At 62.5% G+C, this 52,042-nt stretch carries 69 protein-coding genes and 6 tRNA genes (1 of these 75 cut by a window edge); 7 read left to right on the plus strand and 68 right to left on the minus strand.

The window, feature by feature from the left end; translation table 11 throughout:
• Nucleotides 1–250 precede the first annotated feature (250 nt).
• From Q0602_RS08580 to Q0602_RS08715, 28 genes are all read right to left on the minus strand, one after another.
• The gene (locus tag Q0602_RS08580) at nt 251–784 is read right to left on the minus strand and encodes a hypothetical protein (RefSeq protein ID WP_298841563.1); all 534 of its coding nucleotides are present in this window, start codon (nt 782–784) and stop codon (nt 251–253) included.
• Nucleotides 785–879: 95 nt separating this feature from the next.
• On the minus strand, nt 880–1,371 hold the full coding sequence (locus Q0602_RS08585) for a hypothetical protein (RefSeq protein ID WP_298841566.1): 492 nt from the start codon (nt 1,369–1,371) through the stop codon (nt 880–882).
• Between the two features lie 34 nt (nt 1,372–1,405).
• A complete protein-coding gene (locus tag Q0602_RS08590) occupies nt 1,406–2,149 on the minus strand; it encodes a hypothetical protein (RefSeq protein ID WP_298841569.1) in 744 nt (247 codons plus the stop codon).
• 1 nt (nt 2,150) lies between these two features.
• Nucleotides 2,151–2,834, minus strand: coding sequence for a hypothetical protein (locus Q0602_RS08595; protein ID WP_298841572.1), 684 nt, complete (start codon nt 2,832–2,834; stop codon nt 2,151–2,153).
• Nucleotides 2,835–3,140: 306 nt separating this feature from the next.
• Complete coding sequence (locus tag Q0602_RS08600; RefSeq protein ID WP_298841575.1) at nt 3,141–3,989, minus strand: hypothetical protein; 849 nt, start codon at nt 3,987–3,989, stop codon at nt 3,141–3,143.
• Nucleotides 3,986–4,717: an ATP-grasp domain-containing protein gene (locus Q0602_RS08605; protein ID WP_298841578.1), complete on the minus strand. Its 732-nt coding sequence runs from the start codon at nt 4,715–4,717 to the stop codon at nt 3,986–3,988. Before Q0602_RS08605 ends, Q0602_RS08600 begins: the two co-directional genes overlap by 4 nt.
• Before the next feature lie 57 nt (nt 4,718–4,774).
• Nucleotides 4,775–5,269, minus strand: coding sequence for a hypothetical protein (locus tag Q0602_RS08610; RefSeq protein ID WP_298841581.1), 495 nt, complete (start codon nt 5,267–5,269; stop codon nt 4,775–4,777).
• A 35-nt stretch (nt 5,270–5,304) separates the two neighbouring features.
• Nucleotides 5,305–5,520 (minus strand): hypothetical protein, encoded by a 216-nt coding sequence (locus Q0602_RS08615; RefSeq protein WP_298841584.1) that lies wholly within the window; start codon nt 5,518–5,520, stop codon nt 5,305–5,307.
• On the minus strand, nt 5,517–5,774 hold the full coding sequence (locus tag Q0602_RS08620; RefSeq protein ID WP_298841587.1) for a hypothetical protein: 258 nt from the start codon (nt 5,772–5,774) through the stop codon (nt 5,517–5,519). The genes Q0602_RS08615 and Q0602_RS08620 overlap by 4 nt, the downstream gene beginning before the upstream one ends.
• Nucleotides 5,771–6,322: a hypothetical protein gene (locus Q0602_RS08625; RefSeq protein WP_298841590.1), complete on the minus strand. Its 552-nt coding sequence runs from the start codon at nt 6,320–6,322 to the stop codon at nt 5,771–5,773. The genes Q0602_RS08620 and Q0602_RS08625 overlap by 4 nt, the downstream gene beginning before the upstream one ends.
• Nucleotides 6,319–6,687 (minus strand): hypothetical protein, encoded by a 369-nt coding sequence (locus Q0602_RS08630; RefSeq protein WP_298841593.1) that lies wholly within the window; start codon nt 6,685–6,687, stop codon nt 6,319–6,321. Before Q0602_RS08630 ends, Q0602_RS08625 begins: the two co-directional genes overlap by 4 nt.
• 21 nt (nt 6,688–6,708) lie before the next feature.
• Nucleotides 6,709–7,299, minus strand: coding sequence for a hypothetical protein (locus tag Q0602_RS08635; RefSeq protein ID WP_298841596.1), 591 nt, complete (start codon nt 7,297–7,299; stop codon nt 6,709–6,711).
• Nucleotide 7,300: 1 nt separating this feature from the next.
• On the minus strand, nt 7,301–7,999 hold the full coding sequence (locus Q0602_RS08640; protein ID WP_298841599.1) for a hypothetical protein: 699 nt from the start codon (nt 7,997–7,999) through the stop codon (nt 7,301–7,303).
• Between the two features lie 28 nt (nt 8,000–8,027).
• Complete coding sequence (locus Q0602_RS08645; RefSeq protein WP_298841602.1) at nt 8,028–8,252, minus strand: hypothetical protein; 225 nt, start codon at nt 8,250–8,252, stop codon at nt 8,028–8,030.
• Nucleotides 8,253–8,275: 23 nt separating this feature from the next.
• Nucleotides 8,276–9,661 carry an N-6 DNA methylase gene (locus Q0602_RS08650; protein ID WP_298841605.1) on the minus strand — a complete coding sequence of 462 codons (1,386 nt, stop codon included), beginning with the start codon at nt 9,659–9,661 and terminating at the stop codon, nt 8,276–8,278.
• Entirely contained in the window at nt 9,658–10,908 is a 1,251-nt protein-coding gene (locus Q0602_RS08655) for an NUDIX domain-containing protein (RefSeq protein ID WP_298841607.1), read from the minus strand. The genes Q0602_RS08650 and Q0602_RS08655 overlap by 4 nt, the downstream gene beginning before the upstream one ends.
• The gene (locus Q0602_RS08660) at nt 10,905–11,417 is read right to left on the minus strand and encodes a hypothetical protein (protein ID WP_298841610.1); all 513 of its coding nucleotides are present in this window, start codon (nt 11,415–11,417) and stop codon (nt 10,905–10,907) included. The genes Q0602_RS08655 and Q0602_RS08660 overlap by 4 nt, the downstream gene beginning before the upstream one ends.
• 8 nt (nt 11,418–11,425) lie before the next feature.
• On the minus strand, nt 11,426–12,436 hold the full coding sequence (locus tag Q0602_RS08665) for a GGDEF domain-containing protein (protein ID WP_298841613.1): 1,011 nt from the start codon (nt 12,434–12,436) through the stop codon (nt 11,426–11,428).
• Nucleotides 12,437–12,476: 40 nt separating this feature from the next.
• On the minus strand, nt 12,477–13,145 hold the full coding sequence (locus tag Q0602_RS08670; protein WP_298841616.1) for a hypothetical protein: 669 nt from the start codon (nt 13,143–13,145) through the stop codon (nt 12,477–12,479).
• 143 nt (nt 13,146–13,288) lie between these two features.
• A complete protein-coding gene (locus Q0602_RS08675) occupies nt 13,289–13,720 on the minus strand; it encodes a hypothetical protein (RefSeq protein ID WP_298841619.1) in 432 nt (143 codons plus the stop codon).
• An 80-nt stretch (nt 13,721–13,800) separates the two neighbouring features.
• Nucleotides 13,801–14,811: a PhoH family protein gene (locus Q0602_RS08680; protein WP_298841622.1), complete on the minus strand. Its 1,011-nt coding sequence runs from the start codon at nt 14,809–14,811 to the stop codon at nt 13,801–13,803.
• Nucleotides 14,812–14,909: 98 nt separating this feature from the next.
• Entirely contained in the window at nt 14,910–15,293 is a 384-nt protein-coding gene (locus Q0602_RS08685; RefSeq protein ID WP_298841625.1) for a hypothetical protein, read from the minus strand.
• Entirely contained in the window at nt 15,290–15,925 is a 636-nt protein-coding gene (locus tag Q0602_RS08690; RefSeq protein WP_298841628.1) for a 3'-5' exonuclease, read from the minus strand. Before Q0602_RS08690 ends, Q0602_RS08685 begins: the two co-directional genes overlap by 4 nt.
• A gap of 17 nt (nt 15,926–15,942) precedes the next feature.
• A complete protein-coding gene (locus Q0602_RS08695; protein WP_298841634.1) occupies nt 15,943–16,638 on the minus strand; it encodes a hypothetical protein in 696 nt (231 codons plus the stop codon).
• 5 nt (nt 16,639–16,643) lie between these two features.
• Entirely contained in the window at nt 16,644–17,162 is a 519-nt protein-coding gene (locus tag Q0602_RS08700; protein ID WP_298841637.1) for a hypothetical protein, read from the minus strand.
• The gene (locus Q0602_RS08705; protein ID WP_298841640.1) at nt 17,159–17,527 is read right to left on the minus strand and encodes a hypothetical protein; all 369 of its coding nucleotides are present in this window, start codon (nt 17,525–17,527) and stop codon (nt 17,159–17,161) included. Before Q0602_RS08705 ends, Q0602_RS08700 begins: the two co-directional genes overlap by 4 nt.
• The gene (locus Q0602_RS08710; RefSeq protein WP_298841643.1) at nt 17,524–17,988 is read right to left on the minus strand and encodes a hypothetical protein; all 465 of its coding nucleotides are present in this window, start codon (nt 17,986–17,988) and stop codon (nt 17,524–17,526) included. Before Q0602_RS08710 ends, Q0602_RS08705 begins: the two co-directional genes overlap by 4 nt.
• Entirely contained in the window at nt 17,985–18,524 is a 540-nt protein-coding gene (locus Q0602_RS08715) for a hypothetical protein (RefSeq protein WP_298841646.1), read from the minus strand. Before Q0602_RS08715 ends, Q0602_RS08710 begins: the two co-directional genes overlap by 4 nt.
• Before the next feature lie 303 nt (nt 18,525–18,827).
• Between Q0602_RS08715 and Q0602_RS08720 the strand changes: the two genes are divergently transcribed.
• The 6 genes from Q0602_RS08720 (at nt 18,828) to Q0602_RS08745 (ending at nt 19,428) form a co-directional block, all read left to right on the plus strand.
• Nucleotides 18,828–18,904: transfer RNA gene (locus tag Q0602_RS08720), tRNA-His, on the plus strand.
• A gap of 60 nt (nt 18,905–18,964) precedes the next feature.
• Nucleotides 18,965–19,039 (plus strand) — tRNA-Gly (locus Q0602_RS08725).
• 31 nt (nt 19,040–19,070) lie between these two features.
• Nucleotides 19,071–19,145, plus strand: a tRNA-Gly gene (locus tag Q0602_RS08730).
• Between the two features lie 17 nt (nt 19,146–19,162).
• Nucleotides 19,163–19,237, plus strand: a tRNA-Ile gene (locus Q0602_RS08735).
• Between the two features lie 25 nt (nt 19,238–19,262).
• A tRNA-Arg gene (locus tag Q0602_RS08740) sits at nt 19,263–19,339 on the plus strand.
• 12 nt (nt 19,340–19,351) lie between these two features.
• Nucleotides 19,352–19,428 (plus strand) — tRNA-Arg (locus tag Q0602_RS08745).
• Nucleotides 19,429–19,433: 5 nt separating this feature from the next.
• Here the strand turns inward: Q0602_RS08745 and Q0602_RS08750 are convergent.
• The 20 genes from Q0602_RS08750 to Q0602_RS08845 all read right to left on the minus strand — a co-directional run bounded on the left by Q0602_RS08750 (nt 19,434) and on the right by Q0602_RS08845 (nt 33,643).
• Nucleotides 19,434–20,027: a hypothetical protein gene (locus Q0602_RS08750; RefSeq protein ID WP_298841648.1), complete on the minus strand. Its 594-nt coding sequence runs from the start codon at nt 20,025–20,027 to the stop codon at nt 19,434–19,436.
• Nucleotides 20,024–20,377 carry a PilZ domain-containing protein gene (locus Q0602_RS08755; RefSeq protein WP_298841651.1) on the minus strand — a complete coding sequence of 118 codons (354 nt, stop codon included), beginning with the start codon at nt 20,375–20,377 and terminating at the stop codon, nt 20,024–20,026. Before Q0602_RS08755 ends, Q0602_RS08750 begins: the two co-directional genes overlap by 4 nt.
• A 98-nt stretch (nt 20,378–20,475) precedes the next feature.
• On the minus strand, nt 20,476–21,198 hold the full coding sequence (locus Q0602_RS08760) for a hypothetical protein (RefSeq protein ID WP_298841654.1): 723 nt from the start codon (nt 21,196–21,198) through the stop codon (nt 20,476–20,478).
• On the minus strand, nt 21,198–21,458 hold the full coding sequence (locus Q0602_RS08765; protein ID WP_298841657.1) for a hypothetical protein: 261 nt from the start codon (nt 21,456–21,458) through the stop codon (nt 21,198–21,200). Before Q0602_RS08765 ends, Q0602_RS08760 begins: the two co-directional genes overlap by 1 nt.
• Before the next feature lie 63 nt (nt 21,459–21,521).
• On the minus strand, nt 21,522–22,667 hold the full coding sequence (locus tag Q0602_RS08770; RefSeq protein ID WP_298841662.1) for a glutathionylspermidine synthase family protein: 1,146 nt from the start codon (nt 22,665–22,667) through the stop codon (nt 21,522–21,524).
• A 43-nt stretch (nt 22,668–22,710) separates the two neighbouring features.
• Nucleotides 22,711–23,307 (minus strand): hypothetical protein, encoded by a 597-nt coding sequence (locus Q0602_RS08775; protein WP_298841665.1) that lies wholly within the window; start codon nt 23,305–23,307, stop codon nt 22,711–22,713.
• A gap of 73 nt (nt 23,308–23,380) precedes the next feature.
• Nucleotides 23,381–23,974 carry a DUF1190 domain-containing protein gene (locus Q0602_RS08780; protein WP_298841668.1) on the minus strand — a complete coding sequence of 198 codons (594 nt, stop codon included), beginning with the start codon at nt 23,972–23,974 and terminating at the stop codon, nt 23,381–23,383.
• 13 nt (nt 23,975–23,987) lie between these two features.
• Nucleotides 23,988–24,395, minus strand: coding sequence for a DUF350 domain-containing protein (locus tag Q0602_RS08785; RefSeq protein ID WP_298841672.1), 408 nt, complete (start codon nt 24,393–24,395; stop codon nt 23,988–23,990).
• A gap of 82 nt (nt 24,396–24,477) precedes the next feature.
• On the minus strand, nt 24,478–25,149 hold the full coding sequence (locus Q0602_RS08790; RefSeq protein WP_298841675.1) for a DUF2491 family protein: 672 nt from the start codon (nt 25,147–25,149) through the stop codon (nt 24,478–24,480).
• Nucleotides 25,146–26,204 (minus strand): potassium channel family protein, encoded by a 1,059-nt coding sequence (locus Q0602_RS08795; RefSeq protein WP_298841678.1) that lies wholly within the window; start codon nt 26,202–26,204, stop codon nt 25,146–25,148. Before Q0602_RS08795 ends, Q0602_RS08790 begins: the two co-directional genes overlap by 4 nt.
• Before the next feature lie 111 nt (nt 26,205–26,315).
• A complete protein-coding gene (locus Q0602_RS08800; RefSeq protein ID WP_298841681.1) occupies nt 26,316–27,086 on the minus strand; it encodes a PspA/IM30 family protein in 771 nt (256 codons plus the stop codon).
• Nucleotides 27,083–27,562 (minus strand): DUF2170 family protein, encoded by a 480-nt coding sequence (locus Q0602_RS08805; RefSeq protein ID WP_298841684.1) that lies wholly within the window; start codon nt 27,560–27,562, stop codon nt 27,083–27,085. Before Q0602_RS08805 ends, Q0602_RS08800 begins: the two co-directional genes overlap by 4 nt.
• A 25-nt stretch (nt 27,563–27,587) precedes the next feature.
• The gene (locus Q0602_RS08810; RefSeq protein WP_298841687.1) at nt 27,588–28,838 is read right to left on the minus strand and encodes an ABC transporter permease; all 1,251 of its coding nucleotides are present in this window, start codon (nt 28,836–28,838) and stop codon (nt 27,588–27,590) included.
• Complete coding sequence (locus Q0602_RS08815) at nt 28,835–29,800, minus strand: ABC transporter ATP-binding protein (protein ID WP_298841690.1); 966 nt, start codon at nt 29,798–29,800, stop codon at nt 28,835–28,837. Before Q0602_RS08815 ends, Q0602_RS08810 begins: the two co-directional genes overlap by 4 nt.
• Before the next feature lie 35 nt (nt 29,801–29,835).
• The gene (locus Q0602_RS08820) at nt 29,836–30,261 is read right to left on the minus strand and encodes a hypothetical protein (protein ID WP_298841694.1); all 426 of its coding nucleotides are present in this window, start codon (nt 30,259–30,261) and stop codon (nt 29,836–29,838) included.
• A gap of 76 nt (nt 30,262–30,337) precedes the next feature.
• On the minus strand, nt 30,338–31,207 hold the full coding sequence (locus Q0602_RS08825; RefSeq protein ID WP_298841696.1) for a hypothetical protein: 870 nt from the start codon (nt 31,205–31,207) through the stop codon (nt 30,338–30,340).
• Nucleotides 31,208–31,250: 43 nt separating this feature from the next.
• Entirely contained in the window at nt 31,251–31,775 is a 525-nt protein-coding gene (locus Q0602_RS08830) for a hypothetical protein (protein ID WP_298841699.1), read from the minus strand.
• Nucleotides 31,772–32,149: a hypothetical protein gene (locus Q0602_RS08835; RefSeq protein WP_298841703.1), complete on the minus strand. Its 378-nt coding sequence runs from the start codon at nt 32,147–32,149 to the stop codon at nt 31,772–31,774. Before Q0602_RS08835 ends, Q0602_RS08830 begins: the two co-directional genes overlap by 4 nt.
• Before the next feature lie 11 nt (nt 32,150–32,160).
• Nucleotides 32,161–33,207: a hypothetical protein gene (locus Q0602_RS08840; RefSeq protein ID WP_298841706.1), complete on the minus strand. Its 1,047-nt coding sequence runs from the start codon at nt 33,205–33,207 to the stop codon at nt 32,161–32,163.
• Nucleotides 33,208–33,226: 19 nt separating this feature from the next.
• Nucleotides 33,227–33,643: an ASCH domain-containing protein gene (locus tag Q0602_RS08845; RefSeq protein WP_298841709.1), complete on the minus strand. Its 417-nt coding sequence runs from the start codon at nt 33,641–33,643 to the stop codon at nt 33,227–33,229.
• A 60-nt stretch (nt 33,644–33,703) separates the two neighbouring features.
• Between Q0602_RS08845 and Q0602_RS08850 the strand changes: the two genes are divergently transcribed.
• Entirely contained in the window at nt 33,704–34,102 is a 399-nt protein-coding gene (locus Q0602_RS08850; protein WP_298842026.1) for a very short patch repair endonuclease, read from the plus strand.
• On the opposite strand, the gene Q0602_RS08855 is transcribed toward Q0602_RS08850, so the two are convergent.
• From Q0602_RS08855 to Q0602_RS08950, 20 genes are all read right to left on the minus strand, one after another.
• Complete coding sequence (locus tag Q0602_RS08855; protein WP_298841714.1) at nt 34,103–35,056, minus strand: S8 family serine peptidase; 954 nt, start codon at nt 35,054–35,056, stop codon at nt 34,103–34,105.
• A gap of 68 nt (nt 35,057–35,124) precedes the next feature.
• Nucleotides 35,125–36,063, minus strand: a complete 939-nt coding sequence (locus Q0602_RS08860) for an AAA family ATPase (protein ID WP_298841717.1) — start codon at nt 36,061–36,063, stop codon at nt 35,125–35,127.
• Between the two features lie 23 nt (nt 36,064–36,086).
• Nucleotides 36,087–36,278 carry a hypothetical protein gene (locus Q0602_RS08865; RefSeq protein ID WP_298841720.1) on the minus strand — a complete coding sequence of 64 codons (192 nt, stop codon included), beginning with the start codon at nt 36,276–36,278 and terminating at the stop codon, nt 36,087–36,089.
• A 47-nt stretch (nt 36,279–36,325) separates the two neighbouring features.
• Nucleotides 36,326–38,131: a DNA cytosine methyltransferase gene (locus Q0602_RS08870; RefSeq protein WP_298841723.1), complete on the minus strand. Its 1,806-nt coding sequence runs from the start codon at nt 38,129–38,131 to the stop codon at nt 36,326–36,328.
• A 31-nt stretch (nt 38,132–38,162) separates the two neighbouring features.
• Complete coding sequence (locus Q0602_RS08875; RefSeq protein WP_298841726.1) at nt 38,163–38,735, minus strand: hypothetical protein; 573 nt, start codon at nt 38,733–38,735, stop codon at nt 38,163–38,165.
• On the minus strand, nt 38,732–39,403 hold the full coding sequence (locus Q0602_RS08880; protein ID WP_298841728.1) for an RNA ligase family protein: 672 nt from the start codon (nt 39,401–39,403) through the stop codon (nt 38,732–38,734). Before Q0602_RS08880 ends, Q0602_RS08875 begins: the two co-directional genes overlap by 4 nt.
• 2 nt (nt 39,404–39,405) lie before the next feature.
• The gene (locus Q0602_RS08885; protein WP_298841731.1) at nt 39,406–39,786 is read right to left on the minus strand and encodes a hypothetical protein; all 381 of its coding nucleotides are present in this window, start codon (nt 39,784–39,786) and stop codon (nt 39,406–39,408) included.
• A gap of 77 nt (nt 39,787–39,863) precedes the next feature.
• On the minus strand, nt 39,864–43,052 hold the full coding sequence (locus Q0602_RS08890; RefSeq protein ID WP_298841734.1) for a hypothetical protein: 3,189 nt from the start codon (nt 43,050–43,052) through the stop codon (nt 39,864–39,866).
• 387 nt (nt 43,053–43,439) lie between these two features.
• The gene (locus tag Q0602_RS08895; RefSeq protein WP_298841737.1) at nt 43,440–46,337 is read right to left on the minus strand and encodes a hypothetical protein; all 2,898 of its coding nucleotides are present in this window, start codon (nt 46,335–46,337) and stop codon (nt 43,440–43,442) included.
• 136 nt (nt 46,338–46,473) lie between these two features.
• Entirely contained in the window at nt 46,474–46,770 is a 297-nt protein-coding gene (locus Q0602_RS08900) for a hypothetical protein (RefSeq protein WP_298841740.1), read from the minus strand.
• Entirely contained in the window at nt 46,767–47,249 is a 483-nt protein-coding gene (locus Q0602_RS08905; protein WP_298841743.1) for a hypothetical protein, read from the minus strand. Before Q0602_RS08905 ends, Q0602_RS08900 begins: the two co-directional genes overlap by 4 nt.
• Nucleotides 47,250–47,326: 77 nt before the next feature.
• Nucleotides 47,327–48,628: a site-specific DNA-methyltransferase gene (locus Q0602_RS08910; protein WP_298841746.1), complete on the minus strand. Its 1,302-nt coding sequence runs from the start codon at nt 48,626–48,628 to the stop codon at nt 47,327–47,329.
• Nucleotides 48,629–48,638: 10 nt separating this feature from the next.
• Nucleotides 48,639–48,872, minus strand: a complete 234-nt coding sequence (locus Q0602_RS08915; RefSeq protein WP_298841749.1) for a hypothetical protein — start codon at nt 48,870–48,872, stop codon at nt 48,639–48,641.
• Nucleotides 48,873–48,942: 70 nt separating this feature from the next.
• On the minus strand, nt 48,943–49,194 hold the full coding sequence (locus Q0602_RS08920; RefSeq protein ID WP_298841752.1) for a hypothetical protein: 252 nt from the start codon (nt 49,192–49,194) through the stop codon (nt 48,943–48,945).
• 379 nt (nt 49,195–49,573) lie between these two features.
• Entirely contained in the window at nt 49,574–50,191 is a 618-nt protein-coding gene (locus Q0602_RS08925) for an ATP-dependent Clp protease proteolytic subunit (RefSeq protein ID WP_367276951.1), read from the minus strand.
• A gap of 54 nt (nt 50,192–50,245) precedes the next feature.
• Nucleotides 50,246–50,467, minus strand: coding sequence for a hypothetical protein (locus tag Q0602_RS08930; protein WP_298841755.1), 222 nt, complete (start codon nt 50,465–50,467; stop codon nt 50,246–50,248).
• 21 nt (nt 50,468–50,488) lie between these two features.
• Complete coding sequence (locus Q0602_RS08935) at nt 50,489–50,881, minus strand: NUDIX domain-containing protein (protein WP_298841758.1); 393 nt, start codon at nt 50,879–50,881, stop codon at nt 50,489–50,491.
• Nucleotides 50,878–51,414, minus strand: a complete 537-nt coding sequence (locus Q0602_RS08940; RefSeq protein WP_298841761.1) for a hypothetical protein — start codon at nt 51,412–51,414, stop codon at nt 50,878–50,880. The genes Q0602_RS08935 and Q0602_RS08940 overlap by 4 nt, the downstream gene beginning before the upstream one ends.
• Before the next feature lie 6 nt (nt 51,415–51,420).
• Nucleotides 51,421–51,705, minus strand: coding sequence for a DUF6440 family protein (locus Q0602_RS08945; protein ID WP_298841764.1), 285 nt, complete (start codon nt 51,703–51,705; stop codon nt 51,421–51,423).
• A 58-nt stretch (nt 51,706–51,763) separates the two neighbouring features.
• Nucleotides 51,764–52,042 carry the 3' portion of a hypothetical protein gene (locus Q0602_RS08950; RefSeq protein WP_298841766.1) on the minus strand. Its footprint extends 294 nt past the window's final position, so only the last 279 of its 573 coding nucleotides appear in the window; its start codon lies beyond the right edge, outside the window — the gene reads right to left on this strand; its stop codon occupies nt 51,764–51,766.

Consider the following 52,042-nt stretch of genomic DNA (forward strand, 5'->3'; position numbering starts at 1 on the left):
CGCAGAGGATCCCGTCTTGTCCGCATGGCGCCTGCCTCCGTCGTGAAGATGGAAGTGTTGGTAACGTTCATGTGGTATCGGTCCGAGGGTTCGCCTGTCCGGTTGCGACCGGACGGATGACCTGGCGGTCACCTACGGGATCGGCGGGCTTCTCGGGGCCCGGAAGTCGGTTGGCCGGCTTCCTGAGGAAGGCTGCTCGTCGCAGCCCTCGTCGGGAGGTCGTCCTCTTTTTCCTCTCTGCGTTCTTCTCCTAGCTTGTCCAATTCCTGTCGGGCAATTCGATCGGTTCCATCGTCTCGAGCAGGAACGCCTTCACGTCTTTCAGCGGATGTCTAGGCTCGAGCCGCAGTTCGCTCTCGCAGTCGCCGACCATCCAGTCCATGAGGGCGGTGCAGCTCGTCTGCCAGTCGATCGCCTCGACGGGTATCTTCGCTTCGATCACGATGGTCGGGAAGGTGCCGCGCTTCTCGCCCCACGGGGTCGAGGGATCGGGCCAGTTGTCGAAGTCGTGGCTCCAGAAGATGCCGAGCGCAGTCTTCAGGTCTTCGGGCTTGCTGTCGATGATGCGATGTGCGGTGACGTGTCCGTCCTCGATAACGATCCGTTCCATCTTCGCCTTGCACACCGGAGCACGCTGGTCGCACCACTTGGTGAGGACGGCGACCTCTTCCGGGCTTCCCTTCTGGGGCTCCTCCTCGCACAGGCCCATGTCGATGCAGGCGTCGATGACGTACCAGGAACATTCGTCACCCGAACCGCCCATCTCCGGATGCATCTCCGTCATGGTCGTGTCCCAGTGCGGGCCCTTTCCTGTGAGGGAGAGGGCGAATGCTCTTGCTGCCGCTTCCGTGTCGATCGCCGATGCGGGATGAGGGCCGCTCATACGAGTTCGCGTGCTTCCGCCATGATATCCTCACCGCCACCGTTGACGAGGCGCCCCGAGACCTTCTGACCGAGGATGGCCGCCCGCATGGCACCGAGGTTCTGGTCCGTGGGCTTGCTCTTGTAGGTGTAGAGAGAAGCCTCGCCGTCCTTGTCGTCGATGACGAGGATCTTGGTGCGCAGAAGGCGCTTCAGCCGTGAGTCCCGGAGCTTCTCCTCGATGAGATCACCTACGACCATCTCGAGAGTGTTGTCCAGCTTCATGTCGTGGAACTCGATGGCCGGCGTGTTGGCCTTGAGCCAGTCGTTGATCTCGCTCTCGCTGGGACCCGTATAGCCCTTTATGGGATGATACAGGTCCATGCCACCGCGGCCGCAGTTCGAGGCATCGAAAGCCCGGACTCCGTCGACGAGGACGGTGGCGGTATAGGCGTTCGTCTCTTCCGAGAGCGATTCCGAATGCTTCAGATTGGCGATGGTGATCTTCATGTCCGTCGGTCCTCGTATGTGTTCGGGTTTGTCGTCAGGCGACCTTCCAGCCGCCCTCGTGGTGCCGGATCTTCACCGGCATGCCGCCCTCCTCGAAGAGCACCTCCCAGATGCCATCGTCGAGATGACGCTGGAGGTAGGGCACGTCGAAGACGCTCGGTGCACCGCGGCCGTGGAAGACCGGATCGCCGGTATGAGGCTGGACGAAATACGCTTCGGGGGCCTCGATGCCCAGATGCCTGCGGAAGTAGAGCGCCATCGCATAGGTGTGCGAAGGAAATGCGAGGACGCGTGGCTCCCAGCTGATGTCGATCGCCAGCGTTTCCTCGTCCGGCTCCCATCCGTCGAACAGCGAGATCGGGACGGGTCTGGTGTTGTAGCCGAACACCAGGTTCTGCCGGCGACCGGGGATCATCGGACCGGTAGAACGACTGCAGAGGAGCTCGATGTCCTCTTCGCGAACGCGTTCGTTGCGGATCTCCTCCCACAGCTCGCGTGCGCCGGCGTCCTCCGAACTGCGGTCATGACCTTCCTGGTGCCCACCGGTGAGCGCCGGATGGCCGCGCATGGGTTCGATCCCCCTCGTGGGGGTGAGGACACCGATGCGTTCGCTGTCGATCACGGGCTGGATGAGGACGGCGATGGGTTGCGGATTGAACCACTGGAGGTTGCCGCATCCTCCCGCGTGGGGCGGACAGAGCTTCGGCCATTCGCTGGCGGCGTCCTTGCGCTCGTATCGGGTGCCGCAGCGATGGCAGTGGCTGTGTGGCTCGTGCATGTCAGTTCCGGGTCCAGCGATACAGACGGTAGCCGTCCGGGTTGTGTTCGGTGGCATCGGTCAGGCGGAAGCGCTCTCCGTCGCAGGAGAACGCCGCGGCCTTGGGGAAGTCGAAGTAGATCTTCCGACCGTCCGAGCCCTCGGTGATGAAGTCACCCGATCGCACCTGCGCGACCTTGCGCTCGATCCCGACCATCTTCTGGGAATAGGGGTTGTTGGTCGATTCGAGAACGATCGTGTCGCCGACCTTGAGCGCGCGCTTGAAGGCGGCGAGCGTCATCTTCGGCTCGACATCGGTGCCTTCGACGATCTGGGCGTGCTGCGCGTGATAGCGTGGATCGATCTCGGCGAAGCCGAAGAAGCTGCCGCTGTGATAATCGCTGTGGACATTGCCCTGAGAGCGGTCGAAGCGGTCCATCTCCGTCTTGACCTTCTGAAGGAAGGCGTCGCCCACTTCCCTGTCGGAGAGGCCGGCCGGACCCGAGATGAGGTTCATGGTGATGGAGCGCCCGCCGGTGTAGACCTTGCGTTCCGGGGCGAAGTCGTATCCAGGGAAGGTCGAACGCAGATGCGCGAGCATTCGCGGGACGAGATCGTCCAGCTTCTCTCCCGGACGATGGAGATCGCCGTCTTTCCGGTAATTGCCGCGGGCGTCCATGCCGGTGTTCATCGCTGCTGCCTGCATCGTATTCCTCCTGTTTCGGGATGACGCGGTGATCGCGTCCTTTTCCCTCTTGTCGTTTCTTCTTGTTCCGTTCCCGCTATCGGGTCTTCAGCCGCAGAGCCGGCTCGACGGCCAGACGCTCCTGCGACCGCCATGTGGATTGCGCACCGTCGTCCACACGAATGGGTGCCCGTTGGCGTTACGGTGGACCGTTGGGCCGGAGGATTCCACGATGCCCCGGTATGCCGGATCTCCCCGGTCCTCCGGGCATGTGACGCTCTGGCCGTCATGCGGCCGGAAGAGAGTCCGTTGTCGCATGGTCTTCTCCTATGCCGCCTTGCGTTTCGCACGCGTACCTGCATGGAGAGCGTCGAACTCGGGAGTCGTGCGTCCGTCCTCTGCCTTCCAGATGTCCCAGGGCTCGGCGTTGACGCAGTCGATGGCGTGATGATCCAGCCTGTCGATGGTCGGCTGGAACAGGCCGATGGAACGGTGAGAGAAATGGCCCATCTTCTTCGACTGGTGAATGTCGTCGATGATGATGCCGTCCCAGTTCCCTGAATCGGCGAGCTTCTCGAACAGGTCGGTGCGCATCCACTGGCGACCGGTCAGGCCGCCGTCGGCGGAACTCTGCAGGTCGTAGAGCCTGAGGTCACTCGGCCGCTGGAGGATGTGGAGCCGTCCGGGGATCTTCCAGTCGGCCGGCATGATCTCGTCCCCGCCCTCGTCCTTCAGGCGCATCTTGATCCAGCAGCTCTCGCCTTCGAAGACGTAGCCCAGGTTCTCGATGAATTCCTTGGCCTGACGATTGGTGGGGTGATCCTTGAGCAGACGGTAGCTGCACATGCGACCGTATTCGTCCCGCTCGGCATCCATCTCCGCGATGTCGAAGCCCATCAGGCCGAAGATCCTGGCGTCCATGTCGCCATGGGGCACGAACCGCTCGTCGAGGGCGAAGCGCAGGAAGGAGACGAGGCATTCCGAGCCGCTTTCGGGGCAGTAGGACTGGGCGATCTCCGGGCCTTCAGCGAACCACAGAAGGCGCTCCCAGCCGGTCGCGCGCAGCGGTGTCTCGAAGGGCTCGACGGTGCCGTGGAAGAAGAGGCCCTTCGTTGCTTCACGCGGTGTCGCATGCGGTCGCAGGTGGTCCGTCAGCCAGTTCGGCATGTCCGTCATGCGAACTCCTCCTCTATGGCTCCGACGAACCTGTCCATGTCGCTGGCGTAGAAGCCGGCCGAGCAGATCGAGTTCGTCTCGATGATCTTCAGACCCTCGGGCGTGTCGGCGATGTCGAACGTGATTGCTCGCCGCGGCGTCCAGATGTCCGCACACTCCTCGGCGTAGGCGATGATGCGGTTCCCGACATCCGGCGAATAGGCGACGGTCTCTCCGGTCTTGTATCGTGACCCTGTGATGTAGCGCCCACCCACCATGAGGCAGCGGTATTCCGACCAGATTTCCTTTTCTGAGGCCATCTGGATCATGCTGTCACCGTCGATTGTCGCGGGCACCGTGAGGGCGAGGATGGGCTCGCGCCATTCGGCGAAGGTCCTCGCATCATGGATGCGTCCTGCGAAGTTCTTGATGTCCTCGACGGGCCGCACGAAGCGGGTCTCCCCTTCCATTATCACGGCGTCGGCTAGCCGCCCGGTCCACGAATCGGCGTTGAGCATCCGGTCGCCCCAGTGGGCGAGGCACTCGTGGAAGTCGGGTGCGTCTATGTAGCCGGGAGTCCACCCGTGGGCGATCGAGACCTCGTTCATGGAGGTGGAGCCGACCACGAAGACCGGTCCTTCGATGTCGAGCGTGATGGGGTCATCGCCGGTATCACCCACGAGATAGGGCGCCATGGGAGGCTTGCGCACGAGCGTATGCGGGAGGTTTCGGGAGGCGATCGCGGCCATCATGCCGTCGAAGCCGAGTTCGCGCGAGAGGGCGCGTAGGATTACCCAATGCAAGGATCAGCGCTCGATGTCGTCGGCCATGCCGTCGATGAGCTTCTCGGCTCCCTCCTCGTCCGGTCCGCGCTGGATCTCGAAGGTCCATCCGGCAGCGACGAGAGGGGCGAGATCCCGCTGCATGGCCGCGTTGAAGTCGCCTGGTTTCATTGCATGGTATTCTGCCGGTGCCGTCGCAGCGATGCTGACGTCCGTGTCATTCGCGCCTACGAGGCAGGCGTTCATGAAGCTGGACTCCTGCTCCTTGCCGGGGATGTTGTGGTTGATCTTGATGCCTTCGATCTCGAGGTCCTCCCTTTCGACGACGACGCCGTGCTGACCGATGATCGAGATCAGCGTATCGGGATCCTTGGCCCAGCGCCCGTATTCCTCGAAGGTCATGCCGATGGTCTCGTGCAGTTCCCTGTCGGAATCGCTCTCGTGCCAGGCCTCGACCCAGTCGTCGATCTGTCCCGGGGTGTATTTCCCCTGTTTCACGAGTTCGATGAATGTCGTCATGCCGATGTCCTTTCGGTGATATGTGATGTCCGCGCTCAGGCGGCGAAGAGGAAGAAGGGGTTCGCGCGCTGCATCCGTTCACGCTCAGCCTTGTGCGAGCGCATGATGGCGATGGCGTGACCCCTGTCGCGTCCGATGCCGATAATGCTGGTGTAGCTGACATCGTTCTGACGGACGAACCATGCCGCGCGGAGTGCACCCTCGTAGATCTCGTAGCCCGAGGTATCGGGTCCGAAGGAGAGCGTCGTCACGAAGGCGATACGCTGATGAGCTTGGTCAACTCCGCGCGCAGGACGGAAAGGTCGATCGGCACATTGTAGAAGAGATCCGAATCCTCTCCGCCGATCATGGCGACGTCGGCGTCAGCGACAGGATCATGATCCTCTTGGGTCGAAAGAACGTGGTAGTTAGCCATTCCCGATCCGCTGTTGTTCTCCAGCGCCTTGGCGACTGCCGCATCGAGCACGGCTTCGAGCTGGTCATTGCTCACATGATCGAGATTCATGCCGTTTTCCTTTCCACTGTTCCGAACAGGTGTCTCCGCACCCTCAGGAGCCTCTTCAGCTTTTCGCGGTCGGCGCGATCGTCGGGATAGACCCGGTCCATCCACTCGTTCATCTCGTGATCCGTCTCCATGGATTCGAGGTGATGGAGCTCCATGGTGCTGAGCGGCTTGCGATGGGCGCCGAGCTTCGTGATGGGCCGGAACATGCTGCTCCGGAAGGCGCGGCACTTGCGGCACCAGCCGGCGCCGTTCGTGTATAGATCGCCGCCGGGGCGCTGGCGCCCCCACTGGTGGTCGCAGCGCCCCTCCCGCTCGTACTGGGCGAATGCCTTGGCCTCGGCCTCCGCGATGTCCTTTCCTTCGCCCCTGATGAAGGTGCCGGGAAGGAACGCCTCGAAGAAGGGAACGGCAGGAACGATGCCGTGTCCCCACTGGACGCGTGTCTCCTCTGGCCACGGTTTGTTGGGGGTGTAGTCGGGTGCGGGGCGGATCCTCTGCGCGAGTTCGTGTTCCCTGGTGCCGGGGACGTGATGTGAGGCGATCTTCATGCGTTCCGCTCCTCCGGCTCCGGCAGGATGCCGAACTTCTTCCTGATCATGTGGTCGACGGCTTCGGGGGCTGCGACGAAGAGCAGGATGAGGGGCCACAGGAATACGACGATCCCGATCCCGCTGTCTCTCCCATAGAGATGGATGTCCCGCCAGGTCGGAGGCGGGTTGCCCGTCATGCCCTTGAAGACCCAGAAGTGGACGACGACGACGCCAACCAGATAGATGGCCAGCGTGGCCTCCCACGGGACGAGGGGGACGACCCTCCCGACGAAGGCGAATCCGGCGCCGATCGTGGTCAGGCGCAGCGTTTCCGCCATGGCGAGCTTGCCTGCCTTCTTCAGGTCCCTCTTCTTCTCTGTCATTGCATCTCTCCAGTGGATCCTTCAGCAGTCGACCTTCATGGCCATGAAGATGACCTTGCCGTATTTCGGCGTTTCCGTGCCGTAGGCATCGATGATCTCGAGCATGAGCTTTCGGGCTTCGGTCTCTTGGCGATGGAGTATCCGCAGGTTGTTCACGTGATGAGCGAGAATGTCGTCGGGGATTTCGCCCTCGGGGTCGATTCTGTGCCGCATTTCGTCGATGTCGTCATCATGGATGTCCTTGGTCACGGTCAGCATGAATTCCGCGACTGGAGTGGTCTTCGATCTCTCGGAATTGCCTTCGATCCAAGGGATGGGCTCGCTGATCTTCAGGAGATAGTGCCATAAGTTGACGAACAGTGGAGCAGCGGGTCCGCCCTCGGGATCATCCTGGTATTGCTTGTAGAAGATCCTCGATGAACGGAAGTGCTTGCCGTCTTCATCATGCGTCGGAAGGCTTTTTGATGCGTGCCATTTCTCGAAGTGTCCGGGCTTGTCGCCCGATCCGTGGAGTCCGTTCACGTCGGTGATGTCGATGCCCTTGGCTTCGTAATCCCCCTGGATCTTCTCGAAGCTGATCGGGGCGATGGCTACCTTGGCCTGAGCTTCCATGCTATTTTCCGTTCTTCTCTGCAATGCGTCCCCTGGGAGCATCGAGGAAGAGCTCCTGCTCCACGTCGGCGGGATGCATCCCCTTGCGTTCCGCCATCAGGCCTACGGCCTTGAGGAAATGTCCGTATGTCGCCTCTTGGAGCGCAGACGGATAGGTCCTGTAGGAAGGAGCACTGCCCTTGGACGAAAGGTAGTTCGATCCCAGCCGGGCCTGTAGAGGCACGAGTTCCGGTTCCGGGGACACGCTGATGGCACGCATGACCATCTGGTCGTAGATGAGGCAGAGACCCTCCTTCGCCTCTACTTCCGCGAAGTAGAGCATCTTGCTGTAGGTCGAGATGCCGATGCCGGATATCCGGTTGAACCGGTAGCAGAGTTCCGCGGCATCGATGCTGCCGGAGCGTTCCCTTCCGATCGAGAGGATGGCGACGATCTCGTCGATCTGGTCGAGCACGGGATTGAAGCCGCGTCCCCCTGGATAGCGCCCCTTGGGGTAGCCCCACACGATGGTTGCGACGATGCCTTCTGCAAGGTCGCTGCGATAGATGTCCTTGATGAGTCCGCGTCCGACGAGATTGTCGTTCTCGGCATATCGCGTGAACACGCTGTCGATCTTCTCTCGGGTCTCCGAGTCATTGACGCGCAGATAGTCCCAGTTCGCCGGTTGGATCGGTGTGCGGATGTCGGTCTTCTCGTGCATCGTCGATGTCCTTCGCAATGAGACGGTGTCAGCGATCAAGCACGGCTTGGCGAACCGCCTTGCCTGCGTCCTCGAGCTCTTTGTGGGTGCTCGGATTCCCTGCCCCGATGGCCATCAGGGCGCCGAGGGCGTCTTCGACGGCGAAGTGCACCGTCATCTGTGGCCCCTTCGGATTGGGTCGCGTCGACCGGATGCGCTCACGCATCTTGCGCAGGGCGGCGACTTCTTCTTGGGTCAGGATGGGATCGAACATGGTAGTCCTCTTTCTGGTCGTGTTCAGGCCGCTTCGGAGATGTCCGAAGGGATGGCTTCGTAGGGGATGACGAGCTGGCGCAGCAGCGTCGCGGTGTAGGAGCGGTATCCCGACTCCACGCGCGGGGCGAGAATGTCGGCTTGGCGCTGCACCAGAGGATGCTCGAGCATCGTGCGGATGGTGTCCGCCGGCAGTCCGCTTGCCACCACGAGGCTGTGGTTTATGGGCAGGTGCCCACCGGGGATGGTGATCGGCCTCAGTCGCTTGGCGATGCGCGGGATGAGGATCGCCTCCTCCGCGAGTGGCAGGTGCCTGTCGAAGCGTTCCGGCGGATGCCATGCGACCGGTCTCACTCCGCGGTCCGGCATGCGCCCCATGTTCGCTTTCAGATGCGCCATCACGCTGGTGTCCGGCACTTCGTCGCCGGTGACGATCGCCCACCGGGTGGTCTCGAGGATCTCGTCGGTATCCGGGTCGATACCCCTCGGCATGATGCATGGCACCGTGACCGCTTCCGGAAGCATGTCCGGATCGTCGATGAGGAAGATGCCGTCGGGTCCCAGCCATGGTGCGAGACGTATGTCGGCGAGCTGCGCGAATGGAATCCCCGTGACCTCGGGCAATTCCTCTGTGAGGAAGGGATCGCGCGTCATGGCGCGCCCGGTGTCGGAGAGGACGAGCGCTACCGCATGGACCCGTGGCGGACTTCCCTGTCGCCTGTCCTTCGGCCGGTGGAAGGGGCTTCCGTTCGTGAGACGCTCCGCATGCTCGATCTTGAGCCGCTGTCCGATCGCTTCGCGCAGATCGGCGGCCGTGGCGTTGGTCAGCCAGCGGTCGGAGGTGACCAGCGCCAGGCGCCCTTCGGAGGCGATCGTGGACAGGCACCTGTCGAGATAGGCGTGGAGAAGGTCGCCGCGCGCGTGCGGCGGCACGGCTTCATCGAAGAGCTGGCGATAGCGTTCGGGGAGACGCATCCGGCGCCAGTAGGGCGGATTGCTCAGGATGATGTCCCATGCGCCCTCCCGGGGATCTAGCAGGAAGTCTCGCTCCTCGATTGCTAGGTTCGCGGTCTGGTAGGCCTCGTGCGGATTCCATCCGCGTTCGACGAGGAGCCGGCGGTAGCGCTGACGTGCTTCGTGAACGCTCGGCTTGTGAAACTCGAAGCCCTGGACGCGGAAGGCCTGGCGACTGCATCCCGGACCCGGCCGCAGATCGAGGCGGGAAAGTGCTGCGATGACCATGTTGCCGTCACCGCATCCCGGGTCGAGCAGACGTCCTCCGCAATCGGGCCAGCCGATCCGGTCGAGCAGGTTCTCGATCTCTGGATCCGCTGTGTAGAGCGCCGTGCCCTGATGGATGGTCTCGATGTCGTCGGCCGGCGGATGTGGTCCCGTGCGGCCTGTCGTCATCGCAGTCCCTTTTCCTTCAGTATGCTGATCATGCGCCTCGCGCCGTCACCGGCGTGTCCTTTCCACCGGGCGACCTCCTCGAGCGGCTTCCAATCCGCCCCGGCGACCTCGTCCTCCTGCGCGACGAGGTCCGTGGACCCGCGGGCGATGCCTCCGTACAGGTAGTCCGAATGGAAGTGTTCGCCTTCGTTCTTCGCGGGGCGCGCCGTGATGGGATGCGTATCGATATGGATCGGGTGCCTCAAGACCGGCTCGACGTCGGTGAGACCCGTTTCCTCCTCCACCTCGCGCAGAGCGCTCTCGAGCAGTGTCCCCGTTTCGTAATGTCCACCGGGAGCCAGCCACAGCTGGTGATGGAGATGTTCGATGAGGAGGCATTCCATGGTGTCGAGACGGACGACCATCATCGAGGAGGTCACGTGACCGCGCATGTTGGAGCGATTGAAGGCCCGCTCTCCCTCCTCCTCGATCTGTGTGCGTAGATCGTCATGGCGACCGTCGTCTCCGACATCGCGGAGATGGGCGTCGAGCGCGTCCAGAGCCTGGTCGGCGATGGGGTATGGTGCCTCCACGGGCTCGGGTCTCATGAGGATCTGCGCCTCCTCCCAGCTGAATCCCGAATTGAGATGCCGACAGTAGGCATTTGCATCCTCGATCTCGCGCCATGACTTGCCCTGCGTGGGATCGGTCAGACCTTCTCTTCCGGGTTCGATTCCGTATCCCTTGCCGCGTGGCTTGACGGTGTAGGCGAGGACGTGGTCCCGAGGACGCTCCATGAACATGATCCATCGGTCCTCGAAGAACTCGTCGCGGGACGTGCCCGCCTTCTTGTGGTCCTCGTATGCGCGATTGAAGTCGCGGAAGTGGTCCGAGACTATCTTGGAGGCCGGATAGCGGGCCGCCCATTGCCGTGGCGGGATCAGGTATCCCTGGGCGATCATCGCCTGACGAAGCAGTTCCTCGATGATCGAACGCGTGTCATCGTCGACGATGTCCTTGAATCCGGAGACGAATATCCCGTGCGTGTCCTTGTCCTGCCGGTCCTGCTTAACCCAGAATATCTCGACGCATTCGGCCTTCCGGACGGATCCGTCGTCTTCCCGTTCGACCCTGATCAAGGCCTCGATGGAGTCGTGCCTCGAATGCCAGTTCCTGGCCGCCTCGGATGCTATGCCTAGGCTCTTCTCGTAGATCGCCGCGATGCTCCAACTGACGGGAGTGCCGGTGGTGTGCAGGTGATAGATCATGTGGTCTCCTTGTGACCGTGTTTCTGGGCGATGCGCCGGATGTCCTTTCCGACGCGCCTCCTGAACTTCTCCACCGTGGGTGCCTGGTGCTCGGGCAGGTCGATGGTCGCGAAGAGAAATCGACCTTCCGCCTGAGCTCCGTGCCGGATCGACGGATCCAGCATGAAGAGGGTGCCTGCTTCCACCTCTACGGACCCCTCGGAGGCGTTGAGGTGGAGTTCCTCGGGGCAATGGAGGATGGCGCCGAAGGTGAGACTCTTCCTGCCGATCATGTCGACATGGAGAGGCAGTGTGCCGTGGCACGCGAAGTAGGTCAGTTCGAGATCGGGGACATCGGGATCGAGCCTGCGCAGGACGGTTCCCTTGTCGCTCTGTCCGGGGTCCCATCGGTCCATGAGGACGCTCCAGTCCACGCCCGCCGTCCTGTTCCTGTAGCGAGCGATCGAGATGTTGCCGATGTGTTCGAGGAAGCCGAGGGCGACCCGGCGGTTTCTTTCCAAGAAATTCATTGAGATTGTCAGGCAGCCTTGAGTTTTGAGGATGAGCGAATCTGATCTCGCCCGTTCTGCTTCGCTTCGTAGAGCAGGCCGTCGGCTATTTCCACGCACTCCGTGGAATTTCCGCTGCTAGGAGAGATCCCCGCCGAGAACGTGATCGTTCCCAGGGGTCTGTCGGTCTCCCTGACCTTCAGATGCCTCTCACGCAGATGCCTCCGGGCCTCGTCGAGCTTGTCGTGCATCTGGGCGCAGGACATCTCGCGCGAGACGACGAGGAATTCCTCGCCTCCCCAGCGCGCCACCATCTCGGGCGCCACGCTCTCCGAGAGGACCCGCCCGACATGCGCGATGACGCGGTCGCCCACGGGATGACCGAATGTGTCGTTGATCCGCTTGAAGTTGTCGATGTCGATGACGGCGACCGCATACCGCTCGGATCCGGCGTCCAGCGTCTCCATGAGCTGCCTTGCCGCTCTGCGGTTCCGGAGCCCCGTGAGCTCGTCGACCGTTGCGGTGTTCCGCGCCTCTTCCAGGTCGGTCTGGAGGCGCTTGATCCGCTTGCTGGATTCCTTCAGCCTGTCCTCGGTCTCCTGTGATCGATGGACCATCCTCAATATGGCGGCTTCCAGGGCCTCGCCGCGGGCGCCCGACTGGATGATCTCGCTTTCCTGGGTGAGATCCCTGGTCAGTTCACCCGTCGCCCTGCGGGTGTCCTTCACGAGTGCCATCGCCGCAGTGGCGAAGGCCGTCATCTCCCTTTCGCGCTCCTCCGAATCCTCTTCGTCGGAAGAGACTGCGCCCTTGCTGGAGAATTGACGTCCCTCGATGGCGTGACGCTTCATCATGTCGTCCATGTTGACCTGTCTGATCCGCAGCTTGTCGTCGATGTAGCCGTTGATCTCCTTGACGAGACGACTGCAGCCGGCAGTGATGAAGACATAGCCGAGACGATAGTTGGAGGGCGTCGCCTCCAGATCGTTGCTCTCGAGAAAGTCCAGCACTTTCCTGCCGGTGTCTGCTGTATGTCTCATGTGATTTTTCCGCTGTCTGGTGGTGATGCGAGGCGCTCCGTCACATCCTCGGGAATTCGTCCCTGGTCTTCCGTATGCTCGCCTTCATGTCCCCGCTGCACGGGAGCAGGGTGTCACGCAGTATGGCGAGTCCGGTGAGGGCGATCAGGACGGGGGCGATACGTCCGGACGAGAGCGTCAGGAGGAAGACAAGGAGGACTGCGATGACGGCCAGTGATGCGTATTGTCTTGTCACGAGCCGTCTTTCGCGAATCCGACCGATGAGGCCGGACTGTCGCGCCATGATGCGGGGCAGGGCGCGGATGCGATCGGCCAGGCGAACGGTTTCAAGCTCGATCACCGGGTGGCGCACTTCGATGATGATCCTGTCGGGGAGCACCTGGTAGCGATCCCTGACGATCAGGTCGGACAGACTGGCGTGATCCACCAGCCTCGTCAGCGGTCGCCCGGCCGCCGCCACCAGGACGCTTTCGGGGATCGCCGCGGAATGGACCCCGTGCAGGAAGATCGAATCGCCCTGCAGCAGGACGCCTTCCTTGAGGGCGATACGCGACTGGTACAGTATTCCGCCCTCGCATCGTGACCGACCGGGACAGATCTCCGGATATCCCTCCATGAGGGTCTTGTCCGAATTAAGGCGCATCGCGGTCTTTCCGCGATCCTCGATCAGCTCCCCGCCGATCCTGTGCTCGACTTCCAGGAGTGCCATTGCCCCTCTTCCCCAGAAGCCCTTCGCATCCCTGCATGCGGAGATCCCTCCGGCGCGCACGATGTCCCCAATGAGGATGCATATGTCCTTGTGTCCCAGGCCCGATGTCTCGAGACGCCTGTACGGGACGGAATCGATCGCGTTCATCGAGCGTCGTGTTCGATCGTCGCGATTCCCATCGAGGGGTGGAGGATGCAGGTCCAGTCCCGCCCGGCGATCGTGATGAGCCGGAGATCCTCGCGATCAGCCGCGGAGACGATCTCGCCGAGAGTCGCCTCGGGTCGCATGGACAGCGATCTGCCGTCCTGCCGCAGACCGGTGATCCAGGTGGGGGCTCCGGCGATGCGGTCCTCCCGCGCCATGTCGATGGCCGCTTCGAGGGTGCGTCGTGCATCCGCTCCGCCCTTCCAGGCGGGACCTGAGGGTGTGGTCACGGCAGGAGCGGGAGTCTCGTTCGTCGATCCGCCGTCCTGACGGGAGGCTTCTTCCGTTCTTCCCGGTCGGTTCTGTCCTGCGGTCTTCTGTCCGAGCGGCCGAACGCCTTCCTGAAGCATCATCCGTGCGAATTCGTCCATCTGCCTGTCCTTGCGCTATGGATCAAAAAAAAAAAGGCCCGCCGGAGCGGGCCCAGTTTGGGGGATCGTGGGGTTCTCTCCTATTCGGAGCCGCCTTCGTAGGCGTCCACGATCTTTCCGACGATGGGGTGACGCACGACGTCCTTCGCGCCGAACTTGACGAAGTGGATACCGTCCACGCCATCGAGCTTGGCCATCGCATCGGTCAGTCCCGACATCGGCGGGCCGCCGGGAATGTCGGTCTGGTTCGGATCCCCGCAGATGATCATCTGCGAGTTCTCGCCGAAGCGCGTGAGGAACATCTTCATCTGTTCCTTGGTGGTGTTCTGGGCCTCGTCGAGGATGATGAAGGCATCCGCGAGGGTCCGACCGCGCATGAAGGCGAGCGGAGCCACCTCGATCTCGCCGCTGGCGAGGCGCGTCTCGACCTGTTCCGGGGGGAGGCAGTCGTAGAGTGCGTCGTAGATGGGGCGGAGGTAGGGATCCACCTTCTCCTTGAGATCGCCGGGCAGGAAGCCGAGCTTCTCGCCGGCCTCGACCGCGGGGCGGGAGAAGATGAGCCGTTGCACCTTGCCCTGGATGAGCTGGGAGACGGCCTGGGCGACCGCGAGGTAGGTCTTGCCGGTGCCTGCCGGGCCGAGCCCGAAGATCAGGTCCTCGCCGCGCTGCATCGCGCTGATATACTGCGTCTGCGTCTGGGTGCGTGGGGTGATGGTCTTCCTGCGCGTCCGGATGCTGACCTGGGGGAGGACGTTGCTCGGAGCGGGGATCTCAGGGAGATCGAGCTGGGCGGCGTCCCGGATCTTGGTGTCGATGAGACCGTTCGTAATCTCCTCGTCGGAGCACTGGAGATGCCTGTAGAGCTGTCGCATGACCTCCTGGGCGTCCTCGGCGAGGTTGCCGTTGATCTGGATGTCATTGCCGCGGCACCGGATCGACACGTCCATCTTGCGTTCGATGTAGTCGACGTTGCGTTCCATGGGGCCACAGACTTCGGCGAGGAGCCTGTTGTCTTCGAGGGCGAAGCTCACGGTCGAGGCACGCGGACGCACCTCCATGTCTTCGGTGCGGACTGCTGCATTGGTGCTCATTGCGTCTCCTATCGAGAGGTTGACAAACGAATTGTATCATCCTGAAAACCGGACTTACAACTGTTTTTCCTCTCTCTGCATTCCTCCGCCCCAGGCGTTCAGGAATGGGGAGAAACCTGACTCCCGACTATCACCATCATGCATTCGTCTCCACGTGTCATCGACGTCGCGATGCGATGCCATCCGTCCCAGATGATGATCTCGTCGTGCTCGACGCTGATCACCGCGGGTGTGTGCCACTCCGCGTTCTCGAAGCCTTCGTCGTATCGAGGATTCCCGCGCACGTCGTCATCGAAGTAATCTTGCCAGTCGGTGGGGACGGAACGGAATTCCGACAGGGGAAACTGCATCTCCAGACGCCACGAGAGATCATCAGGGTCGGACATCTCGTTGGTGGCCCATCCGACGTATTGGGAGGCATGCCGACGCAGCCCCTCCTCGTCGAGGGACGACCAGTCGTGCAGTGCGGCGTCTTCGCTCATCGAGATACCCTGAACTCTTCGCGCAGCTGGCGCTTGCGCTGTTTCTCGGCTTCCCGGCGGGCATTGGACCTGCGTCCCGCCATGATCTCGGCGTGCTGCATGAGCTTGGTGATGCGGTCAGGATTTCCCGAGGCGAAATGCCGCAGGAGCAGGGCGGTCAGCACCGCGTCGTAGAGAGCACTATGGGGCTTTCCTCCCGTCAGACGTCGTGCCTCCTCGCTGAGGCCGAGCTGATCGCCGAGTATGCCCAGCTTGTGCTTCTTCTGCTCAGGAAGGAGGCGACGTGCGATGCGCAGGGTGTCATAGGCCCGCGCCGGCTCCCAGTCCGGCTGGACACTGCCGATCATGTTCACCTCGACCGATACGGAATGTCCGACGATCGGCAGATCACCGAGCTTCTCCATGACCTCGTCGGCTTGTTCGTCGTATGATGGAGCCGATGCTATGTCCGCGTTGGTGATGCCGTGCACATAGGTGGCGTGACGCGTGATGGGATTCCGGGGGCGGAAGCGCCAGGTATGGGCCTTTCCTGTCATCTCGAATCCCTTCATCTCGACGATGGCGAGTTCGATTGGTTCATTGGGGTTGGCGCCGTTGCCTTCGGTGTCGGCGACCCACATCCTGTCTTCCATGTCCGTATCCGCTTCCATCATGCCAGGGAGGACAGGGTCCTGCTCCTGTTTTCCACCCTCTTCTGGGCGTCCCAGTCTCGTCCGTCACAGTGACGGAAGATGAGGACCGGCCCCGTCATGGCGACGAGGATCCGTATCCATTCCGGCTGGTCCGTCGAAAGCACGGCGAACAGCAGGCCGGCTGTCGTGATCAGGATCAGGAGGCCGGTGAGCGTGAACCTGCCGATGGAGGATGTCGCGTTGTCCAGTATGTTGCGCGATATCTTCGGGATCATCCCGATCATCTCGCTCGTGAGCTGCACGAGCCCCTGATCGGGCAGACTGACATCGTCGGCCTCGACCTTCGCCCACCATGTCTCGGCGTCACTGACGCCGGTATCGATGATCCTGCGACCCAGGAGTCCCTCGACGCCGAATACGCTACCGGCATCCTTTCCTTTCATGGTCATCCTGGTGCTCTCGGGCATGGCGTCGCCGAGATCGCGGATGGCGATGAAGGTGCTCGCCCAGAAGGAACGTTCATCGAGTCGCGCGCTTGCCCCTACGACGCCGTCCGCTTCTTCGGTGATCCCTCCGTCGAGGGCGTCCGAGAGTATCTGACCCGCGAGTGTCGCCCAGGGACCGGTGCCGTGAGCGAGACGGATGAGCCTTGCCGCTCTTTCTCTCGTGAAGCTCCGTTCCAGAAGATGCAGCGAGAAACGATCGATCGTCATGGGCTTCATCTTTCGATCTTCCGTCTGAGATGGTCGGCTGCGTCATAGAGCCCGAGCCTGTTCGCGACGACCGAGAGGTCCCTCAGCTGATCGTCGAGCGCCCGCTGCGTCTGTGATCGCCGTGGCAGCAGGGAGAGATCGGCCAGAGGATCATACGATCTGCGTACGGGATCGTCATCCTCGTGGTCTTCTCCGCCACCGGAGGAGGTGTCGGCCTCGACCTTGAGCAGTCCGTCGAAAATGCATTCCATCTTCTCCGCCATGTAGGACAGGCGATAGGGAGGGATGTGCGGGGTCTCGCCGGTATGGCGGTTCATCTCGAATGCCGGAAGACCCTTGCGGACCATGTCCTCGCATATGTTGAGATGCTCGCCCATGACGCCGCACCACTCGAGGAAGGCATGGAATCGCCCACCGACGTTCAGTGAGAAGAGCCGCTTGTAGAGAAGTCCCACCTCCTCCCTCAGGTCGGCGATGTATGCGAGATCCTCGCGCATGCTGTCCTCGTCCCTGTGTTCGGTCATCGATCTTCTCCGTGTGCGATCGGTATGATGTTGTGTGCGATCGGCCTGTCGCGGTGCAGGACCTCCTCGATGGTCATGGATCGTATCTCGGCCCCCGTGACGCCTCTCTTCTCCACGATGTCCGTGATCTCCTCAGCGTCGAAGTCGCCGATCACGATGTCGATGTCGTCGACGTCCAGGCTGCGGCTGTTGATGAGTGCGGCGATGTTGTCCCTGTCGGGTATGCCGGAATAGACACCGCACGTGACCGAGAAGGATGCATCCGCGCATCCGTGGCGTCCGTCGTCGGCGCGAACCTCGAATGTGGCCTCGACGACGTATCGGACATCGATGTCATCGAGTTCTCCGTCACGCGAGCCGGTCATGGCGTTCCTCCGAGAAGGTCCGAGACCTTCGCATGCTTGATCCCCCTGGAATTGTCGGAGTCGAACTCGAGAATGCGTTCCGGTCCGAATACGAGGGGGCCGTCGTATTCGGACCTCGGCATGCGCCCGCCCTTGAACAGGCTCAGATGCGGCCTGAAATCGGGATGGTCCATCGCCGGGTATGCGCGCAGGAGTTCGGCGTGCCGAGCCGTCAGGCGGGGGTCGGTGAATGTCAGGGCCTTGATGGTCCAGGCGAAGATCTGCACCGGCTTGGCACCGGGAGCGATGATGATCTCGTCTTCTTCGGCCGTGACTAGACTATGATCGACGGGTTCGCGGACCGTCGCCATGGTGAGATGCAGATGCTCCGGAGGGATGATCTTCCTGACGCCGGCATCCTGTGCCCATGCGCATACGTCCTGCCAGTTCTCCAGCGGCCTGCTGATCCACAGGGGTCTCATGAGCTTCTTCCTTCCATCCAGCGCTCCCTCTGTCGCTCCATGGCCATTCTTTCCCGATGGCTCCACATCGACGTCATGACCCTCACCTGGTCATCGACCTCCATGGCATCGATCGACTTACTGTCGTTCCAGTCCGGATGACGGACGAGTCCGATCACGTCCCTCTCGATTCGTGCGAGGGAAGCGGGCGTCAGACCGGGGAGCGGAACACCGATGGCCCTGCAGGTCATCCTTGCGAAGTCGCGTCGCGCCTTCTTCGATATGCGTCCGTCGGCACTGTCCGAACGCGGATCCCGGCGATCATGCCACAGGAGGCCGGCATTGTAGGCGCATGAGTACTTGTGTGAATTACCGTCTCCCGCGACGTGATACCGGGCGACCCTTCGTCTGATGGTCATGGTTGTCATCCCGATGTAGCGCATGGCCCCGGTGTGATCGAGAAGCGCATATAGCCCCTGCTCTTCCGGCAGATTCTCGAGCCGATCGCCTTGTGAAGCGAGTATGAGGTCGCGGACCTCGTGGGCGGTCACTCCCATTTTCCTCTCTCCTCCATGATTTCTCGAACCTCTCCCGTTATCGGGTGTTTTCGGTGTTGCAGGATGGGCGATCCGTCGCTACAAGACCCTCATGAAGACGAACCGGCATATCCATGGAATTCGCATCCGAGGTCGATGACCACGGGCGTATCCATGCGCCCACGGTCTACCGGATGGGCGCTGGCCGGTTCTTCTAAGGTGAAAACGGATTTCACCTCCTCCTGACAGAACCACGCAACCGACCCCATCCGAGAGATCGAGGCGCAAACGGCCGTATCGGGCCGTCTTCGTGAAGGAATTGTGGCGATCGTAGCTCAGTTGGTCAGAGCGCCGGCTTGTGGTGCCGGAGGTCACGGGTTCGAACCCCGTCGATCGCCCCAGATCCTTCGATCTTTGACAATCTGGTGATGCATTGCATCGCCGGCATGCGATCTGGCTGCGCGGGCGTAGCTCAGGGGTAGAGCACCACCTTGCCAAGGTGGGGGTCGGGCGTTCGAATCGCCTCGCCCGCTCCAGATCGTTCGCTGACGATGCCGTGATGGAGATGCGGGCGTAGCTCAGGGGTAGAGCGCGTGCCTTCCAAGCTCGATGCCGTCGGTTCGAATCCGACCGTCCGCTCCATCGCACAATGCCGTGACGCGCGCGTAGCTCAGGGGTAGAGCACGCCCCTGATAAGGGCGAGGTCGATGGTTCGAGACCATCCGCGCGCACCAACGGCCTTGTGCCATGGATGTCCAAGCGCTCGTAGCTCAGTTGGATAGAGCGCCGGATTACGAATCCGGAGGTCGCAGGTTCGAGTCCTGCCGAGCGCGCCAGTCATTCCCGCAGGTCCCGTAGCTCAGTCGGATAGAGCGTCGGATTCCGAATCCGGAGGCCGCAGGTTCGAGCCCTGCCGGGACCGCCAGTCGGTCAGGTGGTCTTCCCTGCCAGCGCCTCGATGATCTCGGGCAGAAGATTGGCGATCTCTCGGTTGACACGGTTCTCGCCGGCCACCGAGACGTGAAGCGCCTGGGGATGGTCCGCCCTCGAAAGGCTTTGTTCGTGTTCCCTCTGGGCCGACAGGCGGAGGAGCCTGCTGATGAGTTCGGCATGGGCCGGGCCGGTCTCGGCTTCTTTCCTCTGCGCGCCGATGAGCCGAAGCATATCGGCGGAGAACCCGCCTTCGTCGTTGAAGATCTCGACCGGTTCGAAATCCTCGTCGCCATCCTTCTCGGATACGAGGAGCGGCCACTTGTCGCGGGAGTTGAGCGGCCGTTCGAGATAGTGCCGAGTCCCTCCGACGAGGAACGTGAGGTTGGTGACGGTCAGTCCTCCCGTGGCGTCGTTCTGGCGGATGTCGAACTGCTCGACGTTCTCCTCGACGATGGATGCGTCATGGTCGCGGTGCTCGTCGAGCAGGATCCAGAGCCGCCCGATGTTGGTCATCAGGTTCCCCTCGTTGAAGGCGTCCCGAGGCAGGACACGCTGGTATCCGCCGATATACTGTTCGCTCTCTCTGCTCATCTCTTCTTCTCCGTTAGGCCCGGCCGACGGAACCGGGGCCTGTGGTCAGGCTGTCGTTCCGCCTTGCCGATCTGGATCAGCATCTCCTGCTCGTCGATGGGTTCGTCGAACTCGATGCCGTAGCGTTCCTGCTGACGCCACTTGACCACGAAGCGGATCTCGTTCTGGCGACGGACCAGCTTGCCCTTGGTGCCGACCTTGGGTGCGCCATTGCCCTTGCTGTCCAGCATGGCGCCGCCCTCGGACAGGTTCCTGATCCTGACCATGTCGATCCTGTCCTCGTAATGGGCCTCTCCTGTCAGGAATACGGATGATCGTTGGCCCTGTTTTCTGGTCTCCAGGTTGGACATGTGCGACTCTTCTCTCTTATGCGAATGCGGCGTCATGAATGGGCCGGCCGCTTCCGCGGCCGGTCCATTCTTCGGGCCTGTTGGGGTCTCGCGCGCTCTCAGCGGCGCGGTGGGTTCGCCTGCATGTAGGCGTTGATGGCCTCCCGGTCATCGGGATGGCATACGTAGAAGACGCTCCTCTTTCGGGAGTCGTCCTTTTCCTTGCGTCCGTAGCGCATGCCCGGCGACTGGTGCCGTTCGACTACGAGGCTCGCCGGTCCGTGCTCGAGGCACGGGAGCGTGAAGGGGATGTTCGCGTCCCGAAGGAGGTGGCGACCGTTGCGTCGATCACCGTACACGTGAGGACGCCTGAACTGGCTGTCCCGGACGATCTCGGCTTCGGGGAATCGTGCCTTCACGAACTTGACGAGGCGCCGCATCCAGCGTCGATCGAAGACCTTTCGCTGGGCCCGCTCAAGGGCCTCGTGGGCTTCGCACAGCTCGTTGCAGTAGACCGAGGAGTCCTGGGTCCCGACCACGTCGTCAGGGTCTATGTCATTTTCCCACAGATAGTCGTTGTCGATCGTCCTGCCGCACCCCGAGCACTCGAAGTGCCAGCCTTCCGCGATGAGCCGACCTGCCGGAACAACGCCGCTCTCGGCGTATTCGTCGGCATAGGGCGCCCGCCGGCAAAGGGCGTTCTCGAATTCGCCGTCGGCATATCGTTCGGCCCCCATCCTGCGTGCGGCGATCGCGCTCCTTGCGAATACGATGCCGCCCGTGCCCTCGAATTCCTCGGTGACGGAATAGGCGAGCAGTGGTTTGGGGGCCTTCTGTTCCATCAGTCTTCCTCTTCTTCGATGGGTGGATTTTCCTCGAGGAAACGCTGTTCCTCATCACTCAGGGTCTCGCCGGCTTCCTGCTTTGCCAGGATCCTGTTCTGTTTCGCGATCGTGTAGCGCGAGTAGGTGGTGTTCTCCTCACCGGACATGGTCTCTTCCACCGGCGGCTCGGCGGAGGGCTCCTGTTCGGTGGATGGCTCCGGAGTGCAGGCGGTGAGGGCCGCCGCGGAGAGGATGAGGGCGATCTTTGGGGCGTTCATGGGTTCGTTCCTTGTTGACTGGGCTTACCCGATCATACGCCGTTTATAGGATGGCAGTTCCCCTCAGCCTATGATGACGTGAGGGACGAACAGCGAGGAATCCTTGGTGATGAGGCCCTCGTCCTCGCGAATGCCCATGCCGCAGGCGCGATCGCCGATGACCCAGCTCCCGATCACCGCATGACGATCGCCATGGCGGAAGAGGTCGGCCTTCTGCTGGAGCACGCATGGACCGCCGTCGTAGTCGCCCTCGGTGGACTGGGTGATCTTCCCGTCCTCGACGATGACGATGTTCTCGCCCTCACGGGAGAAGAAGGGCTTGCGCACGTAGCTTCCGGGAACGGTATCAGTCCCCATGACGATCGTCTCGAGCAGGTTGGGGTGCCCCTGGTGGTGCTTCCACAGCTGGGCGAGGAAACCCTTGTTGGAGATGATGCTCTTCCACGCCGGCTCGACGAACTGCCCGGGCACGATGTGCTTGGCGAATCGCTCGCGGAGCATGTCCTCCCATGGATAGAGCTTGAAGCACCGGCCGATGGTGATGTCGTCCTCGTCGGTCAGGCGGCCCTGTGCATCGACGCCGATCTTGCGGATATCCACCATCTTCACCCGGTGTCCGGCCGTCGTGGCGCAGTCCATAAGGTAGCTGACGGTTCCCTTGTCCTCGATGTTGTCGGTCCAGCACGAGAAGTGGAAGATCACGTCCTTGGGAAACTGAGCGAAGGCCTCGACCAGGCTCTCCTGGATGAAGTCGTATTGGTCGACTTCCGCGGGTAGTCGACCGGCGTCGCGCTGGTCGATCATCCAGTTGTGCTGGAAGAAGCCGGCCTCGAAGATCGAGGTGGGCGTGTCCGCGTTGTATTCGAGCATCTTGGCGGGGCCGTTTCCGTCATAGGCGAGATCGAAGCGTCCGTAGAGATGCGGGTCTCCGTTCTTCCAGCTGGAGCGGACGAGATCCCAGCGTGCCTCAGGTATGTGCAGCGCCTTCAGGGAGGCTTCGTCATCGATGATGCGGCCGACGGTGTCGATGCACATCTCATGCAGCTGCGTGGTCGCCTCCTCGATGTCCTCCTCGATCTGCTTCATGGTGAAGACGTAGGCGGCATCGTCCGTCCAGTAGGCCTCGTCATCGGGGCTGTGGAAGCCGAAGCCGACCTCCTTGGCCTTGTCCTTCCAGTCGGCTCGGCCTTCGATATCGATGCGCTTCATGGTCTCTTTTTCCCTTCGATTCCCGTATGCATTGCGTCTCTTCTCAAGGAGCGATTATCTCCGCCACCGCACGCCAGGCGGTCGGGACCTCGTCCTCGCGGCCCTCCACCTGCAGGGTCCTGTTGGCGGAGAGGCAGAGTTCATTGACGGCGTCAGCCGTCATATCCCTGATCTCGTGCAGTCGGCCGACGGGTAGCACGAGGCGTCCCTCCGGCATCATGACTGCGAAATCCTCGTTGCTGATCGTCATCCCCGCGCGTCGGAGACGACCTGCCAGCAGGATGTCGTATGTGCGGTCCTGACCGTCGTGGTAGGCCGCCACGTCGCGCGTCTTCGAATCGGCATGCATCTTGACGACCTCGTTCCCCTCCTCGTCCTTGCCGGTCATGGTGAATCTGAAGTCGTCCTTGCCGTCATCGACCCATTCCAGGCCGGAGAGGAGATGCGCTTCGCTCTCCGCGAGCGCCTCCTTCGCGCGTTCCGGGTCGGAAGCCTCTGCCGCCATGCCCTTGTGGAACTTGTCGACCTCGCGCAGCATGCCTAGCATCTCGGGAAGCTCGGAGATGAAGCGGGGCAACGCCTCTGGCGGAATGCGGGCGATGTCGAGCATCGTCCCGACCTTGTAGACGGGAGGTTCCATGACCGGCTCCTGATGATGTTCGTGTAAGAGGAGGAGGGGGTGTCCGCCCCTCCTCCATATGCATGCTGGCGGATCAGCCGCCGAAGCTGCGACCGCCCATGCTTCCGCCGAACCCGCCGCGAGAGACGCTGCGGGTATTGACGTTGGCCGGTTTCGGCGCCGTGACGGGCGCCGTGGCCACCTTCCTGACGCTTGTGCCGGTCCCGATCGTGCTTCCGCCGGACGGGGCCAGCTGGACGTTGCCCGCGCGACTGCGGTAGATCGGCGAACCGTAGTAGCCGCCGTGGTTGTAGTAGCCGCCGTTGTTGCCGTTCAGTGCGCTGCTGAGCAGGTATCCGGTGAGGAAGGGCATGAACGAACTGTTGCCGCTGGCCGCCCCGGTCTCCTTGCAGTTGCCTGCACCCCATTCGTCCTCGCACTGCTGCCGCTGGGTATAGCGCGGGGCCTCTGCCTCGTGCTTCGAGAGAGCGGCCTTGTATGCATCGCTGCATGCCGTCATCTCGTATCCGGCGGCGATGCATTCGGTCGGGGACTCGAACTGGATCGGCGTCTTGGGGAGCGGCATGGGTTCCGGCACCGGTGCCTCGCAGGCCGCGACCGCGAGGCTGGCTACGGCGATCGTGCCGAGCGAGAGGGTCTTCCGCCCCTTCTGTGAGTAGCGCTTCATGTTGCTCGTCTCCTCAGTAGGTCATGCAGTTGGCGTTGAGCATACCGATGGCGATCGCCAGACCACCCTTCCAGACGGCTGCGGCCATGTCGTTGTCGGTGATGCGCTGCGACAGGTTCGGCTGGAGGAAGGTCGCGATGAAGTATGCGAGCACCTGCACCACGAGGCCGATCGCCGCCCAGGTGATGAATTCGCCCAGCGTGACGGTGTTCGCGGCGGCGGAGCCCAGCGGCAGCGCGTAGCCGATGAGAGCGCCAACGAACGCGATGGAGGCGGAGGTGTTTCCGGCCTTCATCAGCTTCATCTCGTCATGGCGCGTGATGCTGGTGTAGACGAAGCCGAACACCGCGAAGGCGACGAGACCGCATGCGAACCAGGCGGCGAAGGCCGGAAGGCCGATGATGTACTGAGGCAGGTTCATTGATAGGTACTCCCTGTTGATGAGTGCTAGTAGGGGCTCGAGATGGCCCGGATTCATTCGTGGTCCCATGATGTCTCTCCCGTCAGACCCTCTTCACGTCGGCCGAGTTGATCCCGTATCCGATCATGAATTCGATGGACGCCCCTCCTTCTGAGGCGCGTCCCTTGAGATCGCACTGCGTGAGGATGAGCAGCATTTCGTTGAGTCCTCCCAGATCGCGTGCGTAGAGCATGGACTTCTGGTGGATCTCACGCTTCGAACCCTCGGCGTCGACCTCCTCGACGAATTCGACGAGGGCCATGCGACCGTCGCCGTCGCCCCAGAAGCGCCGATAGAGGATGCCGTCCGCATCGTAGCTCGGAAGGCCCAGGCGCCCCGAGGGTCCGGTCCATTCGTCCCAGTCGGCGCTAGACGCCGGCACGACGCTGTCCCATGGCATATAGAACGAGACGTCCACCGCCTCCTCGATCGAACAGCCGGGAGCGCCCATGACCTGGATCATGCGATCGTCATCGTCGTAGTAGCGGGTCAGCTGCATGTCGGCGTCTAGCATCGTCTGACCGATGCCGGCGACGATGAAGGGGTTTATCGACGGAAGGTCCATGGCGCATTCCCGACCTGCGAGAGATGCACGAAGGGTGAGGTCGTCGATCTCGATCGCCTGTCCGTTGGCCACGGCGAGGGGTCCTCGCTCCACGGGTTCGGGAGCCTTTTCCTCCTCCTTCTTTCCGCGTCCGAAGAGACCTCTGATCATGCCGCTTCTCCCTCGAGACCCTGCCATTCGATGTCGTTGGCCGCGATGCGATGGTCGGCGATGTAGTAGATCACGTCATCCGAACCGATCCGCTTGTCGGCATCGCAGTTGAGGTCGACTATCCCTTCGGCGGGGCACTTCGTCCCGATCACGGTGACCCCGTGACGCTTCTTCATGTAGACCAGCAGGTCAAGGAAGCTGGTCATGACGCCGGGCGGGATGCGGACGGAGTAGGCCGTGTCCGCGGTGCTGCCGGAGAACATCAGTCGAGCCAGCGCTGATGACCCGGGATCGCATGCTGCGCGCACGATGATGTCGGTCGACACCGAGACCACTGTCTCGACGTTCTCGCAGTGACTCGCGATGAGACGCGAGGGGCCTTCCTCCTCGAAATGCGCCACCACATGCGTGTCGGGCGCGGCGCCCTGAGCGGCGAGGGTCGCGGCGAGGGTCTCGTCGTCGTTGCGACCCCGGACGATCACCGTCCGTGCACCTACGATCCCGGCGCGCTCCAGCCCTCGTCCGTCGGACAGCGTCTCGACCGAGATGAAGTCGATCTCGGTCGGCATCGGATTCTCGGTCAGTGCCGAGGAGACGAGCACTGGCTGCTCATGGCTCACGCCATCGGCGATCAGACCCTCGATGAGTCGGCGTGTTCGATCCCCCTGCCATCCGATGATGACGATGTGACCGGTCTTCTTGGCGTGGCTTCCCATGCCCATGTGGTTTCTCCTCAGGTAGCTCGTAATGTCGGTGATGGCCTTTCCGATGATGGCCGTGAAGATGGCGATGGCGATCGGGACCACGTAGAGGGACGCTGCGATCCTGCCTGCATCTCCACCCGGTGAGAGATCTCCGTATCCCACCGTGGTCGCGGTGACCACGTAATAGTAGAAGAAGGTCGCCCCATGTCCGGTGAGGTCGGTCTCGCCCGTTGCCGCGAGCAGCATCCAGCTCGTCAGGAGATGTGCGGCCGCGACCATCAGCAGCATGCTCCACCTGGCCGTCGCGACGGCGGTGTACACCCTCTTCCAGAGGAGCCTCATTGTCGGCATGCGCTTTTCCTTCCTGTGTCTGTCCTGTCTTCTGTCCATGGATCTCGTCGGGTCCATGCGAGAAGGGGAGGGCGAACCCTCCCCTTCGTGTCTTCTACCGGAGTTCTTCGATCAGCTCGAAGGCAGGGCCTTGGTCTTCTCGCGCGAGGGCGTGAGATCGAGATCGAGATCCGGACCGGTCAACTGCGGCGCACTCTTGGAGGGGCCGGTGATCTCGGCGAAGATGTCATCGACACTCGCCGACCGTCCGCCGATGCCGGCCTCGAGGAGCTTCCGGTCGAGATCGGCGCCGGACTCCAGAGCGGCGAGCTCCTCGCCCGCCTCCAGCCTGGCGGACATGGTCTCCTGCCGATCGCGGATGCGCTCGAGTGACCCCATTGCACTGCCCAGCTTGGAATTGACGCCCGTATGCGAGGAGGCGACCGCGCTCTGCGCACGCTGCAGCGATTCCGTCGCCTTCACGCTCTCGACCTCGCGCTTCATGGCCTGGATGCGCTGTTCCGTCTCCCGGATGACCTGCTGCATCTTGGCCTCGTTCCCGCGCATCTGCTCGAGATCGCGCTGGTCCCGGTCGATCTCCGAACGGACGTCCTTGACCCGCTGTGCGAGCTGGCGTGCGAGATCCTCGCGTCCCGCCGACATGGCCGAGCGGGCATTCTCGATATCGGTCTCCTCCTTGGTGTAGAGGCCTTCGAGCCGGCGCTCGATCTTCTTCGACGTCGCCATCAGACCGGCGAGGTCGCCGCGCGCCTTGCGCAGATTGGCATCGGCTTCGCGCAGTTCCTGATCCAGGATGCGGAAGGCCTGACCATCGGCCGCCTTCTCTGCTGCTTCGTTCGCGCCGCCCTTGAGGGCGGTCCACAGTTTCCCGAACGCGCTCATGCGGCTTCTCCCTTGTCTTCTGCCGGGAAGACGTCGTACTTCGCCTTCCATTCCGTGATCCATTCCGCGGCATCCGCCGCATTGGTTGCGAGCACCGCGACTTCCTCGACGAGATCGTCCGCTCCGCATTTCACCGAGAGTGCCCCGAAGAGCTCGTACCAGTTCTGCTCGCCGACCCGGGTCAGGCCGAAGGTGGAGAGCGGAATGGCCTTGTGGAGGGTGAGGGCGGCCTTGTTGAACTCGTCGGTGCGGGGCACCTCCCGCTCCTCGACGAGGAGGACGCTCGCCAGGACCTGATCGCCGGACGCCGTCATGGAGACGACGAGACCGCCCTTCTCCTTGATCGTGACGAACACGACGTCTCCGTCCACGTCGACATCGACATCCCCGAGTTCATCGGGATCGGACGCGAACAGCGCCGTCAACGCGGCGATGTCCCACCCCGCTTCGGGCGTGGGGAAGTTCTTTGCATGCATGCTGCTTTTCTCCTTGGTGGACTGGTTAGACCGTATCGGGGGTGGTGGACCGCCGCTTGAGTCTGAATACCGGACGCTGGTCTATGACCCTGCTCCGGAATATCTGCGCTCCGAACCGTATGGCGAGTGAGACCAGGACGATCTGCCATGCGATTCCGATGAGATGTATGGTGCTGCCGCCCTTTTCCGCCGCATGGCCGATAAGCACGTAGGGTGAGGTGAACGGGAAGGCCACTCCGATCCATGTCACCATTCCTCCTGCGCTGGCGGCATAGGCTCCTCCCAGGAATGAGAGAAGCTGGATGATCGAGATGGGGAGGGTGTAGATCTGCGCCTCCCTGGGCGTCGGCGACATGCCACCGGTAGTGAGGTATACCGAGCCGAAGATGAGATAGCTCATGAAGAAGTAGATCGCGAACAGTCCGATGAATGCTGGCCAGCCGACCATCGGAGCGATGCTCACGCCGGCTGATTCGAGCATGGTGCTCACTCCCGCTCCCAGAAGCACCGAGAAGGTCGACCAGACCGTGAGCGCCACTGCCGAGACCGCGAGCATGCCGAGCAGCTTACCGAGGAAGAGTGCTTCCATGGGGATCGCGGTGGCCAAGATCTCGATTATCTTGTTGCCCTTTTCCTCGATCAGGTTGGTCAGGACCATGATCGCCAGGGTGGATGTCAGAAGATAGAGGATGAACTGCGCCGCCTTGGATGTCATGAAGGCGCCGCGCGTATGGTCGATGCCGGCAGCGGCGGCACCGTCCTTTGCGGGGTCCGTGTAATCCTTCGTTATATCTGGATACGAGCTCTCGAGGGCGTCATCCCTCCCGGCCTCTGCCAGGATGACGGACATCCTTCCGGTGATCATTTCCACCTGATGCCGGCTCCCGCTGATCACCGGGCGCTCCAGGTCCCCGCCGAGGACGGCCAGGAGATTCATCTTCTTGTCCTTCAGCTTCTCTCTCGCATCCGCCCCGACGTCCTCGTAGACGAATTCGGGGAGGGCGAGACCTGCCTTTTCCTTCATCACCATGACCGCTCTTTCCACCTTCCGTGCGTCGGCATCGGCCATGGATACGAGTATGCGTGGATTGGACAGTCTCTCGCCGCTGCCGACCAGGATTGCACTCGTCGTTCCCGCGATGATGAGCGCGAAGAGGGGCGCGAGGAGGAACAGGAGGAAGCTCCTGCTGAAGATGATCGTGGTGACATCCCTTCGTGCGACGACCCATGTGGATCGCCAGAAGGGCAGCCTTCCGCTCGCATTCTCTCTGGTCATGCTGGTGCCTGTGTCCCGTTCTCTGTCATCGAATCGGCCGCGGCCTTTCCGGCTATCTGCACAAAGGCCTCGTGGAGGTCGGCCCGCTCCACGGACAACGCGATTATCTCCGCTCCTCCTTCCATGAGGGAGGCCAGGAAGGGATTGATCGGCTTCCCGTCGTCGATGTGCATGTCGAAGGTCCAGGTGAACCCCCGATCGGTCTGGGTCATCCTGGCATCGGCGGGGAGCAGGCTGGTCCATTTTCCCTCGCCCCGAAGGGTCTCGAGGGTGACCTTGGATCCGAGCATGTCACGCGCCTCGTCAACGGTTCCGGAGAAGGGGACCCGTCCGCCTGCGATGATCGACACCCGCTCGCATAACCGCTCCGCATGAGCGATGACGTGCGTGGAGAAGAGGACGGTCGTGCCCTTTGCGGAAAGCGACCGGATCAGTTCTTCGAGTCGCCCCTGATTGATCGCATCGAGACCCGAGAAGGGCTCGTCGAGGATCACCAGGCGCGGATCGTGCACGAGCGTGCTGAGAAGTTGCACGGTCTGCGCCATTCCCTTCGAGAGCTTGCGGATGTGCTTCTCTGCGACATGTCCGAGCCCGTTCTCCTCGAGCATGATCACGCCCTTGCGACGCGCTTCGGTGAAACCCATGCCGCGTGTGGCCCCCATGAAGGCGATGACATCAGCTGCCTTCATGGTCGGGTAGAGTCCCCGCTCCTCTGGAAGATAGCCGATATGTCTGGATATTCGCGAGGGGTCGGTCTCCCCGAGGATCATTCTTTCGCCGCTGTCGGGTTCGATGATCCCCAGTATCATGCGCAGCGTTGTCGTCTTACCGGCGCCGTTGGGACCGAGAATTCCGTGTATCGTGCCCTCGGGTATCGATATCGACACGTCCTTCACCGCCTGGTGATCGGCGAATCCCTTGCGCAGGCCGCGCACGTCCACGGCCGCCCGCGCCGGCGTCATTGCATTTCCGTTCGCCGGTGCGGGCCTTCCGTGCTTCATTCTTCGTCGCTGTCGAGCGCGATGATGGCGGCGGTGGCCATGGCCCCCAGGGTTCCGATCAGGCCGATGCCCTGCAGGATGGCCCCGAAGGCGTCGTCCGGCTTCTTGGTCGTCCGTGCTCCGGCCTTCGATGCCCGGGGTCCGCTGCTCACCGGACGGATGGTGTCGTCGGCGTCCTTGTATTCGCGCTGCTTTGCCTCGCTGGGCGTCGCGTGGATGTGGAAGGCGACGACGTCCGCCGGTCCGCCGAGATGCTTGAACTTGTAGCACATGGCGGGACGAGGTCCTCTCATGGTCCCGTCGCGCTGCAGGACGACGACCCAGTCGGTATCCTTGACGTCGTCACCGATGATGCTTCCGGTGCCGTCATTGGCGACGAACACGTGGCCGGGGAACGGGCTCTTGGGGAATGTATCGGTCATATGATCTCCTTGCTGCCATCCTTATAGGATGAATCCGTGAATTTCGGGAATGCGTATCGTGACCGGGGTCGTGGACTCAGGCCACGCGTGCGTAGGGCATCGTCCTTCCGGGGGGATGGACATGGATGATGCCTGTGTCTTCGTCCTTCTCTATCCAGCCGGTATCGACGATGATCTCGAGACGTTCTCCCTTGCAGGTGCTGCCCTCCCAGTACGGGGCTTCCCGGGCGTCCTGAAGCGTCGCTGCCAGCGGCCCTCGCAGACCGTCCCAGTCGATGATCTGCGCCGCAGGCGCCCCTTCCTCGCACAGCGCCATGATCTTCTGTCTGGAGCTTCCCGGTATCTCGTTCTTGAGCTGGATGCGCAGCTGTCCGCACGGGGAGTCGTGCAGGATGATGCCGTCCGTCTCGCTGCGTGCCAGCTTGATCTCGGAGCTGGTCGTCTTGACAGCGAGGCCGGCCTTGCCATCGTATGTGGGAGGAGCGCTCTTTGTGTAACGGTAGTCCTCGAGCTCACCGGTCCTGACCAGCAGGGATCGGGCATCGGCGATCATGTCCTTCTCGGTGACCGGAGGGTCTCGCGAGATGACGTGGACCAGCGTGTCCATAATGCTCCTCGCATCGTCCTTGTCCTTACGCCATTTCTTGCGCCGGATACCGTGGTCTTCCCCCGCCCTGAGGCGCGTCAGCGCCTTCTCCATGGCGATGATTCGTCGCCGCGCCTTGTGGTACTGCGAGCTGTCGCCTTCCAGCGTCATGATCTCGAGCTCGCTGCAGAGGTTCGTCATCCGGGGCATCTTCATCAGCAAGCTGACTTTCTGCTTCGTGCTGAGGTTGTCGGTGAGATGCACACGCGACACGACGCCGAGCAGCTCGGCCGCCTGGTCTTCGGTGAGGCCGCGTGCCATGCACAGGTTCATGATCGGGCCGTCGATTCTCGTCCTCATCTCTTTTCCTTCCCTCTGAGCGATCCTCTTTCCGCTCTCCTCGTCAGTCCTTCAGGGCGTATCCGAGCCTGATGGTCTGTCCCGAGGAACTGATCTGGTAGTCCTGTCCCTTCATGGACTGGAACTCGGCCGCCCTGGATGTGATCCGCTCCCGCCATTCGTCGCGACAGTTGTCGAAGATCTTCAGTTCCAGGCTGGAGAAGGAGAGGAATGCCAGCTGCACGTAGTCGCCGTCCTCTTCCCGTGTCCGATCGGACCACCACCATCCTGTCGGCATCACGCACAGGAATACGGGATCCGGCTTGGTTGCGATCTGGACGGGGAATCCATCCTCGTCGATGGTGACGATGCCATAGTCATCGAGACCCAGGTCCTGTCCTGCCGGAACCCTTCGTGCACCTTCCTTGGCGATCAATTGCTCCGCATGCGCTCTTCCCATCGTGGAACGGATGGTTCCATGCGCACAGGGAACGATCTCTCCCTCGCGGATGAGGGCGAGCGCGTCTTCGCAGGTAATCTTCTCGAGCGTGTCGAACCAGGCCCGTGCCTGTTGCTGTCCTTCGTTCATGCTGCGTCCTTTTCCTTCTCCACCCAGTCCGGGATCATTCTGGCCCTGCGCAGCGCCTTTCTCACCTCCGCGGTGTTCGGGATCACCGGCCCGGTGTCTCCGTCTATCAGTCCCCTGGCTGGATCGATTCCGTATTTCTCCACGATGGAGCAGGGCACTGGATACCTGTCGAGCGTCCGCTTATGCCCGTGTCGCCTCTTGTAGTAGTATCCGGGAACCTCCTCGATCTGCCTGCGCGTGTAACGGCCCGCCCAGGCGAGAGGATAGGCGTAGTTCGCGTTGTTGGGGCGCCAGAGGGTGATGTAGGGGTTTCGTTCGAAGCTCTCGCGCACGTCGATGATGAAGAATTCGTCTTCCTGACTGTCTTTCGGCATTTCGCGCTTCCTCATGCGAACGGATTGTCTGTGGTCGCACCGGTGGCATGGTCCGGCACCGGGATCGTCTCGGGGTAGGGCACTTTCTCTCCTTCGATGTATCCGTTGTCCACCGCGATGGCCGTCGCGGCGGCCATGGCCGTCTTCTCGTCCGGGAGCGGATAGATTTCCTGCGCGCCATATTCGAGGGATCCTGGGCATGTGTTGGATACCGCTCCCCATATGCTGCCGAGGACGCAGTCGATTGGACCGTCGAGGATGTAGCGGTGACTGTCCCACCGAGGGTCGTAGTCACGCTGAGCGAGCTTCCACTCGAGGTCCTTGAGGACGTCATACTGGTTGGCACCGAGCCGCGCGTCGAAGCGGAATGCGTCCACCCGTCTGCCGTTGATCTGGTGAATCGGCTGATCCTTTCCGTAGCGGACCGCATGGATGGGCATGCGTCCGGCGTTTCTCACGCATCCTCGCCGCTGGATCGCGCCTTCCGGCAGGTCGGGATGGGTCTCATCGGGATCGAGGTCCAGATGGACCAAGGTCACGGGGATCTCCTTCTTCCAGGAAGCGAGCAGGTTTCGAGCCTCCTGCTCCGCTTCGGTCTGCGTCTGACGTGGCTCTCCGAGCATCCACGCGGAATGCTTCTCGCAGAACACCCCTGCCTGCCACGCCGCGGGCATAACGAGGATCTTCTCGTCCTCCCGCTGGAAGGCGCCCCTGGGACCGAAGACCCATCCCGATTGCTCGCCGAACACATCGAAGCGGAAAGCTCCACCTCGCACTCCGGCCGTCACCCGCTGCTTCTTTTCGCCTTCTTCGTCCAACATGTTCCAGCCGAACCGGGTCAGAGTCTCCCTGGAGAGCGGCTGGTTGAGTTTCGCCTTGAGTTCGTCGAGTGCCTTCGTTTCCTTCGCTTGGGCGACCATGGCATCGATGGCAGCGCGCTCCTCGCTGTCTTCGGGAAGATGAGATGCGAGTGCGGCGAAGCGATCGGCGGTCATGATGAGCGACAGACTGCGTCCGTAGGAGCTCACCTTGGTCTTGATTCCGGTCTTCTTGGGCATTCCTTTTCCCTCCTGCATATCAGTATCGACCCGCGAGCATCCTGTCGGGCACCTCGAAGAATCCCTGCATCCCCCGATAGGGAAGCGGGTCTTCGAATCTACGCACGTTCTCGAGCATGAAGCCGAAGCGTCCGGGACCGTAATTGCCCAGCATCTCCTCGGTCCTGCTGATCGTTTCGATGAGGTGATCGGTCGGCCTGACTGAGATCAGTTCGGCGACCGCCAGGACACAGCCACGCGGCGGATCCGAGAGACCTTCCAGTCCGTAGTCGGTCTCGAAAATCTCGGCCATCTCGCGCTCTTCCGCGGTCCATCTCTTGGCGGCGTGGATCGCGAGCGGTCCTCTGTAGCGCGTCGACCAGCCACGCGTCTCTATGCTCTTGTGCCCGAGCGCGATCGCGCTGGCCCAGGGCTGCCAGAGTGAGATGGCCTTCATGGATCTGTTCCTCGGATGTTTATGGTGTATCTATGGGTGATGGTGATGACGCGTTCGCAGATGATGAGCCGCATAGGTCCCCGGGACACGGTGCCCGAGATGATCCTGCGCCGGGCGCTCCATGCATCGGGGATGCGCTTCCGGGTTCACTGTAGAGGAATTCCCGGGACGCCCGACATCGTCATGCGCCCTCATCGGCTGGCGATCTTCGTCCATGGTTGCTTCTGGCATCGGCATCCTGGATGCAGACATGCCTCCACGCCCAGGACGAACAGGGAGTTCTGGATCCGCAAGTTCGACAGGAATGTCGAGCGTGATCGTCGGAAGAGAGATCAGCTGATCGAATCGGGCTGGAGAGTGGGCGAGGTCTGGGAATGCGAATTGCGCGATGCCGATTCGCTCGCATTGTGCGTTGATGCCGTCCGATCCCTGAGGGAGGGTTCGGGGACGTGGTGGTGATCAGCGGCCCATCGACTGGGCGGCTGCCGCCTGGTTCATGGCGAAGTTCCTGGTCCGTCGTCCTTCCTCCTCGCGTGCGACGAGACCTCGCATCTCCTCCGCCGACACGACGTCATCGAGACGGGTCGCCTGGGTGACCCGGTCGCCGTCCTGGTATTCGACGGAGATCGCCACGCTGGCGAGTGTACTGCGCATCGTTTCGGTGGTCACGTCGGGATTGGCCCGCGCATAGTAGGCGCCGAAGGCGGCCGCCTTTGCCGTAGCATAGGACGTTCCGGCGTCGACCTCGCGTCCGTCCCTGCGCATGGGGACCCCACCGTCCATGGTGAAGTCGACCCAGCCGGACTGACGGGGATCCGTCCTGTAGGCGAGTCCTTCGTTGTCTGCGCCCACCGAGACGGCGTCGGGATGCATGGCCGGGAATGCCGATCCGCCCGGAGTGTTGCCGGACCCCGCGAAGACGGTCATCCCGTTCCTCTTGGTCTCCTCCATGAAGGCGCGCATCTCCGGGCTGTCCGCACCATTGAAGGAGGCGATCACGACCTTGACGTCGTTCTGCTTGAACCACTGGACGGCCTGCCTGGCTCCATCCCAGTTCACAGAGATCCGTCTCGGGTTCCCTGCCTGTCCTCGATCGACCTGCTCCTGGAAGACGTTCGCCGAGTAGATGCGCACGGGGGCATCGGGATCGATCCATCTGGCCTGCCTCACGAAGGCGCTGGCCGTCATCACCCCGTTCTCCCTGCCCGTCCTGGTCATCCTGCTGGCAGGACGGTTGCCGGGCGTGACGAAGTCGCGATGTTCGATGGTGGTGCCCTGGTCGCGGAAGGTCATCTCACCGCCGCCGACGTCGATCATGCCTACCTTGATGGGGTCCCGATCCTGTGCGACCGCCGGACTCGCCAGTCCCATGCCTGCCGCTGCGGCTGCCACTGCGATCGATGCCTTCTTCATATGACGGTCCTCCTGTCATCGAATTCTACGATGGGGAAGGGGCTCTGTCATCCTGATTCTGAGATGAATTATCGACGATCGCGCTTGTCCTGGACCGTCACGTAGGGATGATTGTCGCCGGCGAGTATGGATTTCTCGTGTCTGCGGAACAGCCTGTGCTGCTTCAGCACCAACTCCTCGCTGCGCCACCCGCGGTCGGCGAGCTTGTCCCGTTCGTCCCGGTCGATGACGACGTAGCGCGTGAAGATCCCGCGCGGCACATGCGCCAGTACGCGCTTGCGGTCGTCTGGATCGAGGTTCGTTGCATCGAGGACGGTGAAGACGCCTGCGGCCAGGCGGGCGGCTATCAGGCCGTGGACGTATTTCCAGACCCGCGCGAGAGCATCGGGACTGTGACGCATGTCCCCGTATAGCTGCATGCGCAGCTCGTCCGTCGAGATGATCTCGTGCTCCGCGTAGTTCTGTGCCGCGTAGGATGATTTTCCGCCCCCTGCCGGGCCTACGAGCATGTGGAGGAGGGTCTGGCCCGCATACGGGCTGGCACCGGGCTCGTCGGGCGCGCACTGCAGCGCGGTTATGCCGTGCTCGCGCCACATGGCGATGATGGACGGTCGGTCGTCGATCGCGAGCATGGGCTCGTATCCCTCGTCGAGGATCCGCTCCAGGATCTGGGCCTTCACCACGTGATCGGGACGCGTGTCGTCGTTCGCGCGCATGTAGAGGGCATGATAGGGGATGTCGTGGAGCTGTAGCGCCTCCTCGGTCATCCTCCGGTACTTGGGGTCATCGTGCCTGGCGGTGACGAGAAGGACGGCATCGATTCCGCAGCCTGCGACGCTGGCGCGGTGGAGGATGCGGGCGAGCTCGGCGATCGCCTCGATCGTGGGGTCCTCTCCCATGGCGTCATGGAACGCCTTCCAGTCCTTCTCTCCGTCGAGATGGTGAACGCGGTGCGAGGGATCGAATATGGTCCCGTCGAGGTCGAATATGACGGCTCGCTTTGCCATGGGCTTCCTCCTTGTCCCGGCCTTCAGCCGTGGTTCTTCCAGCGTCGTCCGTCCGGTTCGACGTTCATGCCGTCTGCATCACGCAGTTCGGCGATGCCGGCCTCATTGGACTCGTGCCCGCAATGCAGGGTGAATTTCTCCACCTTGGCGAGGTTCTCCTCGTCCATGTGACCTTCGATGTCCGCGAGGCGGACGTAGATGCCCCTACCGGTCATGATCTTTTCCTTTCCATTCTGGGATCGCTGTTCCGTGGTCCGTCGGGTCAGGCCGCCTTGCGTTTCAGGCTGTCGAGGATCTCGTCACCGGTCCGACCCTTCTCGTCATGACCTCGTCCGATCATGGCGCCTATGACGGCCGCACCGACAGGAGGGGAGACCGAATTACCGATCATCTTGACCATCGCGGTTGCTGTGTTCTTGACGAGTTTCTTGTTTCCGTTCTCGTCCGTCTCGACACGTGTGGAAGGATCGAAACTGGCGTCAAATCCTTGCGCGGAGGCCAACTCCTCTGCACACATCATCCGCAAGCCGATGTCGGTTATACGAAGGGGGACACCTCCCAAGAGCAGCGTGCCGACACTATCTCTCGTGACTTCCACCTCGGAGAGGTCACGATGCTCCCAGAGGAAGTCTGCGACCTGTTTCGACCGGTCGACCTGACCTTCGAGATGAGCGTCGATGTAGACATGTCTTGCCGAACCGGCCATCACCGTCTTTAACGGTTGTGCGGGCGTCGACCCGATCGCGTTCTGGTTGTTGCAGTGGAGCATGGCGGCGACCAGCGCGTGCTTTGATCCACCGGCGACGACCGTTCCCAGGGGGCTGTTGATGTCGAGTGATCGCGGTTTCTGTCCTTCCCGTTCTCCATAGCCGGTCTGGACCAGTGTCGGACATATCAACGCGGAATCCTGCGATGAGGTGACCGTGGGGTAGGGTTCGAGTGGTCCGTGATCACCGCGGCCGCGCTTACGGCCCTTGGCGTCGACCTCGCCGTGCGCCGTGCGGGCGAAGAATGGCGAGACCCATGCCAGTTCTCCTCGGTTGGCGCCGGTGATAGTGGGCATGGGGGCATCCGGGGAGTGGAATCTCAGGTCTCCCTGGTGTGTCAGTGGGATGACCACGCCGGGTGTCCGGTCGTTCGCCGCGAAGGGGTTCTCCTCCGATCCGGTGGGCTTGGCACCGTATTCGACGATATATGGCCTCTCGGCGTTGATGACCTGCCGAAATAGACCACGAGCGACACGCTTCATGGTCTTCTCCGAGAGAGGCCGTTTGCAACCGGCTTCCTTCGCCTCCTCCTTGGTGAGGAAGATGGAATTGGTCGGACGCTCGTAGTCGATGCACTCCGCCGCCGTCCGCCACGGAGCGATCATGCCCGCTTCGACGAGGGCATTGTCCGGAGCTCCGTGCGTCTCGGCCGGCCAGAGAATGGGCAGGCCGTCGCGGCGTGCTTGGATGAAGAGGCGCTTGCGGGTGGTAGGAGCGCCATAGTCGGCTGCGTTGAGAATGCGCCACTCGACGGTGTAGCCTAGCGATTCAAGCTCTGCCACCCATGCACGGAAGGTCTCGCCCTTCTTCTCCTTGATGGCCCTTCCCTTGGAATCGAGGGGGCACCAGTCCCTGAACTCGGAGACGTTCTCGATCCCCAAGGCCCGCGGGAACGTGAGTTTGGCCCAGTGAACGACGACCCAGGCGAGGTCGCGGACGGACTTCGACTTTGGCGCCCCGCCTCTCGCCCGTGAGTGACTGCGGCAATCCGGAGAGGCCCAGAAGATGCCGACCTTGCGCCCCGCAGCGACCTCGCGCGGATCGAGCGCGTAGACCGATGCCGAATAGTGCGTCGTGGAGGGATGGTTGTATTCGTGGGTGTTGATCGCTTCGGGCCAGTGGTTAATGGCGACGTCCGGTTCGCGTCCCGTAGCCCATCTGATCCCGTAGCTCATCCCTCCGGCGCCGGCGAAGCTGTCGACGATGATCTCGTCGTCCTGCAGTTCGTATCCGAGACGGTCGTCATCGAAGCCATAGGCGCGCCGATCGGCGCCGCCTGTGAGGGACAGCTGGTCCTGCATCATTTTTCCTCTCTGCGATATTACGTGATTTCTATGAGCCCGTGTCGGGTCGGATTCTGCTCCAGCCCTGTGAGACGAGAGCCTGTGCGTCCTCGGGAAGCCTCCTGATCTCCTCTTCATCGAGACGGAGGTCGACGCCCTGCGAGCGGATCGTCTCCATCAGCTTCCAGCGTTCCGCGAAATACGCCAGTTCGAAGGGGTTGCGGACGCCACCCGGCGTCTCGGCATCGAAGCAGAGGTCCGTCAGGCGGCAGTGCACCCAGGCATGGATGCCCGGCCAGTCGAAGACGCCCCAGGAGAACATCTGCCTCCATGTGAATCCGTGGAGCGGTCGGTAGGTGGGCCACTGATGGTACAGCAGCGCCTCGTCGAAGCCGTATTCCTCGTCCGCCCACTTGCCGCGATAGAGCATGAAGTCTCCGATCCCCACCGACTGGAACCTGCCTGGATGACGATCGGCGACATCCTCCGCGAACTCGAAGCAGCTGCCGTTGTTTATCTCGTGAGGATCTCTGCCTTCGTCCTTCCAGTCGGTAAGGACGTCGACGATGAGCGAGCGGCTATGGTCCTCTTCGGCATTGCTTGCCGGAACATCCGCCTTCACGCGAGTTCGTTCCTGTATCCGGGCTCGTCGCGCCAGCGGAATGCCCAGTGCTCGTCGGTGGCGACGTGGTCCTTCCTCACCCACTTCGCGACTCCGTGGAAGAAACGCCCTGCATCACCCCTTCCGCTGGGATAGGGAATGGAATCAGCGAGACGGACGACGAGACCCTCCTGCCGATGGACGTCGAGCCCGTCGGCAAGGTCGCGCACACGGGCTTCGTCCCATTCCCCATCGTAGAGAAGGCGCGCGGGTTCGATGTCGAGCATCTCGAATATCTCGAGTGTCTCGTCCCATCCCAGGAGCACGTTGTCCGCGTCCCATGCTCCGAAGCCGATGAACCAGGAAGGAAGCGGGTTACCGTTCGCGTGGGTGTATTCGATCGAATGCCGCGCATACATGTATTCGCCGGACAGGCGCCAATCGACAGGGATCATGCCGGCCTTGGTGGCGTGATATGCCTTCATCATGTCGCGTGACGGATGATAGCGTCCATCGGGGGATCGCGGATAGGTTCTTTCTCGTGTCATCGTAGCGCCCTCGCCGTCGAACTTCTCGGTGACGATGACACGTCGTCCTTCGAAGACGCCGAGGTCGGGAAGACGGCGATCATCGTTCTGAAGCCCCGGAGAGAAGGGCAGATGGTAGGTGCGGGGCCATTTGGCTTCCATGGTCAGTCCTCCTCTTCCTTCTCGATTTCCATCCCGTGTGCGAGCATGATCGTTTCGGCGACCTCTTCCATCCTGGCCGCGGTCTCGGCGTCACCGAGGCATCTGGCCCTTGCACCGAGTGCGGCGTGCAGGACGATGAGTAGCGCTGAGGAGAGCTTCGAGGGCTGTGGGACATCGACATGGAATCCCGAGTTGAAGCGGTCATCGTGAGGTATCAGTCCGATGTCCTCGCTCTCCGAGGTTGGTGCGCAGGATGCATCGCATGAGACCTGGCACTCGCCGAGACTGTACCACCATCCCGGCAGCTCCCTCCTGAAGCGCGCGATCACGTTCTCCACGCCGGAGTGGCAATCATCGGGCCAGCCGGACCTGTCGTTCTTCATGCTCTTTTCCCCTCCTCATGCGAAAGGCCCCGCACGCATGACGCACGGGGCCTTCCTGTCCTGGGATGTGTTCCTGATCAGGGGGTCGAGCGACAGATCCCGTAGGCATCGGAATTCGCATCGCCCGAGCCTCCGCGTCCACCACCGGTGCCCGCTGCTCTTGCGAAGGTTCCGACCTTGAACTTGACGCCGTTGATCGTTGTCGTCCTTCCGGACGGGTTGGAACCCGCAGGGATGGAGATCGAGCCCGAATAGTTGCCCGGAGCGAATCCCGTGGGGGTTCCGGTGACGCCCGATCCGATCGAATAGCGGATGTAGACGGTGTTGCTGCCCGGTATATGCGAAGCGTATGCGAAGCGGTCATGATACCAGCAGTGAGGGGTCTCATCGCAGGCTCTGACGAGCTGTGCTGCATGTCCTGCGTTCACGCAGGTTCCGGTGCTGACCGACTGCCCGGTCTGGTCCCTGCGGCACGAGGTCATCGCGCGGCTCTGGGAGCCATTGGTGCAGGCGCTCCAGCTCGGCGCATACGTCGGCGTGTAGGAGCAACCCGAATACTGTGCCGAACTCTCGCTGTCGGTGACCGCGAGACCGCGGCTGGTGCAGACCGAGGACGCGACGGGCGTCCCGCTGGCCAGACAGGTTCCCGAACGGGTCCTGGCTGCGGAGGTCGAACAAGTCGAGCTCCAGGCGCTCCAGCTGCCCCAGCTTACGGTGAGGTTCGAGCCCGTCGAGCAGCCCGAGTAATCGGCCACTGTCTGGCTGGTCGAAGGCTTGCCGCCGCCGCAATAGCTGTCGCTGACCGTCTCACCCGTCTGGGTGCGGCGGCAGGTCACGCTGCGGGTCTGCGTCTCGTTCGGCGTGCACGATGCGCCCGGATCCTGCCAGCCACCGGTGATCCACTGGTAGGAGCAGCCTGAGTAGTCGGCCGGGTTGGAGACGGTCCGCGTGAGCGAGATACCTGAGCTCGTGCAGGTGCTGTCCGAGACGATTGTACCGTCGCTCCGGCGGCAGTCCGCAGTTTGCGTCTCGGTGTTCGCGGCCGAGCAGGTGGGGTTCGCCGGATTCGTCCAGTTGACGGCACTGTAGGAGCAGCCCGAGTAGTTCGCTGCGTTCGACACCGTACGGGTGAGCGAGACACCCCTGCTGGTGCAGGTGCTGTCTGAGACGATCGTGCCGTCTGAGCGCCGGCAGTCCGCGTTCTGCGTCTCGGTGTTGGCCGCCGAGCAGGTGGGGTTCGCCGGATTCGTCCAGTTGACGGCACTGTAGGAGCAGCCCGAGTAGTTCGCTGCGTTCGACACCGTACGGGTGAGCGAGATGCCCTGACCCGTGCAGACGCTGTCCGCGACGATCGTGCCGTCGCTGCGACGGCAGTCCGCAGTCTGCGTCTCGGTGTTCGCAGCGGAACAGGTCGGGTTCGCTGGATCGGTCCAGTTCACCGCACTGTAGGAGCAGCCGGTATAGTTGGGCGCCGTTTCGCTGTTGGTGGGCTTTGCTCCGGTGCACAGGGAGTCGGAGACCGTCTGCCCGTTGCTGGCACGGCAGTAGTAGCTCTGCGTGCGCGTGGAATTGGCGGAGCAGGTGTTGTTCCACGCCCCCCAGCTGCCTGCGGCCCAGGCATAGGTGACGCACGACTCGGTCTCGGTGAGCGGATCGCCGCGGCTGGTGCAGTTGCTGAGCGCGACGTTGTCGCCGGTCGAGCGGGTGCAGGTGGCCATCGTGCGGCTGCGGCTGGTTCCGTCGCAGGCGCCCCAGGCGCCGTAGTTCGCCGTGTAGCTGCAGGTCGAGTAGATCGCCATGCTCTCGGACGTGGCCGGCTTCGTGGCGGCATTGCAGCCGCTGGTGACGGTCGTGCCGTCCGAGCGGCGGCAGGTGACCGTCTGGGTCCGGCTGGCATTGTTCGAGCAGGTGCTGTTCCACGCGCCGAAGCCGCCTTCGACCCAGCTGTAGGAGCACGCCGAGTAGTCCGCCACGGTCTGCGTGGTCGGGGGCTTGGTCGCGGGGTTGCACTCGCCGTCGGCAACGGTCGTGCCGTCCGAGCGGCGGCAGGTGACCGTCTGGTTCTGCGTCTCGGTAGCGGTGCACGAGGGTCCGGGATCCTGGAAGCCACCCTCGACCCATGCGTAGCTGCAGGAGGAATAGTCCTCGATCGTGCGCGTATCGGACGGCCTTGCATCCGTGCAGAAGGAGTCGTCCACCGTGCGGCCATCGCTGCTAGTGCAGGTGATCGATCTTGTCTGGCTCTCGTTGGCAGAACACGAAGCACCCGGGTCCTGCCATGCTCCCGGTGTCCAGGAATAGGAGCACGAATCGTAGACCGGCTGTGTCTCGGTTGCCGCAGGCGGATTTCCGTCATCTTCCTGGCAACGCGCAGTCATGTCGTTGGTGACGGTGCCGTCGCTCCGCAGGCAGTCGATGTCACGGGTGCGGTTGGCCGTGCTCGAACACTGTGAGTCCCACTCTCCCCATTCCTGCGGTGCCCACGAATAATCGCAGCCGGAGAAATCCTCCACCGACTGACTGGCGGCCGGGCGGGTGGATGGATCGCACTGCGCGTCGGATTCCACATTGTCATCGAGATCGCGCTTGCACCATACCGCGCGCGTCTGGGTCTCTGAATCCGTGCAGCTCGCTCCGGGGTCGAGGAAGTCCTCGTCTGCATCCCAGCTGTAGGAGCAGGACGAGTAGTCCTCGCGCACGTCGATCGTCGTCGGCTTGCTGCCGGCATCGCACTGTCCGTCGGCGACCTGGACCTTGTCGAGATCGCGCTCGCAGAAGACGGCGCGCGTCCATTCCTCGGTCGCGGTGCAGTTCTGGCCAGGGTCTGCGAACGGATCGCTCGAGTTCCACGAATAGGTGCAGGTGGAGTGATCGACGACCGTCCGCTCGGTCGCGGGCTTCGTCCCGCTGCAGAGCGAATCGGAGACCTTCACATCGTCGTAGGAGCGACGGCACTCGACCGTACGCTGTTGCGATTCCGCATTCGAACAGGATGGACCCGGATCCTGCCACTGGCCTTGGTACCAGTCGTAGGAACATCCGGCATCAAGGAACGATTCCTTGCTGTTCTCGGGCTTGGGTCCGACATCACGGCAGTAGGAGTCTCCCACGGGGCGCTCGTCGACCACGCACTGCACATCGCGGCGCTCCTCGTAGGGGCCGCAGGCGTCCTGTGGCTGGACGACGTTGCCGTTTGTATCGTAGATGAGGAAGGGGCTGACACGCCATTCGGCCCCCTTGGTCGGCACGATCAACGGACGCCTCATGACGACCTCCTGCGCAAGAACTGGAGTGGTAGCGCTCAAGGCGGCCGCCGCCACGCCGGTCATGAATAGGATACGTCTCATCGTTCTGTTCTGGGCCCCATGATGCGGTTGAAGGCCCTATGGTGCCATCATGAAGCCGAAATGGCCATCCTGAAAATCGAATTTTTACCGGAGCTTAAATCGAGCAGGGCGATGGAGGTGTCCATGCTGGGTCAGATTCGCTTCTGATTGCTCCGCGTAGATGATGCCTTTCGACGTGGATATCTTCAGTGTTTTAGGGGAGTTGCGGACATGGGACGTCCGCCTGATAGGACCGGATCGGGAATCAAGAAAAAGGCCCCGCGGCATGTGCGCGGGGCCTCCTTTTTCCTTACGAAGGACATCTCGTCATCCGGTGCACTGGATGTAACCGGCGTTGTAGAGGTCACTGCTGTAGCTGTTTCCGTAGCCGTCATGGCTTCCGTTAGGCGAGATCGAAGTCGCTCCGCGGTGGCATTCGAACTGGCGTCGGACTTCCTCCCATTCGCCGTATTCGCTGTGCTGCTCGACGTATTCCTGCCAGCAGTTTCCGCCTGCTCGGACGCACGAGAGCGAGTCCTGCATGCCCGATTGTGAGGAGGACTGTCGTCCGCTCTGGTCGCGGGACCAGAAGGACTCACCGGTTGCGATAACCGTTCCGCCTTCGCAGGTGTCTCCACCTCCACCGTAGCTTCCGACACTCTGGCAGCTGGCGCAGTTCGAGTAGTTCGGAGATGTCTCGCTGGTGGCCGGCTTCCCTCCGCCGCAATACCCGTCGGTGACCGTCTCGCCGGTCTGGTTGCGGCGGCACCAGACGCTGCGGGTATGCGTAGCGCTGGCCGAGCATGTGCTGCTCCAGTTGCTCCATGCCCCATACTGCCAGCTGTAGGTGCAACTGGCATAGTTGGCTTCGGTGACGCTTTCGGTGACAGCGACGCCCCTGCTGGTGCAGACCGAGGAGTCGACGGGAGTTCCGCTTGCGAGGCACGTTCCCGACCGGGTCCTGGTCGCGCTGGAGGAGCAGGTGTTGTTCCAGCTCCAACCACCCCAGTTGACGGTGAGGTTGGCGGTGGGCGTGCAGCCCGAGTAGTCCTCGATGGTCTGCGTGGTGGCCGGCTTTCCGCCTCCGCAGGAGGCATCCCCAACCGTCGCACCGTCGGAACGGCGGCAGATGACCGATCGCGTCTGCGTCTCGGACGGAGTGCATGATGCACCCGGGTCCTGCCACGCGCCGGGGACCCACTGGTAGCTGTAGCAGTTCTGGCTCTGCGTCCACGGGTATCCCTGGTTGACGCAGTATTCGCCAGCGACGCTCTCGCCGGTCTGGTTCCGTGTGCACAGGTTCATGCTGCGCGTCTGGTTGGTGCCGTCGCATGCACCCCAGCCGGTGTAGGATGCGGTGTAGGTGCAGCTCGAGTAGTTCGGCCCCGTCTCGCTGTTCGTCGGCTTCGGTCCCGCGCAGTTTCCATCGGCGACGACCGAGCCGTTGCTCGCCCGGCAGATGAAGTTCTGCGTGCGGGTCGCGTTGGAGGAACAGGTACTGTTCCAGCCGTTCCAGGTGCTGGCTTCCCAGGCGTAGGTCTGGCAGGCTTCGTAGGTCGGGTTCTCACGCCCGCAGTAGGTGCCCGAGTAGACCATCTCACCGGTCTGATCGCGGCGGCAGCCCCAGTAGTGAGGACGCTGGGTGCCGTCACAGGCGCCGGTGCCGCTGTCGACGAGCGTGTAGGTGCATCCCGTGTAGTTCGGCGCGGTCTCGCTGTTCGTGGGCTTCGGTCCCGTGCAGTTGCCGTCTGCTACGGTCTGGCCGTTGCTGGCGCGGCAGTAGTAGTTCTGCGTGCGTGTCGAATTTGCGGTGCAGGTGTTGCCCCATGCGTTCCAGGTACCGGCGACCCATGCGTAGGTCACGCAGGATTCGGTCTGTGTCAGCTGGTCGCCGCGGCTGGTGCAGTTGCTGAGGGCGACGTTGTCACCGGTCGAGCGGGTGCAGGTGGCCATCGTGCGGCTGCGGCTGGTGCCGTCGCACGCACCCCACGCGCCGTAGTTGGCGGTGTAGCCGCAGGTCGAGTAGATACCGGTTGGACCTTCGGTCTGTGCGGGCTTGGTGCCCGAGCAGAGGGATTCCTGAGTGCCGGTCATGATCGTGCCATCGCTCCGGCGACAGTTCACGGTCTGGCTGCGCGTCGCGGAATTGGAGCATGTGCTGGTCCAGGCTCCGTAACCGCTCTCGATCCAGTTGTAGGAGCAGTTCGAATAGTCGGCCACGTCCTGTGAAGCGGCGGGCCTGTCACTGGCGTCGCACCCCTCGGTGACGGTGGTCCCGTCGGAGCGGAGGCAGGTGACGCTGCGTGTCTGCCGTTCGGTCGAGGTGCAGGATGCACCCGGATCCTGCCAGGCACCCGTCTTCCACTCGTAGTCGCAGCCGGAGAAGTCCTCGACGGTCTGGCTCGCGGCCGGCCTTGTCGCGCCGTCGCATTTCGCGTCCTGTTCGACATTCCCGTCGAGATCACGCTCGCACCAGACGGCACGGGTCTGGTTCTCTTCGGATGTGCAGGAATCGCCCGGATCGGTGAAGGTCTGGTCGTTCTTCCAGCTGTAGGAGCACGACGAGTAATCTTCGCGGACATCGACGGTGGCGGGCTTGCTTCCTCCGCACTGGCCGTCGGCGACCTGGACCTTGTCCAGATCACGCTCGCAGAACACGTCGCGGGTCCATTCCTCGGTGGCGGTGCAGTTCTGGCCGGGATCGGCGAACGGATCGCTCGAGTTCCAGGAATAGGTACAGGTCGAATGATCCACGACCGTCCGTTCGGTCGTGGGCTTCGTCCCGCTGCAGAGCGAATCGGCCACCTTCACGTCGTCATAGGAACGACGGCACTCGACGACCCGCTCCTGAGCCTCTGCGTTGGAGCACGAAGGGCCGGGATCCTGCCACTGGCCCTGATACCAGTCGTAGGAGCAGCCCGTGTCGATGAAGGACTGCTTGGAGCCTTCTGGCTTTGGGCCCACGTCGCGGCAGTAGGAATCGCCTACCGGTCGCTCGTTGACGACGCACTGGACGTCACGGCGCTCCTCGTAGGGGCCGCAGGCGTTCTGTGGCTGGACCACGTTGCCGTTGGTGTCGTAGATCAGGAATGGACTGACCCGCCATTCCGCACCCTTCGTCGGCACGATGAGGGGTCGCCGCATGACGACCTCCTGGGCGATGGCGGGAGTCGTGGTGGCGAGTGCGGCTGCTGCGACGCCGATGAGGAAGGTGAAACGCTTCATGATCGCTTGTCCCTGGCTCACAGGACATGGCGCGGTCGTCCACTCCCGATTCACAGGATCGATCTTAGGCGATAATTATTCTCAGTCCATCCTGAAAATGCATCGACCCGTCTTTTTTCGGTAACCCCCTCGAGCCTCAGCAATCCGCGAGGGATGGATCCTGTTCCAGACGTTCCTGCAACCCCTTGATGTATTCAGGGGTGATCTGGATCGCGTCGCCCTGATTGCGCTGGATCTCGCATCGCAGGGCGCTCTGGAAGGACCGCCTGTCGGCAGGTGGTATCTCCACCAGCGCTTTGTCGACCGGCGTCTTGGGCTCGTATTGCGCAGGAGCGGCGGGCGTCCCTGTCGGCGACTGTGCATCTCCGTCACCATCCTGCGACCCGCATCCGGCAAGAGCCGCTGCGAGGATCAGGATGGCCGGAAGCCTCACTGCCCTTCCTTCGAGATCTTGACCGGCTTGGAGTCGGCTCCGCCCGTGAGCGTTCCCGATGGATTGAGCGTCCAGGTCGAGTATTTCCCGAGGATCCCGTGCACGCCGGGTCCCTTGTCGACGGTGCCCTTCACCACGGAGCCCTGCGCGGTCGCCTTCCCGGTCGCGCTCTCCATGATGGCTTCCGAGCCGTTCTCCATGGTGCGCACGTCGATCGACACGACGCCCTCGGAGGTGAGATCGATGACGAGGCGCGATCCCTCTCCGACGGCACCGGATTCGGTCGTCCAGCGTCCCGAGACCTCGGACATGTCCACGCTCTTCCCGGCCTGGGCGTCGGTCTTGCCGTTGTCGGCCTGCTCCGCCTGGCCCCCGCCTTGCTCATAGGGATTCGTTGGCTCATCGCCGCTGTCTCCGCAGGCAGCCAGGGAGATGGCACCGGCCAGGATGATGCCCGTTCGCAGGATTGTCGTCTTCATGTCGTCCTCGTCAGTTGGAGGTTGTGGGATGTTTTTAGGACAAGACAAGCCTTTTGGCAAAAGTCTTGTTCGCTCGTTCATGCCGCCATCGGATAACGGCGGAATCCGGGGGCGACTTCGAACCTGAAGGACGATCCCTCGGCGTATTCGAGGACCGGCTCAGAGGATATGAACCTCCGTCCGAGATCCAGCGCGACCTTTCCGGTGGTGTTGGAGCCGGCCATGGGATCGTAGACCGTGTCCCCTTTGTCGGTTGCCAGCAGGATGACCCTCTTGGGAAGCTCTTCCGGGAAGCGCGCGGGGTGTAGCGAGTGCCCCTCCTCCCTGCACCGTCTGGCGTAGGTTCCTCCGCCCCCGGTTCCTCCTGACACGATCAGGTTCGATGGCATCCTTCCCTCCCCGTCGCGGCGGAAGGCATCCTCGTTGATGTCGTATCCTCCGGGACGCCTCGCATTCGAGCGCGCAGCGGCACGTCTGGCATCGGAACGCAGCTGTGCCTCGCTCCGCGGTGCGTAGGGCTCCCGGGGAAGGCGATCCGTGTCCCAGGCGGGAGAGGGCGTCTTGGAGAACAGGAGCACGTGCTCGATGGTGTTCCGGAGGGCCACCCTGCGCTTGACGCCCCATTCGATGTTCGCGAGCTTGTTCGGGGAATGCCAGGGCATGCGTCCGGCCAGATGCAGTCCGTGCCGGTCGATGGTGTCGAGCGCGAACCGTTCGACGTAGGGCGAGATCATCGGCGTTCCCGGGACGAAGACGTCCATCAGGTTGACGGCGAGGGTGGCATCGTCTCGCATGAGGTCCTTCCACATCCCGACGAGACCGCTCATCCAGTCCAGCCATTCAGGAACGCCGAATCGTCCGTATTCCCGTCCGACGACCGGATAGGGCGGGCTGGTGAGGATGAGGGAGAGGCTCTCAGGTTCTATGACGCCGGCTGCCTCCTCCGCGTGAGCGAGGAAGGCGAGACCGTCATCCATGCTGTAGATCAGGATCGACTTCCCGCGACGGACGCGTGTCAACTTCTCGCGGCCCTTGTCGGTGATCTCCCAGATTCCGCGCCTGCCAGCCACCAGTTCCTTCGCGACGAGGGTCTGGCGCGTCCAGCGGACCTGCTGATCGAAGACGCTGTATTCCTGGTCTCCGCCGCGTCGCGTCTCCTCGCGCGCAGCGGGATCAAGATTGAGGCGCTCCGCTATCTCGCCGTAGAGATCCCGAGGACGGGCGGCGCCGCCCTTCTCCTCGATCGCCTCGAGAAGCGGGAGTTCGATCATGCTTTGCAGGCCGGAAGTCCGTTTCCTCGCGCGCGTCTCCTGTCTCTCGCCCTTCTCGATCCTCCTGCGCCGTGCGGACAATGCTTCATGGCTGGGTCGATCGGTCATGTGGCTTCCTTTAGAGACGGGTGATGGTGGAGATGCCGTGGATGCAGAATCCGTATCTGTCGCTCAGGACATCGGCGATGGACTCGCCTGTGCACCAGTCATCAGGGACCGTGATTTCGGTCTCCAGCGGAAGATCGAGATCGAGCGGATCGTCTCCATCGGTGTCCCAGTCGATACCCTCGATGCGGATGCGATCGCCTGCCTGCAGCTGATCCTCCGTGATCTCGGCGGTGGCAAGTTCCATGTCTCGTTCCTTTCGTTGGCGGCATGACGAAACAGGGCGGCGGATCGTCGATCCACCGCCCCGTCCTGTTTCAGTCCTCCCACTGGTGGCGCTTCTTGGTGAAGTCCTTCCAGCTGCGCTTCCAGGAGCGCGAGATGGGAAGGTCGTCATAGGCCGTGGGGATGTTGAGCCGGCGACGTCGAACGGGGATCCCGTCCGTCTCGTCACCGTGCAGCTGACGCAGTTCGTTCATGGTGCGCATGCTGCGGTGGTAGTTCGCATACCGGTGGACGTAACGTCCCCGGGTGTCGTACCGATGGTTGCGCGTGTAGTCCTTCTTCATGTGATCGTTCCTTAGGTGGTTACCTAACGGAACGGAGGGTTCGTCATCCTTCTCATTTTTCCATCACTCCTTGATGTTCGTCCATGGGTCTTCTTGTCGGGTCATTGGACGTGGTCGTCGGCTCTGTCCAGTATCTCGACTTGGCAGATTGCGTAATGATCGACCCGTCCGGGGTCTCCGTCTCGCTTGAGAGGCAGATCGTATCTGACGAGCACATGGACCCTGGGTCCGGGTTCGCTCCGCCACTGGTGGCTGTGGATTCCCTGGACGACACCTGTGCGGCCGTTGTCGATCCTGGACCAGTTGGTCGTCCGAGGACTTTCCACGATCCGCACGCGGTCGCCCTTTCTGGGCATGCGTTTCATCATCCGCCTCCGCGTCAGCTGACGGGAATGTCCTCGCGCCGCTCGAAGACCTCGTCGATCAGCCCGATGGACTTGGCCTCTTCGGCTTCGAGAAAGGTGTCCCGATCCATCTTCTTCTCGATCTCCTCGAGCGGCTGACCCGTGTATTTCACGTAGAGATCGTTCATGCGCTTGCGGATCCGGAGGATCTCGCGAGCTTGGATCTCGATGTCGGACGCCATGCCCTTGGCGCCGCCGGAAGGCTGGTGGATCATGATGCGGGCGTTCGGCAGTGCGAAGCGCATGCCGGGCTCTCCTGCCGCGAGCAGGAAGCTGCCCATGGAGGCGGCCTGGCCCATGCAGATGGTCGAGACCTTCGGCCTGATGTATTGCATCGTGTCGTGGATTGCCATTCCGGCCGTGACGACGCCGCCGGGGGAGTTGATGTACATGCTGATGGGAGCGTCGGGATTCTCGCTCTCGAGGAACAGCAGCTGGGCGCAGATGAGCGATGCCATGTTGTCCTCGACGCCGCCGTTCACGAAGATGATGCGATCGCGGAGCATCCGGCTGAAGATGTCGAAGCTGCGCTCGCCGCGGCTCGTGTCCTCGATGACGACCGGCACGAGGCCGCTGTGGGGTTCGTTCAAGATTCTTTTCCTTTCGGTGATGGATGGCGTCAGCCCGTCGGTGACGGGAATGGATATTTAGATGGCGGTGCTCTGCATGACGGTGCTTCCGTCGGCGCGCTCGGCGAGATTGACCCAGACGAGGCCGAGGCCCTTCTTGGGGACCTTGAGATGCGCGATCGCGATCTCCTTGGCGGCGAGGAGGCTCCTGGCGTAGATGGCGATCTTCCGGTTGTTGTAGCCCGCGACATAGCCGCAGTCGCCATCGTTCTTCTCGTTGATGGGCTTGATGTCTTCCATGTCCGTCTCCTTGGTGGTTGGTCAGTCTATGAAATCGGTGATCAGTTGCGGCAGCATCTCCTCCTCGATGCTGATCGCAAGGGGCACATCGGGGCGCCGGATGTCGATCCAGCGGACCTCCTCGATCTCGTCCTGCGGTCTCGGTGATCCTGCGATATCTCCCAGGTGACAGGAGACGGTGACGACGACCTCCTCCAGATCGGCCGCCGGCGCGGTGCACTCCATGTAGGGCCGGGTCCAGCCGGTGTGGCATCCGAGCTCCTCGAAGACCTCGCGCCGCAGGGCCTGCTCATCGGTCTCTCCTTCTTCCGGCTTCCCGCCGGGGAGTATCCAGAGCGTGCCTCCTCTCTTGCGGACGACAAGGAGGCGTCCGTCCCGGATGAGAAGCAGTCCGATCTTGCGTATGTGCTTCATACTGCATGGCCTTCCGTTTGACGTTCGTCATTCCGGGCGGGATATCTCAGTGCAACCCTAGACAGCTTCTCGATGAACAGACTCCTGCACTCGGCGGCGTCCGGAAGACTGTGCCTGCTCTCATCGATCGCCGCGAATACGAGGCGATGGACTGTCTCCGCACCGTGTCTGACGTGCGGGTTGAGGAGGAACTGATCTCCTGTGCGGACCGCGATCCGTCTCCCGCCCGCATTGAGTTCGAGATCGGGCCCGCAGTCGAGGATCATGCCCGATGTGAGTTCGCTATAGCTGACGCAGTCGGTGTGTTGCGGCAGGCGTCCGGCTATGGCGAAGCACTGCAGTCCGAACTCGATCGCGAGATCGTTCATCGGGAGCAGCATGTCTATGTGCGATCGCTCGTGCTCGATTGCGCGATCCCAGTCTATGTCCGGTATGGCGTGCATCGATCGCGCGACGGAGATGGACCCTGCGTGTTCGATGTAACCGAGGGCCTCGCGGTCGGCGAGTGGAAAGGGTTCTGAGCCTGACGCCATGATGGTTCAGGATTCCACAGGAGAGCGTTTGCCAGGACGTCCGCAGTCCGGAGTCTCGTCGGATGCCAGGAGCGGCGTGATCCCGCCTCTGTACTTCGTGAGATAGCGGCATCCGGTCTGGGTGTCCTCCATGATCATGAAGTGGTCGTTCTCTCCGCCGACGCTGATGAAGCGATCGGCTTCACGACCGGTCTCCCGCACGATCTCGATCCCTTCCTGATTCCGGTCCTGCTGCCTCGCGCAGGCCGTCAGGAGAGTGAGTGCGCCGAGTGCGATGATGGCGTTCTTCATTATTCGTGTTCCTTTGTTACGGATGTCCCGGCGGTAGCGCACCGCCGGGATCCTTCCTTCATCCGATGAGGTCGAGCACCTGCCTTCCCCGCTTGTCGATATGCTTCCACTTGATCTTGAAGCTGGTCGATTCCAGGCCGCCGAACATGTGCGCGTTGGCATGGATCTCGGCGAGCGCGGTCAGCAGGAGTGCCTTCGCCTGCGTCCGGGATGCGAATTCGGACAGGCCGTCGGCCTTCAGAAGGTGGGCATCCATGTCCATGCCGATGAGTTCCCCGACCTCGGGATCGCCTCCGGCCTCGAGCCAGACGCGCTTACTGACCGCGGCGTGATCGGG

It is taken from the genome of uncultured Salinicola sp., assembly GCF_937921195.1.
In the GTDB taxonomy this organism is placed as follows: domain Bacteria; phylum Pseudomonadota; class Gammaproteobacteria; order Pseudomonadales; family Halomonadaceae; genus Salinicola.

Bases quoted from the DNA above. Each gene is read 5' to 3' on its own strand.
- Q0602_RS08580 (WP_298841563.1), bottom strand. From the start codon at position 784: ATGACGGAGATGCATCCGGAGATGGGCGGTTCGGGTGACGAATGTTCC.
- Q0602_RS08585 (WP_298841566.1), bottom strand. From the start codon at position 1,371: ATGAAGATCACCATCGCCAATCTGAAGCATTCGGAATCGCTCTCGGAA.
- Q0602_RS08590 (WP_298841569.1), bottom strand. From the start codon at position 2,149: ATGCACGAGCCACACAGCCACTGCCATCGCTGCGGCACCCGATACGAG.
- Q0602_RS08595 (WP_298841572.1), bottom strand. From the start codon at position 2,834: ATGCAGGCAGCAGCGATGAACACCGGCATGGACGCCCGCGGCAATTAC.
- Q0602_RS08600 (WP_298841575.1), bottom strand. From the start codon at position 3,989: ATGACGGACATGCCGAACTGGCTGACGGACCACCTGCGACCGCATGCG.
- Q0602_RS08605 (WP_298841578.1), bottom strand. From the start codon at position 4,717: ATGGCCGCGATCGCCTCCCGAAACCTCCCGCATACGCTCGTGCGCAAG.
- Q0602_RS08610 (WP_298841581.1), bottom strand. From the start codon at position 5,269: ATGACGACATTCATCGAACTCGTGAAACAGGGGAAATACACCCCGGGA.
- Q0602_RS08620 (WP_298841587.1), bottom strand. From the start codon at position 5,774: ATGAATCTCGATCATGTGAGCAATGACCAGCTCGAAGCCGTGCTCGAT.
- Q0602_RS08625 (WP_298841590.1), bottom strand. From the start codon at position 6,322: ATGAAGATCGCCTCACATCACGTCCCCGGCACCAGGGAACACGAACTC.
- Q0602_RS08630 (WP_298841593.1), bottom strand. From the start codon at position 6,687: ATGACAGAGAAGAAGAGGGACCTGAAGAAGGCAGGCAAGCTCGCCATG.
- Q0602_RS08635 (WP_298841596.1), bottom strand. From the start codon at position 7,299: ATGGAAGCTCAGGCCAAGGTAGCCATCGCCCCGATCAGCTTCGAGAAG.
- Q0602_RS08640 (WP_298841599.1), bottom strand. From the start codon at position 7,999: ATGCACGAGAAGACCGACATCCGCACACCGATCCAACCGGCGAACTGG.
- Q0602_RS08645 (WP_298841602.1), bottom strand. From the start codon at position 8,252: ATGTTCGATCCCATCCTGACCCAAGAAGAAGTCGCCGCCCTGCGCAAG.
- Q0602_RS08650 (WP_298841605.1), bottom strand. From the start codon at position 9,661: ATGACGACAGGCCGCACGGGACCACATCCGCCGGCCGACGACATCGAG.
- Q0602_RS08655 (WP_298841607.1), bottom strand. From the start codon at position 10,908: ATGATCTATCACCTGCACACCACCGGCACTCCCGTCAGTTGGAGCATC.
- Q0602_RS08660 (WP_298841610.1), bottom strand. From the start codon at position 11,417: ATGAATTTCTTGGAAAGAAACCGCCGGGTCGCCCTCGGCTTCCTCGAA.
- Q0602_RS08665 (WP_298841613.1), bottom strand. From the start codon at position 12,436: ATGAGACATACAGCAGACACCGGCAGGAAAGTGCTGGACTTTCTCGAG.
- Q0602_RS08670 (WP_298841616.1), bottom strand. From the start codon at position 13,145: ATGGCACTCCTGGAAGTCGAGCACAGGATCGGCGGGGAGCTGATCGAG.
- Q0602_RS08675 (WP_298841619.1), bottom strand. From the start codon at position 13,720: ATGGACGAATTCGCACGGATGATGCTTCAGGAAGGCGTTCGGCCGCTC.
- Q0602_RS08680 (WP_298841622.1), bottom strand. From the start codon at position 14,811: ATGAGCACCAATGCAGCAGTCCGCACCGAAGACATGGAGGTGCGTCCG.
- Q0602_RS08685 (WP_298841625.1), bottom strand. From the start codon at position 15,293: ATGAGCGAAGACGCCGCACTGCACGACTGGTCGTCCCTCGACGAGGAG.
- Q0602_RS08690 (WP_298841628.1), bottom strand. From the start codon at position 15,925: ATGGAAGACAGGATGTGGGTCGCCGACACCGAAGGCAACGGCGCCAAC.
- Q0602_RS08695 (WP_298841634.1), bottom strand. From the start codon at position 16,638: ATGACGATCGATCGTTTCTCGCTGCATCTTCTGGAACGGAGCTTCACG.
- Q0602_RS08700 (WP_298841637.1), bottom strand. From the start codon at position 17,162: ATGACCGAACACAGGGACGAGGACAGCATGCGCGAGGATCTCGCATAC.
- Q0602_RS08705 (WP_298841640.1), bottom strand. From the start codon at position 17,527: ATGACCGGCTCGCGTGACGGAGAACTCGATGACATCGATGTCCGATAC.
- Q0602_RS08710 (WP_298841643.1), bottom strand. From the start codon at position 17,988: ATGAGACCCCTGTGGATCAGCAGGCCGCTGGAGAACTGGCAGGACGTA.
- Q0602_RS08715 (WP_298841646.1), bottom strand. From the start codon at position 18,524: ATGGGAGTGACCGCCCACGAGGTCCGCGACCTCATACTCGCTTCACAA.
- Q0602_RS08750 (WP_298841648.1), bottom strand. From the start codon at position 20,027: ATGAGCAGAGAGAGCGAACAGTATATCGGCGGATACCAGCGTGTCCTG.
- Q0602_RS08755 (WP_298841651.1), bottom strand. From the start codon at position 20,377: ATGTCCAACCTGGAGACCAGAAAACAGGGCCAACGATCATCCGTATTC.
- Q0602_RS08760 (WP_298841654.1), bottom strand. From the start codon at position 21,198: ATGGAACAGAAGGCCCCCAAACCACTGCTCGCCTATTCCGTCACCGAG.
- Q0602_RS08765 (WP_298841657.1), bottom strand. From the start codon at position 21,458: ATGAACGCCCCAAAGATCGCCCTCATCCTCTCCGCGGCGGCCCTCACC.
- Q0602_RS08770 (WP_298841662.1), bottom strand. From the start codon at position 22,667: ATGAAGCGCATCGATATCGAAGGCCGAGCCGACTGGAAGGACAAGGCC.
- Q0602_RS08775 (WP_298841665.1), bottom strand. From the start codon at position 23,307: ATGGAACCTCCCGTCTACAAGGTCGGGACGATGCTCGACATCGCCCGC.
- Q0602_RS08780 (WP_298841668.1), bottom strand. From the start codon at position 23,974: ATGAAGCGCTACTCACAGAAGGGGCGGAAGACCCTCTCGCTCGGCACG.
- Q0602_RS08785 (WP_298841672.1), bottom strand. From the start codon at position 24,395: ATGAACCTGCCTCAGTACATCATCGGCCTTCCGGCCTTCGCCGCCTGG.
- Q0602_RS08790 (WP_298841675.1), bottom strand. From the start codon at position 25,149: ATGATCAGAGGTCTCTTCGGACGCGGAAAGAAGGAGGAGGAAAAGGCT.
- Q0602_RS08795 (WP_298841678.1), bottom strand. From the start codon at position 26,204: ATGCCGACAATGAGGCTCCTCTGGAAGAGGGTGTACACCGCCGTCGCG.
- Q0602_RS08800 (WP_298841681.1), bottom strand. From the start codon at position 27,086: ATGAGCGCGTTCGGGAAACTGTGGACCGCCCTCAAGGGCGGCGCGAAC.
- Q0602_RS08805 (WP_298841684.1), bottom strand. From the start codon at position 27,562: ATGCATGCAAAGAACTTCCCCACGCCCGAAGCGGGGTGGGACATCGCC.
- Q0602_RS08810 (WP_298841687.1), bottom strand. From the start codon at position 28,838: ATGACCAGAGAGAATGCGAGCGGAAGGCTGCCCTTCTGGCGATCCACA.
- Q0602_RS08815 (WP_298841690.1), bottom strand. From the start codon at position 29,800: ATGACGCCGGCGCGGGCGGCCGTGGACGTGCGCGGCCTGCGCAAGGGA.
- Q0602_RS08820 (WP_298841694.1), bottom strand. From the start codon at position 30,261: ATGACCGATACATTCCCCAAGAGCCCGTTCCCCGGCCACGTGTTCGTC.
- Q0602_RS08825 (WP_298841696.1), bottom strand. From the start codon at position 31,207: ATGAGGACGAGAATCGACGGCCCGATCATGAACCTGTGCATGGCACGC.
- Q0602_RS08830 (WP_298841699.1), bottom strand. From the start codon at position 31,775: ATGAACGAAGGACAGCAACAGGCACGGGCCTGGTTCGACACGCTCGAG.
- Q0602_RS08835 (WP_298841703.1), bottom strand. From the start codon at position 32,149: ATGCCGAAAGACAGTCAGGAAGACGAATTCTTCATCATCGACGTGCGC.
- Q0602_RS08840 (WP_298841706.1), bottom strand. From the start codon at position 33,207: ATGCCCAAGAAGACCGGAATCAAGACCAAGGTGAGCTCCTACGGACGC.
- Q0602_RS08845 (WP_298841709.1), bottom strand. From the start codon at position 33,643: ATGAAGGCCATCTCACTCTGGCAGCCCTGGGCCAGCGCGATCGCGCTC.
- Q0602_RS08850 (WP_298842026.1), top strand. From the start codon at position 33,704: ATGATGAGCCGCATAGGTCCCCGGGACACGGTGCCCGAGATGATCCTG.
- Q0602_RS08855 (WP_298841714.1), bottom strand. From the start codon at position 35,056: ATGAAGAAGGCATCGATCGCAGTGGCAGCCGCAGCGGCAGGCATGGGA.
- Q0602_RS08860 (WP_298841717.1), bottom strand. From the start codon at position 36,063: ATGGCAAAGCGAGCCGTCATATTCGACCTCGACGGGACCATATTCGAT.
- Q0602_RS08865 (WP_298841720.1), bottom strand. From the start codon at position 36,278: ATGACCGGTAGGGGCATCTACGTCCGCCTCGCGGACATCGAAGGTCAC.
- Q0602_RS08870 (WP_298841723.1), bottom strand. From the start codon at position 38,131: ATGCAGGACCAGCTGTCCCTCACAGGCGGCGCCGATCGGCGCGCCTAT.
- Q0602_RS08880 (WP_298841728.1), bottom strand. From the start codon at position 39,403: ATGGAAGCCAAATGGCCCCGCACCTACCATCTGCCCTTCTCTCCGGGG.
- Q0602_RS08885 (WP_298841731.1), bottom strand. From the start codon at position 39,786: ATGAAGAACGACAGGTCCGGCTGGCCCGATGATTGCCACTCCGGCGTG.
- Q0602_RS08890 (WP_298841734.1), bottom strand. From the start codon at position 43,052: ATGAGGCGTCCGTTGATCGTGCCGACCAAGGGGGCCGAATGGCGTGTC.
- Q0602_RS08895 (WP_298841737.1), bottom strand. From the start codon at position 46,337: ATGAAGCGTTTCACCTTCCTCATCGGCGTCGCAGCAGCCGCACTCGCC.
- Q0602_RS08905 (WP_298841743.1), bottom strand. From the start codon at position 47,249: ATGAAGACGACAATCCTGCGAACGGGCATCATCCTGGCCGGTGCCATC.
- Q0602_RS08910 (WP_298841746.1), bottom strand. From the start codon at position 48,628: ATGACCGATCGACCCAGCCATGAAGCATTGTCCGCACGGCGCAGGAGG.
- Q0602_RS08915 (WP_298841749.1), bottom strand. From the start codon at position 48,872: ATGGAACTTGCCACCGCCGAGATCACGGAGGATCAGCTGCAGGCAGGC.
- Q0602_RS08920 (WP_298841752.1), bottom strand. From the start codon at position 49,194: ATGAAGAAGGACTACACGCGCAACCATCGGTACGACACCCGGGGACGT.
- Q0602_RS08930 (WP_298841755.1), bottom strand. From the start codon at position 50,467: ATGGAAGACATCAAGCCCATCAACGAGAAGAACGATGGCGACTGCGGC.
- Q0602_RS08935 (WP_298841758.1), bottom strand. From the start codon at position 50,881: ATGAAGCACATACGCAAGATCGGACTGCTTCTCATCCGGGACGGACGC.
- Q0602_RS08940 (WP_298841761.1), bottom strand. From the start codon at position 51,414: ATGGCGTCAGGCTCAGAACCCTTTCCACTCGCCGACCGCGAGGCCCTC.
- Q0602_RS08945 (WP_298841764.1), bottom strand. From the start codon at position 51,705: ATGAAGAACGCCATCATCGCACTCGGCGCACTCACTCTCCTGACGGCC.